Origin of the sequence: Microbacterium sp. BE35 (assembly GCF_031457705.1) — a bacterium.
In the GTDB taxonomy this organism is placed as follows: domain Bacteria; phylum Actinomycetota; class Actinomycetes; order Actinomycetales; family Microbacteriaceae; genus Microbacterium; species Microbacterium trichothecenolyticum.
In genome coordinates this window covers 55100-111925 of the sequence record NZ_JAVDXD010000005.1, presented here as the reverse complement: position 1 = coordinate 111925, position 56826 = coordinate 55100, and the positions used below count along the sequence as shown (strand labels likewise).

Annotated in this window: 51 protein-coding genes and 1 tRNA gene (2 of these 52 only partly in view); 29 read left to right on the top strand and 23 right to left on the bottom strand. The window is 70.2% G+C overall.

The features are described 5' to 3' along the window. Positions 1-355, bottom strand: the 5' end (the start) of a protein-coding gene (locus tag J2Y46_RS16420; protein ID WP_045298024.1) for a metallophosphoesterase. 578 nt of this gene lie to the left of the window's left edge; only the first 355 of its 933 coding nucleotides appear in the window; its start codon is at positions 353-355; its stop codon lies off the left edge, out of view. After that, positions 355-3174, bottom strand: a complete 2820-nt coding sequence (locus J2Y46_RS16415; protein WP_310243707.1) for a transglycosylase domain-containing protein — start codon at positions 3172-3174, stop codon at positions 355-357. The genes J2Y46_RS16420 and J2Y46_RS16415 overlap by 1 nt, the downstream gene beginning before the upstream one ends. 109 nt (positions 3175-3283) lie before the next feature. Here J2Y46_RS16415 and J2Y46_RS16410 point away from each other — a divergent pair, with 109 nt between their 5' ends. Then, a complete protein-coding gene (locus J2Y46_RS16410; protein WP_045298026.1) occupies positions 3284-3499 on the top strand; it encodes a hypothetical protein in 216 nt (71 codons plus the stop codon). A gap of 2 nt (positions 3500-3501) precedes the next feature. Beyond that, positions 3502-3969 (top strand): RidA family protein, encoded by a 468-nt coding sequence (locus tag J2Y46_RS16405; protein WP_045298027.1) that lies wholly within the window; start codon positions 3502-3504, stop codon positions 3967-3969. Between the two features lie 71 nt (positions 3970-4040). Here J2Y46_RS16405 and acs read toward each other — a convergent pair whose 3' ends face one another. After that, positions 4041-6032 carry an acetate--CoA ligase gene (gene acs, locus J2Y46_RS16400; RefSeq protein WP_045298028.1) on the bottom strand — a complete coding sequence of 664 codons (1992 nt, stop codon included), beginning with the start codon at positions 6030-6032 and terminating at the stop codon, positions 4041-4043. Positions 6033-6447: 415 nt separating this feature from the next. On the opposite strand from acs, the gene J2Y46_RS16395 reads away from it, so the two are divergent. The 9 genes from J2Y46_RS16395 (at position 6448) to J2Y46_RS16355 (ending at position 15938) form a co-directional block, all read left to right on the top strand. Continuing rightward, positions 6448-7656, top strand: coding sequence for a TadA family conjugal transfer-associated ATPase (locus J2Y46_RS16395; RefSeq protein WP_084695518.1), 1209 nt, complete (start codon positions 6448-6450; stop codon positions 7654-7656). Next, complete coding sequence (locus tag J2Y46_RS16390) at positions 7641-8696, top strand: type II secretion system F family protein (RefSeq protein ID WP_310243700.1); 1056 nt, start codon at positions 7641-7643, stop codon at positions 8694-8696. Before J2Y46_RS16395 ends, J2Y46_RS16390 begins: the two co-directional genes overlap by 16 nt. 64 nt (positions 8697-8760) lie before the next feature. Next, a complete protein-coding gene (locus J2Y46_RS16385) occupies positions 8761-9003 on the top strand; it encodes a DUF4244 domain-containing protein (RefSeq protein WP_045298029.1) in 243 nt (80 codons plus the stop codon). Next, positions 9003-9335 (top strand): TadE family type IV pilus minor pilin, encoded by a 333-nt coding sequence (locus J2Y46_RS16380; protein WP_045298030.1) that lies wholly within the window; start codon positions 9003-9005, stop codon positions 9333-9335. The genes J2Y46_RS16385 and J2Y46_RS16380 overlap by 1 nt, the downstream gene beginning before the upstream one ends. Positions 9336-9381: 46 nt before the next feature. Then, entirely contained in the window at positions 9382-9699 is a 318-nt protein-coding gene (locus tag J2Y46_RS16375) for an Rv3654c family TadE-like protein (protein WP_045298031.1), read from the top strand. 67 nt (positions 9700-9766) lie between these two features. Beyond that, on the top strand, positions 9767-12484 hold the full coding sequence (topA, locus tag J2Y46_RS16370) for a type I DNA topoisomerase (protein WP_045298032.1): 2718 nt from the start codon (positions 9767-9769) through the stop codon (positions 12482-12484). Continuing rightward, positions 12481-13140, top strand: coding sequence for a dTMP kinase (tmk, locus tag J2Y46_RS16365; RefSeq protein WP_084695520.1), 660 nt, complete (start codon positions 12481-12483; stop codon positions 13138-13140). Before topA ends, tmk begins: the two co-directional genes overlap by 4 nt. A 57-nt stretch (positions 13141-13197) precedes the next feature. Continuing rightward, positions 13198-14382 carry a DNA polymerase III subunit delta' gene (locus J2Y46_RS16360; RefSeq protein ID WP_310243694.1) on the top strand — a complete coding sequence of 395 codons (1185 nt, stop codon included), beginning with the start codon at positions 13198-13200 and terminating at the stop codon, positions 14380-14382. Beyond that, positions 14379-15938: an alpha/beta hydrolase gene (locus J2Y46_RS16355; protein ID WP_310243693.1), complete on the top strand. Its 1560-nt coding sequence runs from the start codon at positions 14379-14381 to the stop codon at positions 15936-15938. The genes J2Y46_RS16360 and J2Y46_RS16355 overlap by 4 nt, the downstream gene beginning before the upstream one ends. Before the next feature lie 65 nt (positions 15939-16003). Here J2Y46_RS16355 and J2Y46_RS16350 read toward each other — a convergent pair whose 3' ends face one another. The 3 genes from J2Y46_RS16350 to J2Y46_RS16340 form a co-directional block, all read right to left on the bottom strand. Continuing rightward, positions 16004-16663 (bottom strand): methionine ABC transporter permease, encoded by a 660-nt coding sequence (locus tag J2Y46_RS16350; protein WP_045298035.1) that lies wholly within the window; start codon positions 16661-16663, stop codon positions 16004-16006. After that, entirely contained in the window at positions 16656-17693 is a 1038-nt protein-coding gene (locus J2Y46_RS16345) for an ATP-binding cassette domain-containing protein (protein WP_310243691.1), read from the bottom strand. The genes J2Y46_RS16350 and J2Y46_RS16345 overlap by 8 nt, the downstream gene beginning before the upstream one ends. Positions 17694-17780: 87 nt before the next feature. Then, positions 17781-18683 (bottom strand): MetQ/NlpA family ABC transporter substrate-binding protein, encoded by a 903-nt coding sequence (locus J2Y46_RS16340; protein WP_045298037.1) that lies wholly within the window; start codon positions 18681-18683, stop codon positions 17781-17783. 258 nt (positions 18684-18941) lie between these two features. Here J2Y46_RS16340 and J2Y46_RS16335 point away from each other — a divergent pair. Beyond that, a tRNA-Thr gene (locus J2Y46_RS16335) sits at positions 18942-19014 on the top strand. A gap of 58 nt (positions 19015-19072) precedes the next feature. After that, positions 19073-19468, top strand: a complete 396-nt coding sequence (locus J2Y46_RS16330) for a hypothetical protein (protein WP_045298304.1) — start codon at positions 19073-19075, stop codon at positions 19466-19468. Positions 19469-19495: 27 nt separating this feature from the next. Here the strand turns inward: J2Y46_RS16330 and J2Y46_RS16325 are convergent, their stop codons facing one another. After that, the gene (locus J2Y46_RS16325) at positions 19496-20452 is read right to left on the bottom strand and encodes an EamA family transporter (protein WP_045298038.1); all 957 of its coding nucleotides are present in this window, start codon (positions 20450-20452) and stop codon (positions 19496-19498) included. Between the two features lie 94 nt (positions 20453-20546). Here J2Y46_RS16325 and J2Y46_RS16320 point away from each other — a divergent pair, with 94 nt between their 5' ends. The 5 genes from J2Y46_RS16320 to J2Y46_RS16300 are packed head-to-tail and all read left to right on the top strand — an operon-like array spanning position 20547 to position 24952. Continuing rightward, positions 20547-22934: an efflux RND transporter permease subunit gene (locus J2Y46_RS16320; RefSeq protein WP_310243686.1), complete on the top strand. Its 2388-nt coding sequence runs from the start codon at positions 20547-20549 to the stop codon at positions 22932-22934. Continuing rightward, positions 22931-23521, top strand: a complete 591-nt coding sequence (locus J2Y46_RS16315) for an isochorismatase family protein (RefSeq protein ID WP_045298040.1) — start codon at positions 22931-22933, stop codon at positions 23519-23521. Before J2Y46_RS16320 ends, J2Y46_RS16315 begins: the two co-directional genes overlap by 4 nt. Then, positions 23514-24179, top strand: coding sequence for a DNA alkylation repair protein (locus tag J2Y46_RS16310; RefSeq protein WP_045298041.1), 666 nt, complete (start codon positions 23514-23516; stop codon positions 24177-24179). Before J2Y46_RS16315 ends, J2Y46_RS16310 begins: the two co-directional genes overlap by 8 nt. Before the next feature lie 27 nt (positions 24180-24206). Further along, complete coding sequence (locus J2Y46_RS16305; protein ID WP_045298042.1) at positions 24207-24653, top strand: GNAT family N-acetyltransferase; 447 nt, start codon at positions 24207-24209, stop codon at positions 24651-24653. Next, positions 24650-24952, top strand: a complete 303-nt coding sequence (locus J2Y46_RS16300) for a hypothetical protein (RefSeq protein WP_045298043.1) — start codon at positions 24650-24652, stop codon at positions 24950-24952. Before J2Y46_RS16305 ends, J2Y46_RS16300 begins: the two co-directional genes overlap by 4 nt. A gap of 22 nt (positions 24953-24974) precedes the next feature. On the opposite strand, the gene J2Y46_RS16295 is transcribed toward J2Y46_RS16300, so the two are convergent. The 5 genes from J2Y46_RS16295 to J2Y46_RS16275 are packed head-to-tail and all read right to left on the bottom strand — an operon-like array spanning position 24975 to position 33004. Continuing rightward, positions 24975-26201, bottom strand: a complete 1227-nt coding sequence (locus J2Y46_RS16295; RefSeq protein WP_045298044.1) for a NarK/NasA family nitrate transporter — start codon at positions 26199-26201, stop codon at positions 24975-24977. Beyond that, positions 26198-26986, bottom strand: coding sequence for a respiratory nitrate reductase subunit gamma (gene narI, locus J2Y46_RS16290; protein WP_056369439.1), 789 nt, complete (start codon positions 26984-26986; stop codon positions 26198-26200). Before narI ends, J2Y46_RS16295 begins: the two co-directional genes overlap by 4 nt. Then, entirely contained in the window at positions 26986-27609 is a 624-nt protein-coding gene (gene narJ, locus J2Y46_RS16285; RefSeq protein WP_045298048.1) for a nitrate reductase molybdenum cofactor assembly chaperone, read from the bottom strand. The genes narI and narJ overlap by 1 nt, the downstream gene beginning before the upstream one ends. Next, positions 27606-29297: a nitrate reductase subunit beta gene (gene narH, locus J2Y46_RS16280; protein ID WP_045298050.1), complete on the bottom strand. Its 1692-nt coding sequence runs from the start codon at positions 29295-29297 to the stop codon at positions 27606-27608. The genes narJ and narH overlap by 4 nt, the downstream gene beginning before the upstream one ends. Further along, positions 29297-33004 (bottom strand): nitrate reductase subunit alpha, encoded by a 3708-nt coding sequence (locus tag J2Y46_RS16275; RefSeq protein ID WP_045298052.1) that lies wholly within the window; start codon positions 33002-33004, stop codon positions 29297-29299. Before J2Y46_RS16275 ends, narH begins: the two co-directional genes overlap by 1 nt. A gap of 516 nt (positions 33005-33520) precedes the next feature. Here J2Y46_RS16275 and J2Y46_RS16270 point away from each other — a divergent pair. Continuing rightward, positions 33521-33985, top strand: a complete 465-nt coding sequence (locus J2Y46_RS16270; RefSeq protein WP_045298054.1) for a hypothetical protein — start codon at positions 33521-33523, stop codon at positions 33983-33985. Positions 33986-33990: 5 nt separating this feature from the next. Here the strand turns inward: J2Y46_RS16270 and J2Y46_RS16265 are convergent, their stop codons facing one another. Continuing rightward, complete coding sequence (locus tag J2Y46_RS16265; protein WP_045298056.1) at positions 33991-35421, bottom strand: serine/threonine-protein kinase; 1431 nt, start codon at positions 35419-35421, stop codon at positions 33991-33993. Positions 35422-35619: 198 nt separating this feature from the next. Further along, the gene (locus J2Y46_RS16260; protein WP_045298058.1) at positions 35620-36282 is read right to left on the bottom strand and encodes a fasciclin domain-containing protein; all 663 of its coding nucleotides are present in this window, start codon (positions 36280-36282) and stop codon (positions 35620-35622) included. Positions 36283-36627: 345 nt separating this feature from the next. On the opposite strand from J2Y46_RS16260, the gene sigK reads away from it, so the two are divergent. From sigK to J2Y46_RS16230, 6 genes are all read left to right on the top strand, one after another. Beyond that, positions 36628-37230 carry an ECF RNA polymerase sigma factor SigK gene (sigK, locus tag J2Y46_RS16255; RefSeq protein WP_211255888.1) on the top strand — a complete coding sequence of 201 codons (603 nt, stop codon included), beginning with the start codon at positions 36628-36630 and terminating at the stop codon, positions 37228-37230. Beyond that, positions 37230-38063 carry an anti-sigma factor gene (locus tag J2Y46_RS16250; RefSeq protein WP_045298060.1) on the top strand — a complete coding sequence of 278 codons (834 nt, stop codon included), beginning with the start codon at positions 37230-37232 and terminating at the stop codon, positions 38061-38063. The genes sigK and J2Y46_RS16250 overlap by 1 nt, the downstream gene beginning before the upstream one ends. 168 nt (positions 38064-38231) lie before the next feature. Beyond that, the gene (locus J2Y46_RS16245) at positions 38232-38579 is read left to right on the top strand and encodes a helix-turn-helix transcriptional regulator (RefSeq protein ID WP_310244108.1); all 348 of its coding nucleotides are present in this window, start codon (positions 38232-38234) and stop codon (positions 38577-38579) included. 59 nt (positions 38580-38638) lie between these two features. Next, positions 38639-39046, top strand: a complete 408-nt coding sequence (locus J2Y46_RS16240; protein WP_045298062.1) for a VOC family protein — start codon at positions 38639-38641, stop codon at positions 39044-39046. Positions 39047-39129: 83 nt separating this feature from the next. Continuing rightward, a complete protein-coding gene (locus J2Y46_RS16235; RefSeq protein ID WP_045298311.1) occupies positions 39130-39768 on the top strand; it encodes a hypothetical protein in 639 nt (212 codons plus the stop codon). Between the two features lie 282 nt (positions 39769-40050). Beyond that, positions 40051-40938 (top strand): aminodeoxychorismate lyase, encoded by an 888-nt coding sequence (locus J2Y46_RS16230; RefSeq protein WP_045298064.1) that lies wholly within the window; start codon positions 40051-40053, stop codon positions 40936-40938. A gap of 9 nt (positions 40939-40947) precedes the next feature. Here the strand turns inward: J2Y46_RS16230 and J2Y46_RS16225 are convergent, their stop codons facing one another. Further along, positions 40948-41400 (bottom strand): hypothetical protein, encoded by a 453-nt coding sequence (locus tag J2Y46_RS16225; protein WP_310243675.1) that lies wholly within the window; start codon positions 41398-41400, stop codon positions 40948-40950. A gap of 69 nt (positions 41401-41469) precedes the next feature. Between J2Y46_RS16225 and J2Y46_RS16220 the strand changes: the two genes are divergently transcribed. Then, positions 41470-42018: a TetR/AcrR family transcriptional regulator gene (locus J2Y46_RS16220; protein ID WP_045298069.1), complete on the top strand. Its 549-nt coding sequence runs from the start codon at positions 41470-41472 to the stop codon at positions 42016-42018. A gap of 50 nt (positions 42019-42068) precedes the next feature. Here the strand turns inward: J2Y46_RS16220 and pstB are convergent, their stop codons facing one another. The 4 genes from pstB to J2Y46_RS16200 form a co-directional block, all read right to left on the bottom strand. After that, positions 42069-42848, bottom strand: a complete 780-nt coding sequence (gene pstB, locus J2Y46_RS16215) for a phosphate ABC transporter ATP-binding protein PstB (protein WP_045298071.1) — start codon at positions 42846-42848, stop codon at positions 42069-42071. A 31-nt stretch (positions 42849-42879) separates the two neighbouring features. Continuing rightward, positions 42880-43989, bottom strand: coding sequence for a phosphate ABC transporter permease PstA (gene pstA / locus J2Y46_RS16210; RefSeq protein ID WP_084695522.1), 1110 nt, complete (start codon positions 43987-43989; stop codon positions 42880-42882). A gap of 1 nt (position 43990) precedes the next feature. After that, a complete protein-coding gene (pstC, locus tag J2Y46_RS16205; protein ID WP_045298075.1) occupies positions 43991-44935 on the bottom strand; it encodes a phosphate ABC transporter permease subunit PstC in 945 nt (314 codons plus the stop codon). A gap of 71 nt (positions 44936-45006) precedes the next feature. Beyond that, positions 45007-46119 (bottom strand): phosphate ABC transporter substrate-binding protein PstS, encoded by a 1113-nt coding sequence (locus J2Y46_RS16200; protein WP_045298077.1) that lies wholly within the window; start codon positions 46117-46119, stop codon positions 45007-45009. 239 nt (positions 46120-46358) lie between these two features. Here J2Y46_RS16200 and J2Y46_RS16195 point away from each other — a divergent pair, with 239 nt between their 5' ends. Genes J2Y46_RS16195 through J2Y46_RS16185 form a run of 3 tightly spaced genes read left to right on the top strand, consistent with a single transcriptional unit; the run spans position 46359 to position 52487 of the window. Next, positions 46359-47210, top strand: a complete 852-nt coding sequence (locus J2Y46_RS16195) for a hypothetical protein (RefSeq protein WP_052676743.1) — start codon at positions 46359-46361, stop codon at positions 47208-47210. A 1-nt stretch (position 47211) separates the two neighbouring features. Beyond that, the gene (locus J2Y46_RS16190) at positions 47212-51156 is read left to right on the top strand and encodes a Pls/PosA family non-ribosomal peptide synthetase (RefSeq protein ID WP_045298079.1); all 3945 of its coding nucleotides are present in this window, start codon (positions 47212-47214) and stop codon (positions 51154-51156) included. Next, positions 51153-52487 carry a M1 family metallopeptidase gene (locus tag J2Y46_RS16185; protein WP_045298318.1) on the top strand — a complete coding sequence of 445 codons (1335 nt, stop codon included), beginning with the start codon at positions 51153-51155 and terminating at the stop codon, positions 52485-52487. Before J2Y46_RS16190 ends, J2Y46_RS16185 begins: the two co-directional genes overlap by 4 nt. Here J2Y46_RS16185 and J2Y46_RS16180 read toward each other — a convergent pair. The 4 genes from J2Y46_RS16180 to J2Y46_RS16165 all read right to left on the bottom strand — a co-directional run. Beyond that, positions 52462-53004: a hypothetical protein gene (locus tag J2Y46_RS16180; protein WP_045298082.1), complete on the bottom strand. Its 543-nt coding sequence runs from the start codon at positions 53002-53004 to the stop codon at positions 52462-52464. The two genes, J2Y46_RS16185 and J2Y46_RS16180, sit on opposite strands and share 26 nt — an antisense overlap. Beyond that, positions 53004-53942 carry an NUDIX domain-containing protein gene (locus J2Y46_RS16175; protein ID WP_045298085.1) on the bottom strand — a complete coding sequence of 313 codons (939 nt, stop codon included), beginning with the start codon at positions 53940-53942 and terminating at the stop codon, positions 53004-53006. Before J2Y46_RS16175 ends, J2Y46_RS16180 begins: the two co-directional genes overlap by 1 nt. Continuing rightward, positions 53939-56101, bottom strand: coding sequence for an RNA degradosome polyphosphate kinase (locus J2Y46_RS16170; RefSeq protein WP_045298086.1), 2163 nt, complete (start codon positions 56099-56101; stop codon positions 53939-53941). Before J2Y46_RS16170 ends, J2Y46_RS16175 begins: the two co-directional genes overlap by 4 nt. 152 nt (positions 56102-56253) lie before the next feature. After that, positions 56254-56826, bottom strand: partial view of a response regulator transcription factor gene (locus J2Y46_RS16165; protein WP_045298087.1) — the 3' portion only. The gene runs 126 nt beyond the window's last position; only the last 573 of its 699 coding nucleotides appear in the window; its start codon lies off the right edge, out of view; the stop codon is at positions 56254-56256.

The window sequence follows — 56826 nt, the reverse complement described above, 5'->3', positions numbered from 1 at the left end:
TCGAGCCGTGCACGAAGACGCCGGGCACCCCGCGCAGCGGGTCGTAGGCGCGGCGGAGTCCGCGGAGACCGTCGAAGTGGCCCATGTTGTCGCCGGTGTTGACGATCAGGTCGGGCTGGAACTCCGCGAGCCTCGCGATCCATTCCTGCTTGCGGTGCTGCCACGGCGCCATGTGCGCATCGGAGAGGTGCAGGACGCGGAGCGGCTTGGCGCCCGCGGGGAGCACAGGAACCTCATGGAAGCGAACAGTGAAGAGGTAGCGCTCGATGCCGATGCCCCAGGCCGCGGCGCCCGCGCCGACCGCCCCCACCGTGCCGAGCACGGTGAGGGCGGTGCGAGTCGTTGTCGAGGGCACTAGCCGTTGCCGCCGCCGCCGTTGCCGGGACCGCGGCCGCCTCCGCAGACCGCGGCGGCGTAGTCCACCGTGATCGACGCGTTGCGGTTCACCACCGAGCCTGCAGCCGGGTTCGTCGCGCCGGCCTTGGTCTGGGCGCCGAGGCTGGCATCGGCGGTACAGGTGCCGTCGCCGACGTTGCCGAAGCCCGCGCTGCGCAGCGCCTTCTTGGCGTCATCGAGCGTGCTCCCCGCGACGTTGGGTACGGCGATTCCCTCGCCGTTGCTCGGGTTGATCGTGACGGTGCTGCCGCCTGCGACCTTGCCCGGCCCCGGGTTCTGCGCGGCGACGACCCCCGCCGGCTGATCGGAGTCGACGGGAGCGCCGACCTCGGCGGTGAATCCGGCGTCGGTCAGGATCTTGGTCGCCTCATCGACCGACTTGCCGACGACGTTCGGGAGATCGGTCAGCTGGACCTTCGTGAGCTCGTTGTCGGGAGCGGCGAACTTGTCACCGCCGTACACGTCGTTGGCCGCGCCCTGAATCGCGCGGGTGATCGGGAAACGGATCTGGTTGAGGCGGTTGCCGTTGTACGACGTCTTCGTGATGTCGCCGCCGCCCTGCACGTTGCCGACCCACGTCGCCGTGGCCACCTTCGTGCTCGATTCGACCATCCACGTCGTGATCTCTTCGTGCGTGCCGGTCTTGCCGATGAGCGGGGTGCCATCGCCGGGGTTTCCGCCCTGACCGGTGCCGCCGCCTGCCATGACCCCCTGCAGTGCGTACGCGGCGGTCGCGGCGACGTTCGGGGCGATGACCTGGGTGCACGCGCGCGCGGGCTTCGCCAGCTCGTTGCCGTCCGAGTCCGTGACGCGGTCGATCGCCTGAGGCTGGCAGTAGATGCCGTTGTTGGCGACCGTCGCGTAGGCCTCGGCCATCGCCATCGGCGAGACGAAGTTCGTGCCGATGATGGAGTTCAAGTTGGTCATCTCGACCTCGTTGCCGTTGCCCTGCGTCACGCCCATGCGGGTGGCGACGTTCTTGATGTCGCAGAGGTCGAGCTTCTCCGCCATGGCGAAGAACCCGGTGTTCAGGGAGTCCTTGGTGAAGCGCATGGGCGTGCCCATATAGCCACCGTTGTTGCCGAAGTTCTTGATGAGCGTGTTGGCCCCGTTGACCCAGTCGCCCTCGCACGAGTTCTTCATCCTCTTGAAGACGTGCAGCGTTCCGTTCAGCGTCTCATTGACCGAATGGCCCTTCTCGAGCCAGTCGATGAGCGTGAACAGCTTGAACGTCGAACCGGCTGGGAACCCGCCGGAGGTGCCGAACTTGGCATCGCCGGCGAAGACCAGCGAGGCGTAGTTGGGGTCGCTCGAGAGCGAGGCGTCCTCGCTGAACTTGGTGTTCTGTGCGATCGCGAGCACGCGACCCGTGGTCGCCTCGATGCTCACCGAGGTAGCGCCGAAGCGCCCCGGAGAAGGGGTGGTGCGGCCGATCGGCATGTCGATCGCCGTCGGCGCGTACTTCGTCATGGCGTCCTGCGCGGCCGTCTGCACGCGCGTGTCGAGCGTGGTGTAGACGTTCAGGCCGCCGCGCTGCAGCAGCGCCCGGCGTTCGTCCTGCGTCTCTCCGAAAGCGGGGTCATTGAGGATGACGTCCTTCACGTACTGGCAGAAGTAGGCGGCGCCCTGTGCCGCCTGGCAGCCCGTGGTCGGTTCGACGACGGACGGCGTGATCGGCCAGACCGCAGCCTCCACATACTGCTCGCGCGTGATCTTGCCATCGTCGAGCATTCGGCTCAGCACGTAGAGCTGGCGCACCTTCGTCGACGTATAGCCGTCGGCGGCGGCGAGCTTCTGTTCCTCCGTGATCTCGCCCGACGCCACCAAGGCGTCGAGGACACCGAGCTTGGCGCCTTCGTCGATGACGCCGTCGGGCGCCTTATTGAAGGCCGTGCCGTCGGAGCTGAAGATGGACCCGCCCGGCTTGTCGATGCGGTAGTTGTTCGGGTTCTGCACCATGCCGGCCAGCGTGGCCGCCTGCGCGACGGTGAGGCCGGCGGCGTTGGTGTTGAAGTAGTGGCGCGCGGCGGCCTCGATGCCGTACGTGATGCCGCCGAAGTTCGCGATGTTCAGGTATCCGAGCAGGATGTCGTTCTTCGAGTACTTCTGCTCGAGCGAGATGGCGTAACGCATCTCCTGCAGCTTGCGGGTGTATCCGTCCGAGCCCTCGGCCGTGGTGGCGTCGACCCAGCACTGGCGCAGTGCGGCGTCGCGGCTCATCTTCTCGATGGGCAGTCCGGTCGCCTCGTCCTTGACGATCTCGCCCTTCTCATTCGTCTCGTAGACCGTCGTGGCGTTCTGCTCGCACTTCTGGATCAGCACGTTCTTGACGTATTGCTGGCTGATCGACGAGCCACCCTGGGTCTCGCCGCCGCCCTGGGCGTTCGACAGGAGCGCGCGGGTCGTTCCGATGAGGTCGATGCCGCCGTGCTGGTAGTAGCGCGGGTCCTCGCTGGAGAGCAGGGCGTCGTACATGACGGGGTTGATCTGGTCGAAGTTGACCGGGGTGCGGTCCTGCTCCAGGAACTTCGTCAACAGCGTCTGCTCGCCGGTCTCAGGGTTCGTGGCGTAGAAGTTGCTCGGAAGCATGAGCTTGTCGATCTCGAGGACGCTCGGGAGATTGTCGAACATCGTGATCGCGCGCTCGGCCGCGGTGCTCGTGAGCGCGACCGCGGGGGTGACGGTCGCTGCAATGAGGACACCGGCTGCGGCACTGAGGCCGACGAGCCCGGCGAGTCCGCCGAGCACACCGGTGGCCGTGCGTTTGGTATCAGGCATAGGGTTGATCGTAAGGGAGATACCTGGGCGATCCATCAAGGACGCACAGCTGACCGGGGTGTTTCCCAGCCTTCACCAGCCGTCCTTCCCGCACACTCGAGGAGTCGCGATGACGACGTGGGAGTACCTCACCACGCCCCTTCTGATCCACAACACCGCCGCGATCCTCAACAACTGGGGCAAGCAGGGCTGGGAGCTCGTGCAGGTCGTGCAGGGCCCCGAGGGCGGTCTGGTCGCCTACTTCAAGCGCCCGTCCGGCGGCGGTCAGCAGAACGCGGGACTGGATGCTGCGGCCCAGGCCGCGAAGCAGTTCGAGGAGGCGTGAGCATGAGCGTGAGCGCCCGCCTCGCTGAACTCGGCATCGACCTCCCCGACGTCGTGCCGCCTGTCGCCGCCTACGTGCCCGCGAAGGCGCACGGCGACCTCGTCTACACCGCCGGCCAGCTGCCGATGATCTCCGGCGCCCTGCCGGCGACCGGCAAGGTCGGTGAGGGCCACGGACTCGTGCCCGCGTCCGACGCGAAGGGCTACGCGCGTCAGAGCGCGCTGAACGCCATCGCGGCCGCAGCGGCCGCCGTCGGCGGGGTGGACCGCCTCACCGGCGTCCTCAAGGTCACCGGGTTCGTGGCATCCGTCCCCGAGTTCACCGGCCAGCCCGGCGTCATTAACGGCGCGAGCGAGCTGCTCGGCGAGGTCTTCGGCGACGCGGGCAAGCACGCCCGTTCCGCCGTCGGGGTGCCGGTGCTGCCGTTGGACGCCCCCGTCGAGGTCGAGGTCGTCTTCTCCTTCGCCTGACGGGCACGAGAGCCCCGAACCACAGAGCGGATGCTGCAGCCCCGGGCTGCAGCATCCGCTCGTCTCGTTCGCTATTTGACCTGCGCGGAGATCACCGACATGACGGCCGTGTCGGCGAGGGTGGTCGTGTCGCCGACCTCGCGGCCCTCGGCGACGTCGCGCAGCAGGCGCCGCATGATCTTCCCGGAGCGGGTCTTGGGCAATTCGCCAACGATGTAGACGTCCCGGGGGCGGGCGATCGGGCCGATCTGCTCGCCGACCCACAGGCGCAGGCCCTGCGCGAGGCCGTCGGGGGAGTGGGCCGACAGGTACGACTGCTTGATGATGACGAACGCGACGACCGCCTGGCCGGTGGTCTCGTCGGAGGCGCCCACGACGGCCGCTTCGGCGACCGCTTCGTTGCCGACCAGCGCCGACTCGATCTCGGTCGTGGACAGGCGGTGGCCCGACACGTTCATGACGTCATCGACGCGGCCGAGGAGCCACACGTCGCCGTCGTCGTCGAGGCGGGCGCCGTCGCCGGCGAAGTAGTAGCCCTGCTGCTGGAACTTCTCCCAGTACGTCTCGACGAAGCGCTCCGGGTCGCCCCAGATGCCGCGAAGCATCGAGGGCCACGGCTCCGTGACGACGAGGAGACCGCCGTTGCCGTTGCCGACGTGCGTGCCGTCCTCGTCGACGACGTCGATCGAGATGCCGGGGAGCGGAACCTGCGCCGAGCCGGGCTTCGTCTCGGTGACGCCCGGCAGCGCCGACACCATGATCGAGCCGGTCTCGGTCTGCCACCACGTGTCGACGATCGGGGCGGTCTTGCCGCCGATGATCTTGCGGTACCACATCCACGCCTCGGGGTTGATGGGCTCACCCACCGACCCGAGCAGGCGCAGCGATGACAGGTCGAACTGCTTCGGGATCGCGCGGCCGAGCTTCATGAACGAGCGGATCGCGGTCGGCGCCGTGTACAGCACCGTGACCCCGTACTTCTGCACGATCTCCCACCAGCGACCTGGGTGGGGGGCATCCGGCGTGCCCTCGTAGAGCACCTGCGTCGCGCCGTTCGCGAGCGGGCCGTAGGTGACGTAGCTGTGCCCGGTGATCCACCCGATGTCGGCGGTGCACCAGTACACGTCGGTCTCGGGGTGAAGGTCGTGTACGACCTTGTTCGTGAACGCGGACTGCGTCAGGTAGCCGCCGGAGGTGTGGAGGATGCCCTTCGGCTTCCCGGTGGTGCCCGACGTGTAGAGGATGAACAGCGGGTTCTCGGCGGGGAAGGCCCGCGCCTCGTGCTCGGCCGCGGCCCGCGGCACCACCTCGTGCCACCAGAGGTCGCGCCCGTCGGTCCAGTCCACCTCGTTGTCGCCGCGCTTCACGACGAGCACGTGCTCGACGGTCTCCTGCACGCCGGTGCCGCGGTCGCCGAGAGCGAGGTCGACGGCGGGCTTCAGCGGCGAGACCTTGCCCTTGCGGTAGCCGCCGTCGGCGGTGATGACGAGCTTGGCGCCGGCGTCGTCGATGCGGGCGCGCAGGCTGTCGGCCGAGAAGCCGCCGAACACGACGGAGTGGATGGCGCCGATGCGCGCGACCGCGAGCATCGAGGCGACGGCCTCGGGGATCATCGGCAGGTAGATCGCGACGCGGTCTCCCTGGCCGATGCCGAGACCTTCGAGCACGTTGGCGAGGCGCTTCACCTCGTCGGTGAGCTCGGCGTACGTGACGCGGCGCTCGTCGCCGGGCTCGCCCTCCCACAGCAGCGCCACCCGGTCGCCGTTGCCGGCCTGGACGTGACGGTCGAGGCAGTTGTACGCGACGTTGAGCTCGCCGTCGGCGAACCACTGCGCGAACGGCGGGTTCGACCAGTCGAGCACCTCGGTGAAGGGCTTGTGCCAATGGAGGTCGCGGGCCTGATCGGCCCAGAAGCCGAGGCGGTCGGCCTTGGCGTGTTCATACAGCTCGGCGGTGGCGACGGCGTTGTCGGCGAACTCGGCCGTGGGCGCGAAGCGCCGGTCCTCGTTCAGCAGGTGGTCGATCTGGCTGCTGGCTTGCGTGACAGGGGTCTGTTCGCTCATGGGAGCGCGCTCCTTTGCGGGCTGGGTCGAGGCCGAGGGGTGTCGGCGAGTCTGCCACGAAATGTACCCACCGCCGCCGGAACCGACTACCCCCGATAGTAGGTGGCGGCGCATACATCGATCCCGACCGATATATCAGTGAGAATCCTCTCCTTTTCGTTTTGTCAGGACCCTTACCTCGCATATGCTGACCGGTGGCCGAACATCGATTCTGGCATTGCGGCTCCCGACGTCACCCCCCGAATTCGGGGCCGCGCTTGGCGGCATCCCATTCCCCCCATGGGATGCCGCCTCTATTTGTTGGGAGCGGTCTCTCGGCTCGCCGGCTCCTCCCCAAGCCGTGGCGCGGCGCGGCTTTCCACGGATGACCTGTCCTGCTCGCCGGGGTGGGGCACGGGCTTCGTAGCGTCGGGGCATGTCCGCACCATTCGTCGTCCGTCCCCGTTCCGGGGCTGCGGGCGCGCCCGCCACATCGGGGCGATGGGATGCTGCGGCCCGGTGCGTGTCTTCGGTCCCGACGGTGAGCGGTCTCAGTTGCGAGACGGCCCCGCCGGCTGCGGCAACTCCGCGTGTACCGGCACAGCCTGGCCCCGGCGGGGCATGGGTGCCGCGCCGCGTCGATACGGCGGAGGGTTCGCGTGCCGAACCGGTGCGCGCGCCCGGGCCCCCGCAGCTGCCGGCGGAGCGGCATCCGGTCCTCGCACCCTTCGCCGCATACCTCGACGACGCGGAGGTCACGGATCTCTTCGTCAACGGAGCGGCGGGCCTGTTCGTCGATCGCGGAGCAGGGGCGGAGCCGGCACGCGAGTGGCGCGCCACAGAAGAGGAGGTGCGCGACCTCGCCGTCGCGCTCATCGGCCTGGGCGGGAGGCACATCGACGACGCGTCGCCGTGCGTCGATGTGCGCTTGCAGGGCGGGATCCGCGTGCACGCCGTGCTGCCGCCCATCGCCCCTGAGGGCACGGTCCTGTCGATCCGCGTGCCGCGCCTGGGCGCGGCGCGGCTCGACGAGCTGCAGCAGGCGGGGATGTTCGACGAGGCTGTCCGCGACCGCCTGCGGGAGGCGATCGCGGGGCGCACGAACCTTCTGGTCTCGGGTGCCGCGGGCGCCGGCAAGACCACGCTGCTCGCCGCGCTCCTCGCGGAGGCCCCGGCCCACGAGCGCATCGTGACGATCGAGGATGTCGCGGAGCTGCGCATCGCACACCCGCACCACGTGCGCCTCGAGGCGCGTCAGCCCAACATCGAGGGCACCGGTGGAGTCGGCCTCGCGCGTCTGGTGCGGGAGGCGCTGAGGATGCGCCCCGATCGTCTGGTCGTCGGGGAGTGCCGCGGCGACGAGGTGCGGGAGCTGCTGTCGGCGCTGAACACCGGTCACGACGGGGGAGCCGGCACAGTGCACGCGAACGGACTCCACGACGTGCCGGCCCGCCTCGAGGCTCTCGGCGCACCGGCAGGACTCGACGACCGCGCGCTCGCCCGCCAGGCAGCCAGCGCGATCGGACTCGTCGTGCACGTGGAGCGAGGCGCGGACGGCTCGCGACGCATCGCCGGGGCCGGCCGCCCCATCGTCGACGGCGACGGGCGTCTCGCCATCGAGGAGGAGCGATGGGGCGCTCGCTGACGCGGATCACGGGTTCGGCGAGCACGCGGACTTCCTCGCCGGCGCCGGTGGCGTCTCGGGCCCCGGTGTCGCCCCGGTTTCGCGCATCCTCCCGGACCCCGGCATCGTCAGCCGACGTCGCCGAGACCGTGCTGCGCCTGGCGGTGCTGCTGCAGGCCGGGGTCGCACCCGCCCGCGCTTGGGAGCATCTCGCCCGCGCCGGCGACCCGGCGGCTCGGCGGGTCGCCTCTGCGATCGACGGAGGGATGCCGTTGCCCGAGGCGGTAGCCAACGCGGGAACCGGCGCGTGGCGGGAGGTCGGCGTCGCATGCCAGGTCGCGCTCGTCGTCGGTGCGCCGCTCGCCGAGTGCCTGCGCGGACTCGCCACCGCATTGCGCGATGCACAGGAGGCGGCCGACGATGTGCGGGTCACACTCGCCGAGCCGGCGGGCACAGCCCGGCTCATGAGCTGGCTTCCGCTCCTCGCAGTGGGGCTGGGTGCGGCGCTCGGCTTCGACACCTTCGGCACGCTGTTCGCGAACCCGCTCGGGCTGGCCTGCCTCGGCGCCGGTGCGATGCTCATCCTCGCCGCGCACCGATGGACGAAGCGGCTCGTACGCGCAGCCGCAAGGTCGGAGGGCGCGCCCGGCCTCGACGCGGAGCTGATCGCGATCGCGCTGAGCGGCGGCGTCTCCATCGACCGCGCGCGGACCGTCGTGCAGGACGCCCGCCGAGTCGGCGCCATGGCGGACAGCGCCGATGCGGAGACGGGGTCCCGGCCCGCCACGGCGATCTCGGAAGAACGGGCGCCGGCCGGATCCGATGACGTCGACGCCGTGCTCGCGCTGTCGCGGACAGCAGGCGTGCCCGCCGTCGAGCTGCTGCGGGCTTCCGCCGCACACGCCCGGCATCGCGCCCGTGTCGAGGCCCGCCTTCGTGCCGCGCGGCTCTCGTCGCGGCTGCTCATCCCGCTGGGGGTGTGCACGCTGCCCGCCTTCCTCCTCCTCGGGGTCGCGCCCATGCTGCTCAGCGTCATGTCGACGATGTCGGTCTCGCTGTGACGTCCCCGCGACCGCGCCGCGCTCAGACCGTGCCCGAACCACGAATCCACCGAACGGAGAACCCATGTCCCTGTCCCGAACCGACCGCGTCGTGCCGCGTCTCACGCGGCGCCGCGCCGAACGATTGTTCGCACCGCGCGACGTCGACCACACCTCGGTCGACGACACCGGCGCCGCGACCGCCGAGTACGCCATCGCGACGATGGCGGCCGTCGCCTTCGCCGGGCTGCTCGTCGTCATCATGCGGTCCGATGAGGTGCGCACCATCCTCACCGACCTCGTGCGACGCGCGCTCACGGTGGCGTGATGCGGCCGCGGCTGGGCGACGATCGCGGTGCGGTCGTCGCCGAGTTCGCGGTCGCCCTCCCCGCCGTCGCGCTCGTCCTGCTCGTCGGGGTCGGGATCCTCGCGGGAGCGTCCCGGCAGGTGCGGCTGCAGGACGCGGTGGCGGATGCTGCGCGCCTGAGCGCCCGCGGCGAGTCCGAGCTGCGCGTGCGCGATGCCGTCGCGGCGACGGTGGCGGAGGCATCCGTCGACATCACCGTTCGAGACGATCTTGTGTGCGTGACGGCCTCCGCTCCGGCTCTGTTCGGCGTGCGCGTCACGGCGGCCGGGTGCGCGTTGGCGGGCGGGCTGTGATGTTCCCCCGCGGCGGCGTCGCGCCGCCGGCGAGCGGGGCGGGCTGATGGCGGGGACGATGGCGGCGGTCGGGATCCTCTGTGCGGCCGCCCTGCTCGCGGCGGGGCTTGCCGGCGCCGGTGCTGCGGCGGTCACCAGCCAGCGACTCGCCTCGGCAGCCGACGCCGGTGCGCTCGCCGCGGCGGACGCGGCCTCGGGCGCGGTGCCCGGCGTCCCCTGCGAACGTGCGGCCGAGGTCGCGGGCACTTTCGGCGGTGTCATCGAGGCCTGCGAGCTCGACGAGCTGATCGCGACGGTGACGGTGTCGATGCGCCTCGGGCCGGTCACCGCGCAGGCCTCCGCACGGGCTGGGCCGCCTCCCTGATCGCGTCTCACAGCCCCCGCACCGAGAAGTGGCGTGTATGGTTTGCGTCGAAGAAAGGACGCCCCCGTTGGCAGAAGGCAAGAAGCTCGTCATCGTCGAGTCACCGACGAAGATGAAGTCGATCCAGGGGTACCTCGGCGATGGCTACGAGGTGCTCAGCTCGGTCGGACACATCCGCGACCTGGCGGACAAGAAGAGCATCCCCGCCGACAAGAAGGAGGCGTACGGGAAGTACTCGATCGACATCGACAACGGCTTCGACCCGTACTACGTCGAGAGCGAGCGCGGCAAGAAGACCGTCGCCGAGCTCAAGCGCGCGCTGAAGGGGGCGGACGAGCTCCTGCTCGCCACCGATGAAGATCGCGAGGGCGAAGCCATCGCGTGGCACCTGCTGCAGACGCTCAAGCCCAAGGTCCCCGTCAAGCGCATGGTGTTCCACGAGATCACCAAGGACGCGATCCAGGCCGCTGTGGGCAACACCCGCGAGCTCGACCTGGCGCTCGTCGACGCGCAGGAGACCCGCCGCATCCTCGACCGCCTCTACGGCTGGGACGTGAGCCCCGTGCTCTGGTACAAGGTGCAGCAGGGCACGTCTGCCGGCCGTGTCCAGTCGGCCGCGACGCGCCTGGTCGTCGACCGCGAGCGCGAGCGCATGGCGTTCGTGTCCGCCTCGTACTGGGACATCGAGGCGCTTGCCGCGCCGAACCGTCCGCAGGGCATCGACGAGTCGTTCTCGACCCGCCTCGCCCGCGTCGACGGTGCGGTGCTCGCCCGCGGCACCGACTTCGACGACCGCGGTGAGCTGAAGAAGGCCGTCCTCGTCCTCGACGAGGCCCAGGTGCGCGAACTCGCCGGCGCGATCGAGGCGGCGGCCGAGGCATCCGTCACCGCCCTGGAGTCCAAGCCCGGAACCCGCAGCCCCAAGCCGCCCTTCACGACCTCGACCCTCCAGCAGGAGGCCGGTCGCAAGCTCTCGATGAGCGCCAAGCACGCCATGGGCGTCGCGCAGCGTCTCTACGAGAAGGGGTACATCACTTATATGCGCACCGACTCGACCGCGCTGTCGACGCAGGCCGTCCAGGCCGCGCGCGAGCAGGCCGTCGCGATGTACGGCGACAAGTCGGTGCCGCCGAACCCCCGCAGCTACCGCAACAACAGCAAGAACGCGCAGGAGGCGCACGAGGCCATCCGCCCGTCGGGAGAGACGTTCCGCACACCGTCGGAGGTGTCCGGGCAGCTCGACCGTGACGAGCTGCGCCTGTACGACCTCATCTGGAAGCGCACGATGGCCAGCCAGATGTCCGACGCGAAGTACGAGACCACCACCGTGACCCTCGAGGTCTCGGCGGCCGGTCGCCGCGCCGAGTTCACGGCCTCCGGGACCGTCTACACCTTCAAGGGCTTCCTCGAGGCCTATGAGGAGGGCCGGGACGAGAAGCGCGGCGACAGCGACAAGAGCGACGACCAGGCCCTGCCGGCGATGGCCGTGGGCGACGTGCTGCGGCTTCGCGACGTCGAGCCGAAGGGCCACGCGACCAGTCCGAAGCCCCGCTATACCGAGGCGAGCCTCGTCAAGGCGCTCGAGGAGAAGGGCATCGGCCGCCCGTCGACGTTCGCGAGCATCATCGACGTGATCCTCAACCGCGGCTACGTCACCAAGCGCGGCCAGGCGCTCATCCCGAGCTGGCTCGCGTTCAGCGTCGTCCGCCTGCTCGAGCAGCACTTCGCCGACCTCGTCGACTACGACTTCACGGCGGCGCTCGAGGATGACCTCGACGCGATCGCCCGCGGCGAGCAGAAGCGCCAGGACTGGCTGCAGGACTTCTATTTCGGGGGAACCGACCACGTCGGACTCCGCAACATCGTCGACAACCTCGGCGAGATCGACGCACGCGCCCTCAACTCGACGCCCATCGGCGACGTCGCGACGCTGCGGTTCGGCAAGTACGGCCCGTACCTCGAGGTGCCGGATGCCGAGAAGCCCGACGCCGAGCCCCGGCGCGTCAACATCCCCGAAGACCTCGCGCCCGACGAGCTGACGCCGGCGCGCGCACAGGAGCTCATCGACGCCCCCGTCGCGGGTGACCGTGTGCTGGGGGAGAACCCCGCCAACGGCAAGCTCGTCGTCGTGAAGGATGGCCGCTTCGGCCCGTACGTGCAGGAGACCGACCCGCCCGCCGAGGAGGCCGTCGACGAGGAGACCGGCGAGGTCGTCGCGGTCGAGCCGGAACCTGCGCCGAAGAAGCGCGGTGCGAAGAAAGAGGTCGCGCCGAAGCCGCGCACGGCGTCGCTCTTCAAGTCGATGTCGGTCGACACGATCGACCTCGACACCGCGTTGAAGCTGCTCGACCTTCCGCGCACCGTCGGCATCGACCCTGAGACGGAAGCCCCGATCACGGCGCAGAACGGCCGCTACGGGCCCTACCTCAAGAAGGGCACGGATTCGCGCACGCTGCAGAGCGAGCAGCAGATCTTCGACATCACGCTCGAGGAGGCGCTCGCCGTCTACGCGCAGCCGAAGTACGGTGCGCGCGGCGCGTCATCGGCCCTGAAGGAGTTCGAGGCCGACCCGACGAGCGGCAAGCCGATCAAACTCAAGGACGGCCGCTTCGGCCCGTACGTCACCGACGGCGAGACGAACGCGACGATCCCGCGCGGCGAGGACGCGATGGAGGTCACGTTCGAGCGCGCGGTGCAGCTGCTCGCCGACAAGCGCGCGAAGGGCCCGGCCAAGCGCCCGGCGCGCCGCACGACGACGACGCGCAAGCCCGCGGCGAAGAAGTGACGGGCGCCGGAGACACCCGTCCGATCGCTGAGCCCGTCGAGGGGCTGTTCGTCACGTTCGAGGGCGGCGACGGCGTCGGCAAGACGACGCAGGCGGCGCTCCTCGACGCGTGGCTGACGGGAGTCGGACGCACGGTCGTGCGCACGCGCGAGCCCGGTGGCACCGAGGTCGGCGTGCTGATCCGCGATATCGTGCTGCATCACCGCGGCGAGGTCGCGCCCCGCGCCGAGGCGCTGCTGTACGCGGCGGACCGGGCGCACCACATCGAGACGCTGGTGCGGCCCGCGCTCGCCCGCGGCGAGGTCGTCATCCAGGACCGCTACCTCGACTCGTCCGTCGCGTACCAGGGTGCGGGGCGCGTCCTCGGGCGTGACGAGGTCCGAGAGCTCTCGCTCTGGGCGACCGGCGGACTTCTTCCAGACGTCACGGTGCTCCTCGACCTCGACCCCGCATCCGCCCGCGAACGCCTCGACGCCGACGACAAGCCCTTCGATCGGCTCGAGTCCGAGAAGGAGCATTTCCACGCCCGCGTGCGCGAGGAATTCCTCTCGCTTGCCGCCGCCGAGCCGGAGCGCTTCCTCGTGCTCGACGCCTCGCTCCCGCCGGACGAACTCGCCGCGGCCGTGCGCGCGCGTGTGGAGCCGCTGCTCGCATGAGGCGAACGCTCGGCGTACGCACAGCCGGTGTCCGACTGGATGGTTAGGCTGGTCGGCATGGAGCCGGTCGCCGCTGTCGCTGGGGAGTCTCCCACGACGGACGACCAGGCGTTCCCCTGGGGTGATGTGTGGGGGCAGCCCGATGCCGTCGCGGTGCTGCGGGAAGCAGCATCCGATCCCGCATCGATGACCCACGCGTGGCTCATCACAGGCCCTCCCGGGTCCGGCCGGTCCACGCTCGCCCACGCCTTCGCGGCGGCGCTCATCGCCGAGCCCGGTGACGAGCGCGCGATGCACCAGGTGCTCGCCGGGACCCATCCCGACCTGACCGCGCTCCGTACCGAGGGTGTCATCATCTCCATCAAGGACGCGCGAGCCCTGGTCGAGCGGTCGTACTTCTCGCCCTCGCTGGGGCGATACCGCGTCATCGTCATGGAAGATGCCGATCGCATGGCCGAGCGCACCTCGAACGTGCTGCTGAAGGCCCTCGAAGAGCCGCCCGAGCGCACCGTCTGGGTGCTGTGCGCGCCGAGCGACGCAGACCTGCTGCCGACGATCCGCTCCCGTGTGCGCACGCTGCGCCTGCGCGAGCCGGACGTCGCGGACGTCGCCGACCTCATCGTGCGGCGCAGCGGCGTCGATCCTGCGATCGCCGAGCAGTCCGCCCGGCACGCGCAGCGCCACATCGGCATGGCGCAGCGGCTCGCAACGGATGCCGCGGCCCGCGCCCGTCGCGACGCGACGCTGCGCGGTGTCCTCGCGGTGCGGGGCGTGGGCGACGCGGTCGAGGTCGCCGGCGCGATCGTCGCCGCCGCCACCGACGACGCCAAGGCGCTCACGGCGGAGCGCGACGAAGCGGAGCGCACGGGGCTCCTGCGCACCCTCGGCATCGCCGAAGGGGCCGCGGTCCCGCCCGCCGTGCGGTCGCAGCTGTCGGCGCTGGAAGACGAGCAGAAGCGTCGTGCCACGCGCAGCCTGCGAGACGGCATCGACCGCGTGCTCACCGACCTCGAGTCGATGTTCCGTGATGTGCTGCTGCTGCAGTTCGGCCGCGACACCGACCTGATCAATCGGGAGCTCGAGCCCGACCTGCGGGCCCTCGCCGCCGCGTGGACGCCTGAGCGCACGCTCACGGTCGTCGACCGCATCGGCGTCACCCGCGAGAACCTCGAGCTGAACGCCGCGCCCGTGCTGGCGCTCGAGAGCATGCTCGTCACCGTCGCGAGCGGAAGGATCCCGTGAACCCGACCCGCCCCCGCCGACTTCGTCGCGCCCTTGCCGTCGTCGCCGGCCTGGTCGCAGCATCCGTCGTCCTCAGCGGCTGCCTGTCGGTGATGATCCCCGACGCGTCGCCGCGGCCCAGCTCGAGCAAGGCGGCCGACACCGAGGGCGTCGCCGAGAACCTGCTGCCGTACTACGAGCAGACGCTCGACTGGTCCAGCTGCAACGAGACGTTCGACTGCACGACGGTCACCGCGCCGCTGGACTGGTCGGACCCCACGAAGGGCGACATCGAACTGTCGGTCATCCGCAGCCGTGCCGAAGGCACCGACGACCCCATCGGGTCGCTGCTGACCAATCCCGGCGGCCCCGGCGCCAGCGGCGTCGACCTGATCCGCGACTCGGTGTCGTTCGCGGTGAGCGAGCCGGTGCGCCGGCAGTTCGACGTCATCGGGTTCGATCCACGAGGCGTCGGCGAGTCGACCGCGGTGACCTGCTACGACGCCGCCGACATGGACGCGTACCTGTTCGACATCCCCGAGGGCGCGCGCGGGACGGATGCCTGGGCCGACGAGCTCCTCGCACGGCACAAGAGCTTCGGCGAGGCCTGCGACGCGAACAGCGACGGCATCCTGCCGTACATCACGACCGAGAACTCCGCCCGCGACATGGACCTGCTGCGCGCGGTGCTCGGCGACTCGGAGCTGAACTACCTGGGCTACTCGTACGGCACGTTCCTCGGCGCGACGTACGCGAAGCTGTTCCCCGAGAAGGTGGGACGACTCGTGCTCGACGGCGCGGTCGACCCGTCGGTGACGAACCTCGACGTCAACGTGACCCAGGGCATCGGGTTCGAGTCGGCACTGCGCGCGTACATGGCGGACTGCCTGACCGACGACGAGTGCCCGTTCCGCGGCACCGTCGACGAGGCGATGGCCGATCTGGGAACGCTGCTCGCAAGCGTCGACCGCGACCCGATCCCGAACGCCGACGGCCGCATGCTCGGCTCCGACTCCCTGATGACGGCGATCGTCGCCGCACTGTACTCGCAGGACAGCTGGGGCTACCTCACGATGGCGCTGACCGACGTGCTGCAGGGCAACGCCGACATCGCCTTCCAGCTGGCGGACTTCTACTACGACCGCCAGGGCGGCACGTACACCGGCAACCAGACCGAGGCGTTCCGCGCCTACAACTGCATGGATTACCCCACCGGTGCCACCGACGAGGACCTGGCGGCGGCTGAGGCGGCCCTGGCCGACAAGGCGCCGACGATCGCGCCCTACTGGTTCGGGCCCGACCCATGCGAAGTGTGGCCGTACCCGCCGGCCGGTGTCCGCGAGCGCATCACCGCCGACGGCGCCGCGCCGATCGTCGTGGTGGGCACGACGAACGATCCGGCCACGCCGTACGAGTGGTCCGTGTCGCTGGCCGATCAGCTCTCGTCCGGCGTGCTGGTGACGCGTGTCGGCGAGGGCCACACCGGCTACAACAAGGGCAACGCGTGCGTCGACTCCGCGATCGAGACGTACCTGCTCGAAGGGACGCCGCCGCAGGACGGCCTGCGCTGCGAGTGACCAGCGAGATGTGAAGAGCCGGATTCCCCGCGTGGGGTGTCCGGCTCTTCACGGTGACGGGTGCGTCAGCGCCGCAGCACGCGGCGGGCGAGCGCGTTGCCGAGGAACTGCACGAGCTGCACGATCACGATGATCACGAGCACCGCCGCCCAGGTCACGGCCGGGTTGAACTGCTTGAAGCCGTACACGATCGCGAACTCGCCGAGTCCGCCCGCAGCGACGGCGCCGGCGATCGCGGTCATGTCGACGAGCGCGACGACGATGAACGTGTAGCCGAGGATGAGCGGACCGAGCGCCTCGCGGGGGAGCAGGCGCAGGAGGATCCGCGAGCGGCTCGCGCCCGTGGCACGGGCCGCCTCGATCACGCCCGGCCGCACCGTCAGCAGGTTCTGCTCGACGATGCGGCTGATCGCGAAGAGCGACGCGATGGTGATCGCGAAGATGCCGAACTCGGGTCCGATTCCCGGGATGCCCAGGCTGCGCGCGATCGGCTGCACCGCCGCCAGCAGGATCACGAAGGGGATCGGCCGGAAGAAGTTCACGATGACGTTGATGGTGCCGAACAGGAACCGGTTCGGGAACAGGCTCCCGGCCCTGGTGGCATAGAGCGCGAGCCCGACGAAGAGCCCGGCGATACCGCCGAACACCAGGCTCAGCGACACCACGTACAGCGTCTCGGCGGTGGCCTCCCACAGCTGCGGGAGCAGGTCGACGAGCCTATCCACGGGCGTCCTCCTCGATCAGCGGCGCGAACGCCGAGGCCGCGTCGATGGCACGCTGCACGGCATCCGTCTCTCCGGTCAATGCCAGCGTGAGATGCCCGAAGACGCGACCGCCGATGTCGTTGATGCCGCCGTGCACGAGCTCGAAGCGCACGTCGTGCGACGAGAGCGCGGCGAAGACATCTGCCTGCGTGACGTCGCCGTCGCGGATGGTGAACGTGACGATCCGCCCGGGGTGGCGCTCGCGCAAGGCGCGCAGCTGGTCGCCGACCGGGACGTCTTCGATGATGCTTGCGACGAACCGGCGCGTGGCTGCATGCTGCGGCGATGAGAGCACGTCGAAGACGGCGCCGCTCTCGATGATGCGGCCGCTCTCCATCACGACGACGCGGTCGGCGAGGGTTCGGATCACGTCCATCTCGTGAGTGATCACGAGGATGGTCACGCCGAGCTCCTGGTTGATGCGCTTGAGGAGCGCGAGCACCTCCTGCGTCGTGTCGGGGTCGAGGGCGCTCGTCGCCTCGTCGGCGAGGAGGATGCGCGGGCTCGTGGCCAGCGCTCGGGCGATCCCGACGCGCTGCTTCTGCCCGCCCGACAGCTGCTCGGGGTAGCTCTTCGCCTTGTCGGCGAGGCCGACGAAGCGCAGCAGCTCCTCGACGCGTGCCGCGATCTCGGCGCGCGGGCGGCGGGCCACCTCGAGCGGATAGGCGATGTTCTTCGCGACTGTGCGGGAGTCGAACAGGTTGAACTGCTGGAAGATCATGCCGATGTCGCCGCGCAGCTCGCGGAGCTCGCTCTCGCGCAGATGGGTGATGTCGCGGCCGTCGATCTCGACGGTGCCGGCGGTCGGCGTCTCGAGCGCGTTCACGAGGCGCAGCACGGTGCTCTTGCCGGCGCCGGAGTAGCCGATGATGCCGCACACCTCGCCGGCGGCGACGTCGAGCGAGACGTCGTCGACCGCGGCGATCGGAGGGGCGTCCTTGGCGGGCGGGGGGAAGGTCTTGGTCACGCCGGTCAGGCGGATCAGGGTCATAGGTGCTCCTCGGCGGAACGCGCGTGTGCGGCCCGTGCGCACGAGGCGCGAACGGGCCGCACAGGCGGTGCCGCAGTCGGCGGTGTCTTACGAGTTGGCGCGGATGTCGTCCTCGACGTCGGTGAGCGACGTCACGAGCTCGTCCACCGGGGTCTTCACCAGCACGGCGGTGCCGCCCGACGCCTCGACGACGCCATCGAGGACGTCCTGCGTGTTCTGGTAGATCTCGACGAGCTTCAGGTACGTCGGGTTGTCGGCGTCCTCGGCCTTCGCCGCGAAGATGTTGATGTAGGGGAACGCGCTCGGGTCGGTCGGGTCGTCCGTGGCGATGGCGTCCTCGGGGGTGAGGTTCGCGTCGGCGAGGAAGTCGTTGTTCACGATCGCCGCGGCCACGTCGGGAAGCGACGTGGCGGTGAATGCGGCGTCGAGTGCCTCGACCTTGACCTTCGACTCGGGCAGCACGTCCGCGACGGTCGAGAAGACCGAGCCGCCGTCCTTCAGCTCGATGAGGCCGGCCGACTGCAGTACGAGAAGACCGCGCGCCTGGTTCGACTCGTCGTTGGGGACGGCGACCGTGGAGCCTTCGGGAATGTCGTCGGTCGACTCGTACTGCGACGAGTACAGCCCGAGCGGGTAGATCGCCGTGGCGCCGATCGGCTGGAGGTCGTCGTCGCTCTGCACGTTGTAGGTCGCGAGGTAGATGATGTGCTGGAACTGGTTCAGGTCCAGCTCGCCCGCCGAGAGGGCGGGGTTGGGCTGCGTGTACTCGCTGAAGTTCACGAGCTCCACCTCGATGCCCTCGTCCGCGGCGGCCTCCTTGTACGTCTCCCAGTACGGGTCGCCGGAGTCGACGACGCCGATGCGGACCACCTCGTTCTCGTCGGAGGCGCCGGTGGCAGCATCCGTTCCGGTGCCGGCGCAGCCGGCGAGGAGGAGTGCGAGGGGAAGCGCGAGTGCTGCTGCTGCGGTGAGCTTCTTGGACGTGGACATGTGAGTGCTCCTGTGGATCGAGGCCCGTCTCGGGCTTGTGACCGCGCGCACGATCCACGGACCGCGCACGCTTCGTCGCGGACCGGGTTCGAACCTACGTGGACGCCATGCGCCATCTCGAACCGGGGCGTAACACGTCGACACCGAGTCCGTCGGAAAGCGGGATCGGGTCCGGAACGGATGCCTCGGCCGCCGCGGTTCGCGAGCACTCTCGAGACCCTGTAAGATCGTTGCTTGTGCGTCGCGCAAGCGAGGCCCGCCACCTTAGCTCAGTCGGCAGAGCGAATCACTCGTAATGATTAGGTCAAGGGTTCGATTCCCTTAGGTGGCTCAGAACCGGAACGGCCGCGGGCAGCGGCCGTTTTCCGTATCCGAAGGACGGTGATGCGGTGTCTCAGGCGATCGACGCCCTCGCCGAGATCTTCTCGTGGATCGGGTTCGGCGTGGGCGCACTCCTCGCAGGCGTCGCTCTCATCATGTATCTCCTGGACGGCACGTGGCTGCCGGTGCGAGCGGTCGTCGAGAGCGGTCCGAACGGCCGACTCGTCCGCTGGTTCGACGAGGATGGCGGCGTCGGCGAGGCGCACCTCACCCACGAGCAGGACCACCACATCGGCGACTCCGACATGGCCGACATCTTCGTGCGCCGCGGATCGCTGAACCGCATGCGGCTGACCCACGGTTCCCCGGCGGTGCGGGCGGTCACGCGACTCGCGATCGGGATGCTGGCGCTCGGGGTGGTGGCGCTCGTGACGTCCCTCGTGATGCTGTTCGTTCGAGGCTGATCCGTCGATCCCGGTCGAGTCCGGGGCCTACGCGAAGGCGAGCATGCCCCCGGCGGCCAGCGCGAGGCAGAGGCCGATCCACTGCACCCCGGCGACCCGCTCCCGCAGCACGATCGCGGCGAGCAGGATCGTGCCGGCGGGGTAGAGCGCGGTGAGCGCCGACACCACCGCCAGCTCGCCCGTGCGCAGCGCGAACAGGGCCAGGGCATTGGCCGCGGCGTCCGCGATCCCGCACGCGATCGCCAGCCACCACGCCTGACGTGTCGAGGCGACGACCCGCCCTTCACCTGTCGTCGCGTGCTCGAGGTCGGCGTGCCCGCTCGGGGTCGCGCCCAGGGGGAGCCCGGCGACGGGGAGGACCGAGCGTGCGCGCTCACCCCGGCGCAGGGCGGCGAGGGCGAGCCCGCCGACGATGGCACCCGTCACGACGGCGTTCGTCGCGCGGCTCGTCACGAGCGGCACGAGTCCGCTGTCGTCCGAGGTCTGATCGAGCGCGATGAGGAACGCGCCGATGGCGAGGCCGGCGCCCACGGCCATCGCCAAGCCTCGGGCGCTCGGCCGGACGATCCTCTCCCCGGGGATGAAGCCCACCAGTACGGCGGCGACCAGTGCCACGCCGAGACCGGCGTACCCTGCGGGCGCGAGCGCGTCGCCGTTCATGAGCAGCCCCCACAGCATCGGGGCGACGGCGGACACGACCGCGGTCAGCGGCGACAGGATGCTCATCGGCCCGATCGCGAGGCACGCGTACAGGAGCGCGATCGCGACCACGCTGAAGATGCCGCCGAGCACGCCCCACGCCACGTCGGGCGCCGACCACGCGCCGTCGAACAGCGGCTGGGCGACCAGCAGGGCCGCGAGCCCCGAGAGTGCGGCGACCGCCGTCACCACGATCGAGCGCAGGCGTCGGGCGGCGAGGCCTCCCAGGAAGTCCGCGGAGCCGTACACGATGGCGCCCACGAGGGCGATGGCGGCGGAGAGCATCGGCGCCCAGCCTAGGAGCGCGGCCGAGGAGTTCGCACGGTCGAACTCAGGCGAGTGGTCGAACTCAACCCAATTCGCTAGATAAGCTAGCGATATGACTTCGCCCCACCACGCGAACCGTCGCCCCTCGGGCTGGCTGCGGATCGGCATCCCCGCCCTGCTCGTCCTCGTCTGGCTGGCCGTGGGATCCATCGGCGGCCCGTATTTCGGCAAGGTCGACGAGGTGTCGAGCAACGACCGCTCGTCGTTCCTGCCCGAGAGCGCGGACGCGACGCAGGTGAATGAGAGGCTCGCCGGGTTCCTCGGCGGCGACAGCATCCCCGCGGTGGTCGTGGTCACGGGGGACGGTGAGCTCTCGGACGACGACATCGCCGACGTGCAGGCGCTCGCCGACGACATCGCCGAGGTCGAGGGCGTGCAGGAGGACGTGTCGCCGCCGATTCCGTCGGAGGACGGCGAGGCGGTGCAGATCTTCGTGCCCATCGACGCTTCGGGCGAGGTCGGACCGACCGTCGAAGAGATCCGCTCACTCGTGTCCGAAGACCTGCCGGCCGGGCTCGAGGGCTGGGTCACGGGGCCTGCGGGCTTCACCGCCGACCTCGTCGAGGGCTTCCTGGGGATCGACGGGCTCCTGCTCGGCGTCGCGCTGATCGCGGTGTTCCTGATTCTCGTGATCGTCTACCGCTCTCCGCTGCTGCCGGTCCTGGTGCTCCTGACGTCGATCTTCGCGCTGTGCGTTGCGCTGCTGACCGGGTGGTGGCTCGCGTACGCCGGCATCGTCGTGCTCAACGGGCAGGTGCAGGGAATCCTGTTCATCCTCGTGATCGGTGCGGCGACCGACTACGCCCTCCTGTACGTCGCGCGGTTCCGCGAATCCATCGCGACGGGGATGTCGAAATGGGATGCCACGCTGTCGGCGTGGCGCGGAGCCTTCGAGCCGATCCTCGCCTCGGGCGGCACGGTCATCGCGGGCCTGTTGTGCCTGCTGCTCTCGGACCTCGCGACCAACCGCGCGCTCGGCCCGATCGCGTCCATCGGGATCGCGTTCTCGATGCTGTCGGCCCTGACCTTCCTGCCGGCGCTCCTGGCACTGTGCGGCCGCGCGGCGTTCTGGCCCTTCATTCCGAAGGAGCCGATCGCCATGATCCCCGACGACCTCACGCAGCCGGTCAAGGGCCTCTGGCCGCGCCAGGCGCGCTTCGTCGCACGTCATGCGCGCATCGTGTGGATCGCATGCACGATCGTGCTGCTCGCGGGCGCGGTGGGCATCACTCAGCTCAAGGCCGACGGCGTGCCGACCAGCGACCTCGTGCTCGGCTCCTCCGAGGCGCGCGACGGTCAGGAGGTTCTCGCCGAGCACTTCCCGGCAGGCTCCGGCTCGCCGGTCTACGTGATCGTGCCCGAAGAGGAACTCGCCGATGCGGTGGGCGTTCTCGCGGCGTCGGACGGCATCGAGTCGGTGTCGGTCGCCTCGGAGGACTCGCCGACGGGGCAGGCGCAGGTCACGGTCGAAGACGGCGAGCCGGTCCTCACCGCGGTCGGCCCGCCCGGCACGCCCGCTCCCGCGCCGACGGTCTCAGCCGGCGATGTGCTCGTGATCGGGACGCTCACGGATGCTGCCGACTCCGTCGCGGCGGAGGACACCGTCCGCGACCTCCGCGCCGACCTCGACGAGACGCTCGGCGCCGGCGTCGCGGTCGTCGGCGGCGAGACGGCGACCGACATCGACACGAACGACACGTCGACGCGCGACCGCACGGTGATCATCCCGGTGATCCTCGCGGTGATCCTCATCATCCTGATGCTGCTGCTGCGCTCGATCCTGGCGCCCGTGCTGCTCATCGGCACCGTGATCCTCTCGTTCGCGACGGCGCTCGGCGTCAGCGCGCTGGTCTTCAACGAGGTGCTCGGCTTCCCGGGGGCGGATCCTGCCGTGCCGCTGTACGGCTTCGTGTTCCTCGTGGCGCTCGGCGTGGACTACAACATCTTCCTGATGTCGCGGGTGCGTGAGGAGTCGCTCGTCCACGGGACGAGGCCCGGCATCCTCCGGGGCCTCGTCGCCACCGGCGGGGTGATCACCTCGGCGGGACTCGTGCTCGCGGCGACCTTCGCGGCGCTCGGTGTCATCCCGATCCTGTTCCTCGCGCAGATCGCGTTCATCGTCGCCTTCGGCGTGCTGCTCGACACGTTCATCGTGCGGTCACTCCTGGTGCCGGCGCTCTCGTACGACATCGGCAAGGCGATCTGGTGGCCTTCGAAGCTCTGGCGGCGGGATGCCGGGGCGCTCGCCGGCACGGGCAGCAACTCCGCCTCACCCACGCCGAGCAGAGCCGGCGCCCTCGCAGCGGCAGCTCCCGCGACAGTGCCTGGCGGAGTTGTCGCACACGATGCGCCGATGCCTGCCGAGACCGACCCCGAGCTCGTGGCCGGCGACGGGCACCCGCTCACTCGCGAGGAGTACAGGCGTACGCTCGAACCATGAGCAAGGCGCTGTTCATCGTCGACGTCCAGAACGACTTCACCGAGGGTGGTGCGCTGGCCGTGGAGGGCGGGGACGCCGTCGCGCAGCGCATCTCGGAGTTCCTCGTGACGCACTCCGAGGAGTACGCCGTGATCGTCGCCTCGCGCGATTGGCACCACGCCGAGGGCGACAACGGCGGGCACTTCCACCCGGAGCCGGACTTCGTCGACACCTGGCCGGTCCACTGCGTGAGCGGAACCGAGGGCGCCGAGTACGACCCCGGCCTCGACACGTCGGCGGTCACCCACCACGTCAAGAAGGGCCAGGGCAAGCCCGCCTACTCGCTGTTCGAGGGCACGACCGACGACGGCGTGACCGTCGCGCACCTCCTCGAGGAGCATGGCGTGGTCGACGTCGACATCACCGGAATCGCGACCGACTACTGCGTGCGGGCCTCGGCGCTGGACGCCATCGAGCACGGCAGGCACGTCCGTGTCCTCACCGACCTCATCGCCGGCGTCGCGGCGGAATCCAGCGATGCGGCGCTCGCCGAGCTCGCGCACGCCGGAGCCGAACTGCGGCCGTCGGGGCTCGAGGGCGGTGACTGAGCCGGGGGCGCCGACCGCCGAGGGCGTCCGCACGGCGCTCGAGGGCGCAGCATCCGTCGACGAACGCGCGAAGATCCAGCGGCGCATGACCGATGCGCGCACCGAGGTGATCGGCGTGCGCATGGGCACCGTGTTCGACATCGCGAAGGCGAATTCACGGATGCCGCTCGCCGAGGTCGACCGGCTGCTCGACTCGGACGCGTATGAGATGCGCATGCTGGCGGTGTCGATCCTCGACTTCCAGGCGCGAACGAAGGACGTCGACCGTGCGGCGCTCTACGAACTGTGGATGCGGCGTCTCGATCGCATCGACACGTGGGACTACATCGACCGGTCCGCGCCGCGCGTGGTGGGGCTCCATCTGCTCGACCGCCGGCGCGACGTGCTGTTCGAGCTCGCGCGCTCCGACGACCGATGGCACCGCCGCACGGCCATCACCGCGGCTTTCTCGATCATCCGCGCGCGCGACCTCGACGACCCGCTCGCGCTCTGCGAGATCCTCGCGGACGATCCCGAGCACCTGGTGCAGACGAACGTCGGCGTCGCTCTCCGCGAGATCGGGCGGGTCGACCGCGATCGGCTGGAGGAGTTCCTGGCGCGTCGCGGCGACGACCTCAGCGCGCACGCGCGACGCACCGCCCGAACCGCCCTCGCCTGAGGCCGGCGACCGGCTACTCTCGGGCTCGTGACTGAGATCCGCCCCCTCGCCCCTGCCGACCGCGACGCCTGGCTCCCGCTCTGGCGCGGCTACATCGAGTTCTACGAGTCCGAGGTGTCGGACGAGCAGACCGCGCTGACATGGAGCCGCCTCCTCGACCCGCAGTTCCCGATCCACGGGGCGGTGGCGACGGACGACGGGCGCGCCGTCGGCTTCGTCCACTGGCTCACGCACGCGGCCACGTGGTCGGCGGCGCCCTACGTCTACCTCGAGGACCTCTTCGTCGCCCCCGACACCCGCGGCAGCGGCGCAGGGCGCGCCCTCATCGCCCACGTGACCGAGTGGGCGCGCGAGCACGACGCCGCGAAGGTGTACTGGCTCACGCAGGAGACCAACATCACCGCGCGGGCCCTCTACGATCGCGTCGCGACCCACACCGGGTTCGTGCACTACGAGATCGGGCTCGGCCGATGAGCGCGTCTGCTCCCGCCGAGCGGAGCGTCGGCGATCTCGTCGCCACTCTGCTCTTGATCGGATTCTCGGTCGGCGCCGCGGTGGTGCTCTTCTTCGTCTCGCTCGTGTGGGCGATCGGCAACCATGACAACACGGTGGCGATCGTGCTGGGCGGCTACCTGCCGCTGGCCCTGGCGGTGATCGGCGCCGTCGCCGGCATCGTCGCGCTGTCCCGAAAGCACCGGGCGTTCTGGTATCCGCTGATCGCGCTCGTGCTCAGCATCGCCGCTTGGGTCGTCGCCGCCTCGATCGCCCGCTGACCAGGCGCCACCACCCCGTCGCTCATCTCGCCGCGCGCCGCTCCCGCCGGGCCAGGAAGATCACGAAGCCCAGCGCGACCAGGGCGGTGAGGCAGAGCAGGCTGAGCCCGATCGTGTAGCTGTGGGCCTCGGCGTTGTAGGTCGCGCCCATCACGAGCGGCGGGAAGTAGCCGCCGAGCCCGCCCGCGGCACCGACGATTCCGGTGACGGTGCCGACCCGTTCGGCCGGTGCGCGCTGCGCCACCCACGTGAACACCGCGCCGGTGCCGAGCCCGAGGAAGAGCGCCATCAGGACGAACGAGGCTCCCGCAGCGAGCTCGGGCGGCGGCTGCAGCGCGATCACCACCGCCATCACGGCCGCGCCGCTGAGCGAGATGCTGAGCACGGTCGCCGGCCCGATGCGGTCCGACAGCCAGCCGCCGACCGGTCGTGCGATGACCGCGGCGATCGCGAAGCCCGCGGTGCGGGCGCCGGCGTCGGCGAGGTCGTACCCGTAGACCTCCTTGAGGTAGGTCGGGAGGTACGTCGAGAAGGCGACGAAGCCGCCGAAGGTCACGGCGTACAGGAACGCCATCTGCCACGTGACGGCGAGCTTCGACGCCGCCTTGAGCTTGGGCATGACGGGGGCGGTGTTCGGCTTCCACAGCGGCGAATCCCGCATGAAGAGCCAGACGATGACCGCGACCACGAGCAGCGCGCCCGCGATGATGAGGTGCGTGGCGACGTAGCCGAACCACGCCACCATGCGGGGCGTGAAGAACGACGACAGCGCGGTGCCCCCCATGCCGGCGCCGAAGAGGCCCGTGGCGAAGCCGCGCTTGGCCGGCTCGTACCAGGCGTTCACGAAGGGGATGCCGATCGCGAAGGTCGTGCCGGCGATGCCGAGCAGGAACCCGAAGGCGATCATGAGCGCGTAGGACCCCCACACGCCGGCGAGGGCCACCAGTACCACGGGCACGGCAGACGCCGCCGTCAGGACCGTGAACATCAGGCGCCCGCCGAAGCGATCGGTGAACGCACCGGTGAGGATGCGGCCGAGCGATCCGACCAGCACCGGCGTCGCGATGAGCAGCGACGCCTCCGTCGAGGTCAGCCCCATCTCAGCCGTGTACTGCACCGCGAGCGGTGCGACCAGGTTCCACGCCCAGAACGTGATGGTGAAGGCCAGCAGTGCCAGCAGGAGGTTCTTCGTGCGGCCGGGCAGTTCCTGGGTCCCGGTCGCGGCCGTGGCCGCAGCATCCGTCGTCATCGTCGTGTGCCTCCCGTCTTGCCTGTGGTGGTCGCCTTGCGGTCGGGGGTGCGGTCGGTGGTGCCCACGGGCGCCCAGCCGCGGCGGATCCCGCGCGCCGTCGTCGGCCGCCCGTCGCGCGAGCGGTAGATGATGTACGGGCGGAACAGGTAGTGCACCGGCGCCGTGAACGCATGCACGAGCCGGGTGAACGGCCAGATCATGAACAGCACCATGCCGATCACGGTGTGGATCTGGTAGTCGAGCGACGCCTCGCTCATCGCGGCGATGTTCGGCTGGAAGACGAACAGCGACCGGAACCACGGCGAGACCGTGTCGCGGTAGGTGAGCTCCTGGTGGGGCCCGATGACCCCCAGCACCGTGGTCGCGAGGCCCGCGACGATGGCGGCCACCAGCACGACGTACATGGTCTTGTCGTTCTTCGTCGTGGCCATGAACACCGGTCCGGTGGTGCGGCGGCGGTAGATCAGGATGCCGACGCCGACGAGCGTCGCGATCCCCGCCACGGTGCCGAGACCCAGCGCGGCGAGGTGGTACATCTCATCCGAGATGCCGAAGAAGTCGGTCCACGCCTTGGGGATCACGAGGCCGATGACGTGGCCGATGATCACGACGAGGATGCCGAAGTGGAACAGCGGCGAGCCGATGCGCAGCAGCCGCGACTCGTAGAGCTGCGACGAGCGCGTGGTCCAGCCGAACTGGTCGTAGCGGTAGCGCCAGATCGTGCCGCCGACGAGCACCGCGACCATGATGTAGGGGAGGATTCCCCACAGGAACAGGTCCATCAGCGCCTCCCGACCGGCTCGAGCGGCAGCAGCCGCGGGTCGTGGGCATCGAGGCCGACGGACTCGCGCGGCGGTCCGGCGGCTGCCATCGCCATCGCCTGCTGGCGGTCGGCGGGGGAGCGGCCGGGAAGCGTGTCGCACACCGCCGCGACGACGCCGGCGTACGGCGAGCCGCGCTCGGCGAGGGCGAGGCGGATGAGCTCGAGACTGGGCCGGTACTCCTGCAGCAGCGCCGCGCCCTCGCCCGGCGCGTGCCGTGCGAACTCGAGCACGAGCGGCAGGAAATCGGGCAGCTCGCCCGTGCCGTCGATCGTGAGCCCGGACTCGCGGTACCGCCGCTTCAGATCGGCGAGCACCGCGCCGCGCCGGCGCGTGTCGCCATCGGTCCAGTAGCTCAGGTACAGCGCGTGGCGCCGTGACATGTCGAACGTGTCGACGTACACGGTCTGCACCTCGGAGGCCGGCGTCTTCTCCCACCACTCGAGGAGAGGGGCGAAGGATGCTGCCGCCCGAGGCGCCGCCTCCGACACGGCGCGGCCGATCAGGGCGGCAGAGCCGAGCACGCCGTCATCCGGATAGCTCAGGCACAGCGACGCTGCCTGGTAGACCACCCGGACGTTCACGACGAGCCCCCTGCCGAGGCATCCGGAGCCGCATCCTTCGGCGGGAAGAGACCGGGCGGTGCGCCGTTGCCGTCCCAGTTGAGGAGGTTGACGCGGCCGCGCAGCGACTCTCCGCTCGCGGCGGCGTCGGAGGTCTGGCGTTCCTTGAGGGCGTGGAAGGTCTCCACCGCGACCGGCGTCGGCCTGCCGCTGGCCTCGCCGAACATGCCCGACTCGTTGCCGTACGGGCCGCCGTCGAAGTCGAGCGAGCAGCCGAGCTCCTCGAGCTCGTGCGCGCGCTCGTAGTGGGCGGTCGGGATGACGTAGCGGTCCTCGTACTTGGCGATCGCGAGCAGCCGGTACATCGCGTAGATGGACTCGCCGGTCATGCCGACGGCCTCGGGGATCGACTCGTCGCGCTCACGCTCGAGCGTGATGTCGCGCAGGTACGAGCGCATCGCGGCGAGGCGCCACAGCACGCCGGTGATGATGTCGGTGTCGCCCGCGGTGAAGAGCTCGGCGAGGTACTCGACGGGGATCCGCAGCGCCTCGATCGCGCCGAAGAGGGTGCCGGCGGCCTCCGAGTCGTGTCCCTGGTCGCGCAGCAGGTCGACGATCGGCGACAGCGGCGGGATGTACCAGACCATCGGCATGGTGCGGTACTCGGGGTGCAGCGGCAGCGCCACCCGGTAGGTCTTCGCCAGGGCGTAGACGGGCGAGCGGCGCGCGGCATCCATCCAGTCGTCGGGGATGTCGCCCTGTGCGCGGACCGCCGCGATCACCTCGGGGTCGTTCGGGTCGAGCATGAGGTCGAGCTGCGCCTCGTACAGGTCCTTCGGGTCGGGTGTCGACGCCGCCTCGGTGACGCGGTCGGCGTCGTAGAGGAAGAGGCCGAGGTAGCGCAGGCGCCCGACGCACGTCTCGGAGCAGACGGTGGGGATGCCGACCTCGAGGCGCGGATAGCACAGCGTGCACTTCTCGGCCTTGCCGGTCTTGTGGTTGAAGTAGATCTTCTTGTAGGGGCAGCCGGTGATGCACTGGCGCCAGCCGCGGCAGCGGTCCTGGTCGACGAGCACGATGCCGTCCTCGGCCCGCTTGTAGATCGCGCCCGACGGGCACGACGCCATGCACGACGGGTTGAGGCAGTGCTCGCAGATCCGCGGCAGGTAGAACATGAACGTCTTCTCGAACTGCAGCTTGATCTTGTCTTCCGACTCGCGCCGCACGCGCTCGACGATCGGGTCGAGATGGCCCATCTCGCTCGCGCCGCCGAGGTCGTCGTCCCAGTTCGCCGACCACGTGATCTTCGTGTCCTCGCCGGTGATGAGCGACTTCGGCCGGGCGACCGGGAAGTCGTCGCCGAGGGGCGCGTCGATGAGCGTCTCGTAGTCGTAGGTCCAGGGCTCGTAGTAGTCCTCGAGCTTCGGCTGCACCGGCGACGAGAAGATCGAGAACAGGCGCTTCGCGCGGCTGCCCGTGCGCAGCGACAGTCGCCCGCGCTTGTTGAGCGTCCACCCGCCGCGCCACTGCTCCTGGTCCTCGTAGCGGCGCGGGTAGCCCTGGCCGGGCCGGGTCTCGACGTTGTTGAACCAGACGTATTCGGTGCCGGCCCGGTTCGTCCACGCCTGCTTGCACGTGACCGAGCAGGTGTGGCACCCGATGCACTTGTCGAGGTTCATGACCATGCCCATCTGGGCCATCACGCGCATCAGAACACCACCTCCTGCGAGCGACGGCGCACCGTCGCCACCATGTCGCGTTGATTGCCGGTCGGCCCCAGATAGTTGAACGTGTACGACAGCTGCGCGTACCCGCCGATGAGGTGCGTCGGTTTGACGAGCAGCCTCGTGACGGAGTTGTGGATGCCTCCGCGCCGGCCGGTCGCCTCGGACTTCGGCACGTCGATCGTGCGCTCCTGCGCGTGGTGCACGTAGACGACGCCGGTGGGCATGCGATGCGACACGATCGCCCGCGCCACGAGCACGCCGTTCGAGTTCACGCACTCGACCCAGTCGTTGTCGGCGGCGCCGATGGCCGCGGCGTCCGCCGGACTCATCCAGACCGTGGGGCCGCCGCGCGACAGCGACAGCATGAAGAGGTTGTCCTGGTACTCGGAGTGGATCGACCACTTCGAGTGGGGCGTGAGGTAGCGCACCACGACCTGCTGCTCGCCGTTCGGGCCGAGCTTCGGCTCGCCGAACAGGCGGTGCATGTCGAGCGGCGGGCGGTAGATCGGCAGGGCCTCGCCGAGGTCGCGCATCCACGCGTGGTCGAGGTAGAAGTGCATGCGCCCGGTGAGGGTGTGGAAGGGCTTGAGCCGCTCGATGTTGACGGTGAACGGCGCGTACCGGCGCCCGCCCGTCTCGGAGCCGGACCACTCCGGCGACGTGATCACCGGCACCGGCGCCGCCTGCGTCATCGCGAACGTGATGCGCTTCTCCTCGGAACCCTCGGCGAGATCGGCGAGCGGCTTGCCCACGCGCTTCTCGAGGGTGCGGAAGCCCTGCGACGCGAGTTCGCCGTTCGTCGTGCCCGAGAACGCCAGGATCGCCTCGGCCATCTTGACGTCGGTGTCCATCGCGGGCCTGCCATCGGCTGCGCCCCCGAGCATGACGCCGTTCTTCTGGGCGAGCCGCTCGACCTCGTGCGCCACGTCGTAGGTCACGTTCTTGATCGTGAACCCGAGCTGGTCGGCGAGAGGCCCGACGGCGGCGAGCTTGTCGGCGATCGCGGTGTAGTCGCGCTCCACGACCGTGAACTGCGGCATGGTCTTGCCCGGGATGCCGGCGGTGTCGCCGCGCGCCCAGTCCCGCACCTCGCCGCCGGGCTGCGACGTCTCGCCCGGGGTGTCGTGCTGCATGGGCACCGAGACGAGGTCTTTCCGCGTACCCAGGTGGGTGCGCGCCTGCGCCGAGAATTCGACGGCGATCGCATGGAACAGGTCGAAGTCGCTCTTCGCCTCCCACGGCGGGTCGATCGCCGGGGTGAAGGCGTGCACGAACGGGTGCATGTCGGTCGACGACAGGTCGTGCTTCTCGTACCAGGTCGCGGCCGGGAAGACGACGTCCGACAGCAGCGTCGTCGAGGTCATGCGGAAGTCGGCCGACACGAGCAGGTCGAGCTTGCCCTCGGGGATCTCGTCGTGCCACTTCACGTCGTTCGGGCGCACGCTCGCCTCGTCCGTCGCCATCACGTTGTTGTGCGTGCCGAGCAGGTACTTGAGGAAGTACTCGTTGCCCTTCGCGCTCGATCCCATGAGGTTCGACCGCCACAGCGTGAGCAGGCGCGGCCAGTTCTCCGGCGCGTCGACGTCGGCGATCGCGGGCTGCAGCTCGCCGGAGGAGAGCTGCGAGGCGACGAAGGATGCGGCATCCGCCGCCTCTCCGTTCGCCACCGCCGCGTCGGCCCGGTCGGCGAGGTCGAGCGGGTTGACGTCGAACTGGGGGTAGAACGGCATCCAGCCGAGGCGCGCGGACTGGGCGATCGTGTCAGCGGTGTGCATGCCGGCGAGGTTTCCCTCGGCCAGCGGCGACGCCAGCGCGTCGGCGGAGTAACCGTCGAAGCGCCACTGGTCGGTGTGCATGTACCAGTACGCGGTGCCGATCATCGTCCGCGGCGGGCGGCTCCAGTCGAGGGCGTTCGCCAGCGACAGCCAGCCGGTGATCGGGCGGCACTTCTCCTGCCCGACGTAGTGCGCCCAGCCGCCGCCGTTGCGCCCCATCGACCCGGTGAGGATCAGGAGCGCCAGGATCGCCCGGTACGTCGCATCGCCGTGGAACCACTGACAGATGCCGGCGCCCATGATGATCATCGAGCGGCCGTTCGACTCGATGGCGTTGGCCGCGAACTCGCGTGCGATGCGCGTGCACGCCTGCGCCGGCACGCCGGTGATCTCCTCCTGCCACGCGGGCGTGTACGGAGACTCGGCGTCGTCGAGCCCGGTCGGCCAGTCGCCGGGCAGCCCGTCACGGGGGACGCCGTACTGGGCGAGCATCAGGTCGAGGACGGTCGTCACCAGGATGCCGCCCACCCGCGTCGCCGGGACGCCTCGGTGCAGCACGGCTCCCTCGCCGTCGGCGGAGTCGAAGCGGGGGAGCAGAACTTCCACGGCCTCAGAAGTTCCCGCTGCGGCGGGGAGGTCGGCGATGGACAGCGCCGGTTCCACGCCCTCGAGGTCGAGGTTCCAGCGACCCTCGCCGGACGCGGCGTACCGGAAGCCCATCGAGCCGTTGGGCACGCGCGCAGTGCCGGTCGCGGCATCCAGCACCACCGTCTTCCACTCGTCTTCGGGGGTGCCGCCGCCGAGGTCTTTCGAAGTGACGAACGTGCCGGGAACATACGCGCCGTCGCGCTCGGTGAGCCGCACGAGGTGGGGGAGATCGGTGTACTGGCGCGCGAAGTCGGCGAAGAACGGCACGCGGCGGTCGACGTAGTTCTCCTTGAGTACCACGTGGCCCATCGCCATCGCGAGTGCCGCGTCGGTGCCGGCCTGGCAAGGCAGCCATTCGTCGGCGAACTTCGTGTTGTCGGCGTAGTCAGGGCTGACCGTGACCACCTTCGTGCCGCGGTAGCGCACCTCGGCCATCCAATGCGCGTCGGGCGTGCGGGTGACCGGCACGTTCGAGCCCCACATCATCAGGTACGTGGCGTCCCACCAGTCACCGGACTCGGGAACATCGGTCTGATCGCCGAACACCTGCGGGCTCGCGACCGGGAGGTCGGCGTACCAGTCGTAGAACGACGTCATCACGCCGCCGACGAGCTGCGTGAAGCGCGTGCCGATGCAGTGCGACACCATCGACATCGCCGGGATCGGCGAGAAGCCCGCCACCCGGTCGGGGCCGTACTCCTTGATCGTGTGCACGTACCCGGCGGCGACGAGCTCGACCGCCTCGCGCCATGACGCGCGCACGAGACCCCCCTTGCCGCGCGCCTGCTGGTAGCGGCGGCGCGTCTCGGGGTTCTTCGTGATCTCGCCGAAAGCGAGCACCGGGTCACCGGTGCGGGCCTTCGCCGCGCGGTATTCCTCGAGCAGCACGCCCCGGATGTACGGGTAGCGCACGCGGGTGGGGGAGTAGGTGTACCACGAAAAAGCAGCCCCGCGGGGACACCCGCGGGGCTCGTACTCGGGACGGTCGGGGCCGACGCTCGGATAGTCGGTCTCCTGGGCCTCCCACGTGATGATGCCGTCCTTGACGTACACCTTCCACGAACAGGAGCCCGTACAGTTCACGCCGTGCGTCGACCGGACGACCTTGTCGTGGCTCCACCGATCGCGGTAGAACGCGTCGCCCTCGCGCCCGCCTTCGAGGAAGGCGGCACGATGATCGGCGGTTTCGTCCCACCTCGTGAAGAACCGCCCTGCGCGCAGTAAGGCGTCGGAAGCCGGACCGTCCACACCGATCTGGGGCGTCATGACTCGGACCCTAGCGAAACGTCCGGATGTTGCACCAGGGGGGGCGCGCCGGAAACAGACGGCTGGACGGCCGCTCGATCGAGTGGAAGTGGTGCCCCCACAGGGACTCGAACCCTGGACCCACGGATTAACCTGCTGCACTGGGCTTTCCCCAGCCACCGTCTCCGGCTTGCAGTCTGGACTATATCTTCACCTTCGGCCGGACCGGTCAGGTGCGCCGCGTGTAGTCTCTGAGGTTCCCTTGCGGTTACCTGCTGATTACCCAATCCCTCGGATTGTCACTGCCGTCTCCGGCGAGTACCTCGGGCTCTCAGGGCGTCCCAGCATATAGCGGCGGTCATCCGACGCATTTCTGCGCCGGCGCTCCATTTTGTTCTGTTGAAGTCCGTTGCTCTAACCAACTGAGCTATAGGGGCCTGTCCACCCTAGCAATCCGAGAGCGATGCTCGGAGCGTCGGTGCCCGGCTCTACGATCGGCGATGCTGATGTTCGATCCAGGCGAGGAGGCCGACCAACGTGCTGAGACGCTGCGGGACGTGCCGTGAGTTCAAGCCCCTCACGGAGTTCAACCGGAAGTCCGCGCGTGCCGATGGTCTGCAGGAGGTCTGCCGACACTGCAATCGCGAGTCTTCCCGCGCCTACTACGCCCGCAATCGCGAGCGGCATGTGCAGGTCATCGTGGAACGCACGGCAATGCGTCGCGCGGCGGCGAAAGCCTTCCTCGCCGTATATCTCCGCGAGCACCCGTGCGTCGACTGCGGGATCGGTGACTTGCGCGTGCTCGATTTCGATCATCGACCCGGCGACGGGAAACGCAAGGACGTCATGGCAATGGTGCGGGAAGGCTTCAGCATCGCCAAGCTCGAAGAGGAGATCGCCAAGTGCGATGTCCGGTGTCGCAACTGCCACGCGATCGTGACGCTCGAGCGGGGCGGCGTGAACTGGCGGTCTGAGGCGATGCGCCGAGCGATGGACCGATAGCTCGGTCAGCGGTTCCCGTTGCCGTTTCCGTTCCCGCTGTTGCTGCCGGGGCCGCTGCCATTCCCGTTCCCATTGCCGTTGCCGTTGTTGTTGCCGGGTCCGCTGTTGTCGCTCCCGCCTCCACCGGTGTCCGCCGGCGGCGCCACGTCGGGAGTGACCTCCTCGGCGGGCGCGTTCGCCGGTGCTTCCTCGACCGGAGCGTTCTCCGTCGGTGCCGGGGAAACCTGCTCGACGGGGGAAGTCGGCGCGGGCTCGGGTTCCGCAGCCCAGCTGTTCGCCAGCCAGAGCGTGCCGAGGGCGATCCCGATCGCAAGGAGCGCCGCGAGCACTGCGCCGATCAGCAGCGTCCGACGCGAGGGACGACGCTCGTCGTCCCGGACAGTGGGGAGGACCGGTGCCGGTGCGGCAGCATCCGTCCCCTCGGCAATCCTCAGACGGGCCACCGACATGCGGGCATCGCGGCGCAGCGCTCCGGGCGCGACGGGAGGCGATGCGGGTGCCGGCTGGGGAAAGACCTGAGTGGGGCCCGTGGCGATCGTGGCGATCGGCGCGGTCGACGGGTCGGCGTTCTCGCGGGCGATGGTGTTCTCCATCGCTGCCAGGCGTGACGCCGTGGCGACGATCTCGAGCGCCGTCGGCCGATCGTCGGGGCGGATCGCGGTCATCCCGCGCAGCAGACCCTGCCATGCCGGATGGAGGGACTCCGGGATCCTCGGCGCCGCCGACAGTCGCGCCATGACCGTGCCGATGCCCTCGGCCTCCCCGAACGGGCGCTCGCCCGTCAGCGCCTCGATGAGCAGCAGACCGAAGGCATAGATGTCGGCGGGTGGCGCCGGCGCGACACCTCGAGCCTGCTCCGGCGCGACATACGCCATCGTGCCCACGATGACGCCCGGGGTGGTCACCCGGGCCGAGTCCATCAGGTAGGCGATGCCGAAATCGGCGAGCTTCGCGCGCCACTCCCACCCGGGCCGCGGCGAGGACCACAGGAGCACGTTGGAAGGCTTGATGTCGCGGTGCACGACCCCGTGGTCGTGTGCCACGTGGAGCCCTTCCGCGATGTCGATCGCGATCGAGGCGACCACGCGGGGATCGACGGGTCCTCGTGCGATCAGGTCGCGCAGCGTGATGCCGTCGACGAGTTCCATGACCAGATAGCTGCTCTCATCCGTGCCGACCCGGGCATCGAACACGGTGACGAGCGAATGATGGCTGAGGGAGGCGAGGAGCGTCGTCTCGGACAGGGCGCGCTCGACGGAGCCGATGGCGTCGGTCGGCTCACGGAACACCTTCACGGCGACGGCACGCTGCAGATGGGTGTCGTCGGCGCGATACACCCGCGCCATGCCGCCTTCTCCGATGCGTTCCCGCAGCAGGTAGCGCCCGTCCAAGAGCTCGCCGGTGGCGATCTCTCCGGACGCGAGCAGGTCAGTCACATGTCCTCCCACCCGTTGCGCGCACCCCTCCGGCGCCGCATCGGGCCTTGTTCCACGGTACGGACTGCCCTCCTCGCCGACTGAGGGGTTGACGAGCCTCCCCCGACGTGCAAGCGCGTGCAGCGCGGCCGCCGGCGCACCTCGCAGCGCCGGCGGCCGCGCCGCCCCCCACATGGCCGGCGTGACGCCGGCGTTCGGTCACTGAGCCGGAGGCATCAGGACCGCGTCGATGAGGTACACGGTGGCGTTGGCGGTCTGCACGCCGCCGCAGATCACGTTGGCGTCATTGACCTTCCACATGTCGCCCTCGCCCGTGACCTCGAGGTCGGACCCCTGCACCGTGGTGTGCGTGCCCGCGATGTCCGCCGGCTCGATCCGTCCCGGGACCACGTGGTACGTGAGGATCGACGTCAGCGTCGCGCTGTCGGTCTTCAGCGACTCGATGGTGGCGGGGTCGATCTTCGCGAACGCGTCGTCCACCGGCGCGAACACGGTGAACTCGTCGCCGTTCAGGGTGTCGACGAGGTTCACGTCGGGATTGAGCTGCCCGCTCACGGCGGCGGTGAGCGTCGTCAGCATCGGATTGTTGGATGCCGCGACCGCGACCGGATCCGCCGACATGCCCTCGATCGATCCGTCGCCATCCGGCACGGCCTCGGCGTACGCCGCGCAGCCGGGTCCGACGAGGTCGGCGGCGGGATCGGCCGTCATGGGCTCCTCGCTGGCCTCCATGGACGGGGTCGAAGGTTCGGTCGTGGGTGCTGCGGTCGATCCGCCCATCGAACAGGCGGAAAGCGCGAAGGTCGCGGCGACGGCGAGCATGAGCCCTGCCGACACACGCTTCCGGGTGATGCGAGACATGTCTTCCTCCTCAGTGCGGTCCTCGGACCGCGGTCTGTGCGTGTCCCCGGTGCGGGGAGCGTGCCGCAGAAGCGGCTACACGGACTGTTCGGAGGGCTCGCCGCATCGGATTGCAGATCCGACGAGAACGGATGCTGCCGCCCGGGGCCGAGGCATCCGGTTCTCGTCGTGGCAATCCGAATGCGAACCCGGTGCGAACAACTCACGACGCTTGACGGCTCGCTGGCACCGGGTGCAGGGGCGGCCGCCGTTCATGTTCTCGACGTCGGGACGCCGCCGGGCGTGGAAGTGTACTCGTTCACCCGCGGGCGAGGCCACGGCGGGGCGGAGGGGGGTGCGTAAGGCATGCTGGTGGACATGGTGATCGACGGGATCGACGTGCCGGACGACGGCACGAAGCCCGTCGACCGCGTCGCACAGCTTCTCGAGCGCACCGCGGGCGGGGACCAGGTCGCCTTCGCCCGCCTCTACGATCTGCTGTCCCCCCGGGTGTTCGGTCTGATCCTGCGCGTTCTCGTCGATCGCGCGCAGAGCGAGGAGGTGCTGCAGGAGGTCTTCCTCGAGGTGTGGCAATCCGCTGCGCGGTTCGCTCCGAACAGAGGGCAGGGAAGATCGTGGGTGCTGACGATCGCGCACCGCCGGGCCGTCGACCGCGTGAGGTCGTCGCAGGCGAGCACGGATCGCGACGTGCGCGCGGGCTTCCGAGACCTCGACGTCGCCCACGACGGGGTCGCGGAGCAGGTCGAGCTCCGCATCGAGGGGGAGAAGGTGGCGGCGGCGCTGTCGGGGCTTCCCGACGCCCAGCGGGAGGCGCTCACCCTCGCGTATTACGGGGGTTACAGTCAGAGCGAGATCGCCGCCCTGGTGGGGGCGCCGCTGGGGACGATCAAGACGAGGATGCGGGACGGCCTGTCGCGCCTCCGGGCCGAGATGGGGGTGGCCGCGTGATGGACGAGCAGGAGTTCGCCGAGCTCGCCGCAGGCGCCGCGCTGAACGCGCTGTCGCCTGACGACCGCGCGGCCTTCGAGGCGGCGCGCCGCGAGCACCCCGAATGGGAGCACTGGATCGACACGGATGCCGCCACCGCCGCGGCGCTCGCCGACACCGTCTCCGACGCCGTGCCTCCGCTCACTCTGCGCTCCACGCTGCTCTCGCGGATCGCGACGACTCCGCAGCTGCCCGCGATGGACGCGGCTGTGGCCGCGACGGCGGAGCCCGTGGACCGGTGGACGCCGGCCCCGCCGCCGGCACCGGAACGGCACGGAGACGAATCGCCCGTCGAGCCGCCCCCGCCGACGGCGGTGATCCAGGCGGTCTCGCGGCGTCGCTGGACGCGGGGCATCCTGGCGCTCGCCGCCTCCCTGGTGCTGCTCGTCGCACTAGGCCTCGGGGCCGTGCAGATCAACGAGTACATGACCCGGCCGCCGGAGGTCGTGGCGCTGCAGCAGATCGAGGACGCCCCCGATGCCCGGTCGGCGACGGTCGAGGTCGCGGACGGCGGGACGTCCACTGCGCACTGGGCGGAATCCGTCGGCAAGGTCGTGCTGGTGTCGCAGGGACTGCCGCAGATCGCGGACGACGAGAGCTTCGAGCTCTGGTTCGTGCGCGATGGCGCCGCGGTGCCCGCGGGGGTGTTCGAGCCGACGGACGGGACGACGACTGCGCTGCTCGAAGGAGCGATGGAAGCAGGCGACGTGATCGCCGTGACGATCGAGCCCCAGGGCGGCTCGCCCACGGGGGAGCCGTCGTCCGATCCCATCGTGACGATCCCCACGGCCTGACGCCGAAGACACGCGCCCGGTCGCCGAAACCCGGGTCGCCGAGGTCGTCGAAGCGCGGCGGGAGGCCGTCGATCCGGGTAGCGTGAGGCCGTGGCATCCGTCCCCCAGAGAACACAGACGGCACAGTCGACCCAGACTCTCGCGCACCTTCGCCGCGCGCGCGACCTCATGGACCGCGACTACGCGCAGCCCCTCGACGTGCCGACGATGGCGACGAAGGCCCTCATGTCGCCCGCCCACTTCTCGCGCGAGTTCAAGGCCGCGTACGGTGAGACGCCCTATGCGTACCTGATGACCCGGCGCATCGAGCGCGCCATGGCACTTCTGCGCGAGGGCATGTCGGTGACGGATGCCTGCACCGCCGTCGGCGCGACCTCCCTGGGCTCGTTCAGTACGACGTTCACCGAGATCGTGGGTGAGACCCCGAGCTCGTACCGTTCGCGCCCGCACGACGCCGCCGAGGCGATGCCGCTCTGCGTCGCGAAGATCCTCACTCGCCCGACCCGCTACGCCTGAATCGGAACCGAGCAGGATCGGAGAAGCGTGCGGGGCGGCGTCGCCGTAGCGTGGCAGCCATGACGAACATCGCCCTGGCCTACAGCCCCATCACCGTCGACGACGTCGACGCCGCCATCCCCTTCTACCGCGACGGACTCGGCCTCGAGGTCGTGAATGACGTCGCCTACGACGGCCACCGCTGGGTGAGCTTCGGGTTCCCCGGGCAGCCCGGCCTCTCGCTCGTGGTCTCCGACCCGACCGCAGGCCGCTCGCCCGAGGACGGCGACGCGCTGCAGCGCCTCGTCGTGAAAGGCTCCGGCCCCGGACCCTACGTGTTCACCACGTCCGACCTCGACGCCACGTTCGAGAAACTGCGCGCCTTCGGCGCAGAGGTGTTGCAGGAGCCCAAGGAGCAGGGCTGGGGTCCGCGCGACGCGGCATTCCGCGACCCGGCGGGCAACCACATCCGCATCAACCAGGTCTGAGACAGGCGCGAGACGTGTGCCTGCCCTGGGCCGCCGCCATGCAGCGCGAGCCCGTGCTCGTGGCGGCGAGTAGCCTGGACGGAATGAGCGACTCGTCCAGGGAGTTCCACAAGCCCGTCCGCCGACCGGCCGAACTCTTCGACCGGGTGTTCCCCGCCGAGGACCCGGCCGAGGTCTCCCGCGTCGCGCACACGACCGCGCACGCCCTGCTCGCCCGCGTTCGGGCCGACCCCGACGGCACCGTCGTGGATCGGCTCGTCGCCTTCACCGACGAGCACGGCATCGACGACCTCGCGGAGCTGTGGTCGCGGTCGCCCGCGAAGACGCTTCCGGGCGCCTTGTGGCGGCTGTACCTGGTGCAGCTCATGATCCACGACGACCCGCGCACGGCCGCGCTCCTGTACGAGCGCGGCCGTGCCGAGCTCCGCTCCGCCGACGACGTGGTGGCGGGCGCGCCGTCCCCCGCGGGGCCGGAGGAACTCGTCTCGCTGGTCGACACCATCCTGCGCGGGCTCTTCGAGGGGGACTTCGCCGTGGCCCTCGAAAGGGCGGCCGCGTTCTGCCGGGTGCAGGCCGCCGGCGCGACGCACGTCGCCGACGACTACGAAGCGACCGAGCCCGACCGCGCATCGGCCTTCACCACGCGCGCCCTGCGGCTGTCGGACTACGCTGCCGACCTCACGGCCTGCGCCGCCCTCTGGCGCCGCGACGCCCTCAGCTGAGCGGCTCCGGCGTCGCCTGCCCCGTCAGCTCTCAGCTCGTCGACCCCGAGAATCCATCTGGAGGACCAGACCGCGGGGATCACCCAAGGTCTCGTCCTCCAGATGGATTCTCGCGGAGAAGACGGACCGGGTCCGGGCATGAAAGAGCCGGGCCGCAGAACGCCTCTCGGCGCGGTGCCGCTCGAAGCGGCAAATTTTGGAGCCCGGGGTTACTGCGGCCCGGCCGATCCAGTGTAACCGAGTCCGACGGCGCGGCATTCCCGAACGCCTAAGCTCAGGGGCATGGCCCTGCGTTTCGCGCTCGTGATCGAGCCCGCGGCATCCGATGATCCGCGTCCGGTCTTCTCCGACTCGTTCCGCGTGATCGACCCGTCCGCCCCGGCCCTCAGCGTCGGCGAGCTGAGCACCCAGCGCGGCGACGGCATCTTCGAGTCGATCGGCGTCGTCGACGGCCACGCGCAGGAGACCGAGGCACACCTCGAACGGCTCGCGCACTCCGCGCAGATCTGCGACCTCCCCGCCCCGAACCTCGAGCAGTGGCGTCAGGCCGTCGCCGTCGCCGCGCAGCACTCGCCGAGCGAGGGGGAGGGCGTCATCAAGCTCATCCTGAGCCGCGGCGTCGAGCACGGTCCGGCCCCCACCGCGTGGGTGACCGCGACGGCCGCCGCTGACAACTCGATCGCCCGCGAGAAGGGGATCCGGGTCGTCACGCTGGACCGCGGCTACGGCATCGACACCCCCGCCCGTGCGCCGTGGCTGCTCCTGGGAGCGAAGACCCTGTCGTACGCCGTCAACATGGCCGCGATCCGCGAGGCGAAGCGGCGAGGCGCCGACGACGCCGTATTCGTCACGTCCGACGGCTTCGTGCTCGAGGCGCCCACGGCGTCGCTCATCCTCCGAATCGGCGGCCGCTTCGTCACCCCGGCGCCCAACGGCGGCATCCTCCACGGCACGACGCAGCTGAGCCTGTTCGCCCACCTCGAAGCGCAGGGGCACGAGACGGGCTACGAGGTGCTCCCGACGAGCGCGCTCGGCGAGGCGGATGCCGCGTGGCTGGTGTCCAGCGTGCGGCTCGCCGCTCCGATCACGGCGATCGACGACATCGAGGTGCCGTCGGACGCGGAGCTCACTGCATCCTTCAACCGGTATCTGCTGAGTCCGCGCGACTGAGCCCTGAGCTCACCTCGTCACGCCCGACATGTCGCGGCGCGCGCGAGCGATCATGCCGCGCGCGAGCAGCGCGAGACCCGCGCGCAAGGGCAGCGACGCCAGGCGGCCGCCAGCGCCTTTGAAACGCATCGCCGCGACCACGCGCACGAGCGAACTCTTCTCGTCGACGCCGACCCCGACGCGCACGTCGAGGCGACGCGCGTTCACCGCGACCAGCGCCTCGTCGCCCTCGACACGGGTCACGGCCAGGCGGTCGCAGCGCGCGGGGCGGCGTCGCAGGGCCGCGAGACCGGCCAGCGAGAGCGCGATCCAGCGGGGGAGGGCCGACGTCGACAGGAGGTTGCGCGCCCACGCCGACGGATCGGCCGAGGCGTGCGCCGGGAGCACGTCGACCCACACCTGGGTGTAGTCGGGATCCGCGATGTCGACCAGGGCGAGCGACCAGAAGGCGGGTTCTCTCATGCGAAGCTCCTCCGCGACCATACGCCGACGTATGGTCCTGCGAAGAAAACTATACGGTACCGTACGGACATGGCAAGGTTCACTCGAGCGGACTGGGTCGACGCGGCGTACCGGCGGTTCAGCGACGACGGGATCCGCGCGGTCGCCGTCGAGCCGACCGCGCGGGAGCTCGGCACGACGAAGGGGTCGTTCTATTGGCACTTCGCCGACCGGCAGGCGCTCGTCGATGCGGTGCTCGAGACGTGGCGCGACCGCGAAACCGAGGCGCTCATCGCCGAGGTCGAGATGATCTCCGATCCGCAGTCCCGCCTCGCCGCGCTGCTCGAGATCATCGCTCACCGCACGGGGGAGCGCTCGGGCGAGCGGACGCTCTACGCCGATGCCGCCGCGGCCGACGTGCGCGACATCGTCGAAGCCGTCACCGAGCGGCGGGTGTCGTACCTCACCGGTCTGCTCGAGGCATCCGGTGTCCCCGGTCGCGAGGCACGACGGCGCGCGGTCATCGTCGTCTCGGCCGTCATCGGGTACCAGCAGCTCGTGTCGAGCGGATGGGATGCCGCCGCAGACCCGCGCCCGCTGGTGGAGACGCTCTTCGCCCTGGCGACGGCCCCCGTCTGACGACGAAGCCCCTCGCCGTGCGGGGAGGGGCTTCGTGGAGTCGGACGGGCTTATCCGAAGCGGCCCGAGACGTAGTCCTCGGTGGCCTGGACGGAAGGCGTCGTGAAGATCGTCTTGGTCTCGTCGTACTCGATGAGCTTGCCCGGCTTGCCGGTGCCGGCGATGTTGAAGAACGCCGTCTTGTCGGAGACGCGCGAGGCCTGCTGCATGTTGTGCGTGACGATGACGACCGTGTAGTCGTTCTTCAGCTCGCCGATCAGCTCCTCGATGGCGTAGGTCGAGATCGGGTCGAGCGCAGAGCACGGCTCGTCCATGAGGATGACCTCCGGCGAGACGGCGATCGCGCGCGCGATGCACAGACGCTGCTGCTGGCCGCCCGACAGACCCGAGCCGGGCTTGTCGAGACGGTCCTTGACCTCGTTCCAGAGGTTGGCGCCCTGGAGCGACTTCTCGACGAGCGCCTCGGAGTCGGACTTCGACATCTTCTTGTTGTTGAGCTTCACGCCCGCGAGCACGTTCTCCTTGATGGACATCGTGGGGAACGGGTTGGGGCGCTGGAAGACCATGCCGACCTGTCGGCGCACGAGCACCGGGTCGACGTTGGCGCCGTACAGGTTGTCGCCGTCGAGCAGCACCTCACCCTCGACGCGGGCGCCGGGGATAACTTCATGCATGCGGTTCAAGGTGCGCAGGAACGTCGACTTGCCGCAGCCCGAGGGACCGATGAAGGCCGTGACGCTACGCGGCTCGATGTCGAGCGAGACGCCTTCGACGGCCAGGAAGTCGCTGTAGTAGACGTTGAGGTCGTTGACTTCGATGCTCTTGGACATGGTTCCTGTCGATTCTTTCGGGTGAGGATGCTCAGCGGCCGAGCTTCGGCGAGAAGACCTTCGCGACGACGCGCGCGATGAGGTTGAGGAGCATCACAAGGACGATGAGGATGAACGCGGCGGCCCAGGCGCGGTCGATGTAGGCCTGCGCCGGGATGCCCTGGTTCATGTACTGCGAGTACGCGAACACGGGAAGCGTCATCATGCGGCCCTCGAAGAGGTTGTAGTTCATCGAGGTGGCGACGCCCGCCGTCAGCAGCAGCGGCGCCGTCTCGCCGATGACGCGCGAGATGGAGAGCATGACGCCTGTCGTGATGCCGGCGATCGAGGTGGGCAGCACGACCTTCGAGATCGTGCGCCACTTCGGCACGCCGAGCGCGTACGACGCCTCGCGCAGCTCGTTCGGGACGAGTCGCAGCATCTCCTCGGTGGAGCGGACGACCACCGGGATCATCAGCACCGACAGGGCGATGGAGCCCATGATGCCCATGCGGATGCCGGGACCGAAGATCAGGGCGAAGACCGCGTATGCGAACAGACCGGCGACGATCGACGGGATGCCCGTCATGACGTCGACGAGGAACGTGATGCCGCGGCTCAGACGCCCGCCGCGCCCGTACTCGACGAGGTAGATGGCGGTGAAGATGCCGATCGGGATCGAGATGACGGCCGCCGCGAGCGTGATGAGCACGGTGCCGACGATGGCGTGCAGCGCACCGCCGCCTTCGCCGACCACGTTGCGCATGGATGACGTGAAGAACTCGGCCGACAGGCCCGCGACGCCGTTGACGACGACGGTGATGGCCACCGACACGAGCGGGACCATCGCGATGAGGAACGCGATCGTCACCACACCGGTCACGAGGCGGTCGACGCCCTTGCGGCGACCCTCGACGAGTGACGAGATCACCGTGATCAGCACCAGGTACAGGAGCCCCGCCACCACGGCCCACCCGGCCAGGTTGAAGCCCTCGCCGGATCCCATCGCGATGATCGCGAACAGCATGCCGGCGGCCACGAGGCTGCCGACGAGGATGGCCCACGGCGCCCAGACGGGAAGGTGGCCGCTGGTCAGGCGGGGCGTCTCGCGCACCGGTGCAGCCGTCTGCGGAGGCTGAGGAGGAGCGGTCGTCACGGTCATGTCAGTTCGCTCCCGAGAATTCCTTGCGCCGGCTGACGATCCATCGGGCGATGGCGTTGACGGCGAAGGTGACGATGAAGAGGATGAGGCCCGTCGCGATGAGGACGTTGATGTTGAGGCCGTAGGCCTCGGGGAACGTCAGCGCGATGTTGGCGGGGATCGTGCCGGGGTTCTCGGAGGTGAAGAGCTGGAAGGTGACGACGTTGGCCACCGAGAGCACCATGGCGACCGCCATCGTCTCTCCGAGCGCGCGGCCGAGGCCGAGCATGGAGGCCGACACGATGCCGCTGCGGCCGAAGGGGAACACGGCCATGCGGACCATCTCCCAGCGCGTCGCACCGAGGGCGAGGGCGGCCTCCTCGTGAAGGACCGGCGTCTGCAGGAAGATCTCGCGGCAGATGGCCGTGATGATGGGCACAACCATGACCGCGAGGACGATCGCGGCGGTGAAGATCGTGCGGCCCGTGCTCGAGACGGTGCCGCTGAAGAGGGGGAACCACCCCATGTTGGCGTTGAGCCAGGCGTATACCGGCTGCACGGCCGGGGCGAGCACCAGGATGCCCCAGAGGCCGAAGACGACAGAGGGCACCGCCGCGAGCAGGTCGACGATGTAGCCGAGACCCTGCGCGAGGCGGCGAGGTGCGTAGTGCGAGATGAAGAGGGCGACCGCCACCGCGAGGGGTACGGCCATCAGCAGCGCCAGGAACGATGCCCACACGGTGCCGAACGCGAGCGGCCAGACGTACTCCCAGAAGCTCCCGGTGAGGATGCTGGCGGTCTCGTTCGTGGCGGTGAGGCCCGGGATCGACTGGATGATGAGGAAGATCGCGACGGCGGCGAGCGTGACGAGGATCATCACCCCGGCGCCGAGCGCGGTTCCCGAGAACCAGCGGTCGCCTGGCCGCTGCTTGACCTTGCCCGTCGCGGGGGCGGTCGTCGTGGTCATGGTGTCCTTCTGGAATCGGGTCTCAGGGTGATACCCGGCCCGGTCGTGCGGCCGGGCCGGGTATCGGGGTATTACTCGACGACGATCAGGTCGATCGCGGCGTTGACCTGCTCGCGCAGCGTGTCGGAGATCGGCGCGTTGCCGGCGGCGGCGGCGGCCGCGTCCTGGCCCTCGGCGCTGGCCACGTACTGCAGGTAGCCCTTGACGATCGGCGCGACAGCCGCGTCAGCGTACTCCTGGCACGCGATCATGTAGCTGACGAGGACGATCGGGTACACGCCGGCGGCGTCCGAGGTGCGCTCGAGTGCGATCGCGAGGTCTCCCTCGCCACGGCCCTCTTCGAACGGCGACTCGTCGACGATCGCGGCAGCGGCCTCGGGCGAGTACTCGACGAACTCGTCGCCGACCTGGATGGCGGCGGTCGACAGGCCCTCTTCGGCGGCGCGCGACGCGTCGGCGTAGCCGATGGTGCCGTTGCCGCCAGCGACGGCCGAGACGACACCCGAGGTGCCCTGCGCGGCCTCGCCGCTGGAGAGCGGCCACACGCCGTCGGGCTCGTACGTCCACACGTCGCCGGCGGTCTGGAAGAGGTAGTCGGTGAAGTTCTCGGTGGTGCCCGAGTCGTCCGCGCGGTGCACCGGCGTCACGGCCAGGTCGGGGAGCGTCGCGTCGGGGTTGAGCGCGGCGATCGCCGGGTCGTTCCAGTTGGTGATCGTGCCGGCGAACAGGCCCGCAGCGGTCGCGGCGTCGAGGTTGAGCGAGTCCACGCCCTCGACGTTGAAGATGATCGCGATCGGCGAGATGTAGGTCGGGAGCTCGATGATGCCCGAGCCGTCGACGCACGAGTCGAACGGGCCCGCCTCGATCTCCTCGACCTTGAACGCGCGGTCGGAGCCCGCGAACGGGAAGGCGCCGGCCTGGAAGGACTCGCGGCCCGCGCCCGAGCCGGACGGGTCGTAGTTGATGGTGACGTCGGGGTTCGCCGTCTGGAAGCCGGCGGTCCAGGCCTGGACCGCGACCTCCTGCGACGACGCGCCGCCGCCCGAGATCTCGCCGGAGAGGTCCGACGCGGCCGTGGTCTCGTCGGTGGTGCCGCCGGGGGTCTCGTTCGAGGCGCAGCCGGCGAGAGCGAGAGCCGCGACTGCGGCGACAGCGCCCACCTGGGCGATGCGAGAGATCTTCACTGTGTGAATCCTTCACGTGTCAGGGAAACAGGCCGAAACGGCCTTCGGGTTCGAACCCGGTGCGGGGTTCGCTCTGAAACGTAGGCTCGGACTCTTAAGAGACTGCGCTGTGCGGGTGAACGGAAGGTGAACGGGATGCCGACATCCATGCATCGGCATTGACACACCGGCGGGCATTCCCGCGGAATTCCGCGACACGACGCTCCGGCCGTTCACCGGCGCCCGCTAAGGTTCCTCGCATGAGCAAGACCACCAAAGCACAGCGCAAGGCGTTCGACGCGATCGACGATGCGGAGTCCGCGGCGAAGAAGGCCCGCCGGGTCGCCAAGACCCTCCCGGCCAAGAGCGCGAAGAAGCTGCGCGAGGTCGCGGCCGAGACCGTCGACCGCGTCGACGTGTCGAAGAAGGTCATCCGCAAGAACCCGCGCAAGGTGGCGAAGAAGGCGCACCGCGCCGAGGATCGCGTGCGCAAGGCCACCCGAGCCGCGGTCGCGAAGGCCGAGAAGAAGGCGCGCCTGCGCGCGGAGGCCGACCGGGCCGCCGCCGAAGCGGCGAGAGCTGCCGAAGAGGCCAAGTCGCGCGCGGCAGAGGCGAAGGCGCTCAAGAAGGCGGCCGCCAAGGCCGAGCGCGCCGCCGCCGAAGCCGAGCAGGAGGCGCTCGAGGCCGACCGCGCCCTCGAGGCCGAGCTCACCTCCGATGCGGCGGACCCGGATGCTGCCGCCACCGCGGGGCCGGAGTCCGCGGCCGCGGAAGCCGTCGCAGCGGAAGCTCCCCCCGTGGGAGAGGCATCGGCGGCAGGAGAGGCGCCCGCTGCCGCGGCGCCGAAGGCGCCCGCGAAGCGCACCACGACCCGCACTCGCACCCCGCGTGCGAAGGAGCCTGCGACCAAGCCGACCCCTGCCGCTGCAGCTGAGCCCACGCGGCCGGAGGCTCGGCGCGACGCGCCGGCGACGCGTGGAGGGGCCGTGGGGACCGGCTCGTCCGATCTCGAGACGCTCACCGTCGCGCAGCTGCGAGAGCGCGCCCGCGTCGCGGGCCGGACCGGCTACTCGCGGCTCACCAAGGCCGAGCTGATCACCCTGCTGTCCTGACGTGAGCTCGATCGATTCGCCCCCGGCCGTGACGGCTCCGCTGGATCGCATCGACGCGGCACCGGAGCCGCGCACGCTGCTCGACATCCTCCGCGCCACCGTGCAGCGCACGCCGGAGGCCTCCGCACTCGACGACGGCTCGGGGGCGCTCAGCTATCGCGAGCTCATGGCGCGCGTGGGTCGTACTGCCGCGCTGCTGCACGAGGCGGGCGTCCGCCGCGGCGACCGGGTCGGCGTGCGGATGCCCTCCGGCTCGAAGGAGTTGTACATCTCGATTCTCGGCGTGATCGCCGCCGGCGCGGCGTATGTGCCGGTCGACGCTGACGACTCCGACGAGCGGGCACGGCTCGTGTTCGGGGAGGCGCACGTCCACGGCGTGATCGGCGAGGGCGGCGCGTACGTGCCTGCCGGCGCGGCCGACGATGAGCCCGCCGCACTGTTCGGCGGCGCCGCGCCGCATCCGAGCACGCACGCGATCGTCACCGTGCCGCCCCCGACGATCGACGACGACGCCTGGATCATCTTCACCTCGGGGTCGACGGGGGTGCCGAAAGGTGTGGCTGTGTCCCACCGCTCCGCCGCCGCGTTCGTCGACGCCGAGGCGCGTCTCTTCCTCCAGGATGCGCCGCTCGGCCCGGGCGACCGCGTCCTGGCGGGCCTCTCGGTGGCCTTCGACGCCTCGTGCGAGGAGATGTGGCTCGCGTGGCGCCACGGCGCATGCCTCGTACCCGCGCCGCGCTCGCTGGTGCGGTCGGGCGAGGACCTGGCGCCGTGGCTCATCCGGCAGGCGATCACGGCGGTCTCGACCGTGCCGACGCTCGCCGCGATGTGGCCGGCCGACGCGATCGAGAACGTGCGCCTGCTCATCTTCGGCGGCGAGGCCTGCCCGCCCGAGCTCGTCGCGCGGCTCGTCGCCGACGGCCGCGAGGTCTGGAACACGTACGGCCCGACCGAGGCCACCGTCGTCGCGTGCGCGGCGCTCCTCGACGGCGAGGGACCGGTGCGCATCGGCCTCCCGCTCGACGGCTGGGCGCTGGCCGTCGTCGACGGCGACGACCGTCAGGTCGAGCCGGGCGGGGTGGGCGAGCTGATCATCGGCGGCGTGGGGCTCGCCCGCTACCTCGACCCGATCAAGGACCTCGAGAAGTACGCGCCGATGCCGACTCTGGGGTGGGACCGGGCGTACCGCTCCGGCGACCTCGTGCGCTACGAGCCGCAGGGTCTGCTCTTCCAGGGCCGTGCCGACGACCAGGTCAAGGTCGGCGGGCGCCGCATCGAGCTCGGCGAGGTCGAGAACGCCTTGCAGGAGCTGCCGGGCGTGACCGCCGCGAGCGCTGCCGTGCGCACGAGCGACGCAGGGGTCCCGGTGCTCGTGGGATACCTCGTCGTCGACGGCGAGCTCGACCGCGCCGCCGCGCGCGGCCACCTCGCCGCGCGCCTGGCCGCGGGCGTCATGCCGCTGCTCGCCGTGGTGCCCGACCTTCCCGTGCGGACCTCCGGCAAGGTCGACCGCGCCGCGCTGCCGTGGCCGCTGCCCGACCTCGACATCCCCCGCGCCGACCTGACCCCCGACGAGGCGTGGCTCGCGGATCAATGGCAGGCGGTGCTCGGCCTCCCTGTCCCGGATCGCAAGGCCGACTTCTTCGACCTCGGTGGCGGTTCGCTCGCCGCGGCGCAGCTGGTCTCCCGCATCCGTGCGCGCGTCCCCGATTTCTCGGTCGCGGACATCTATGACGTGCCGCGCCTCGGGGCGATGGCCAAGGCGCTGCAGCCGTTCCTCTCGCGAGAAGAGGCGGGGGATTTCCGGATGCCGGAGCCCACTCCGCGCGCCACGCAGTGGGTGCAGTCGATCCTCGGCGCCCCGCTGTTCATCCTCTCGGGCGTCCGCTGGCTTCTCTATCTGCTGACCGCCGGGGCCATCCTCCGGCTGTTTCCCGGATTCGAGGCGCTGCCCTCTGCGCCGTGGTGGCTGCTCATCATCGGCCTCGTGCTCTTCGCCACGCCGTTCGGCCGCATGGCGATCGCCGCAGCATCCGCTCGGCTTCTCCTGGCGGGACTGCGTCCCGGGGACTACCCGCGCGGCGGCTCGGTGCACCTGAGGCTCTGGCTCGCGGAGCAGATCTCGGATCAGGTCGACGCCGTGGGGCTGGCCGGCGCACCCTGGGTCTCGTACTACGCGCGCGCCCTCGGCGCCCGCATCGGCACGGACGTCGACATGCACACGCTTCCGCCGATCACCGGCATGCTGAAGGTCGGAGATCGCGCCTCGATCGAGCCGGAGGTCGACCTCAGCGGCTACTGGATCGACGGCGACCTCGTGCGCATCGGCGAGGTGCGCATCGGCGCCGACGCCACCGTCGGCACGCGCAGCACCCTCGCGCCCGGCACGCGGATCGGCCAGCGCGCTGAGATCGCGCCCGGCTCCGCCGTCTTCGGCCGGGTGCGCGCGAACCAGTCGTGGGCCGGCTCGCCCGCCGTGCGCGTCGGCGGCACGACCGAGGGCTGGCCGGCCGAGCGCCCGCCCGCGGCGCGACGCTGGCTGTGGGCGTACGCGGTCTCGGCTGTTGCGCTGGGGCTCCTGCCCATCGTCAGCTTCGCGGCGGGGGCTGTGGTGCTCGCGCTGGGGATGCGCGGCGCCGCCGACCTGGGCGTCGCGCTCGGCGCGGCCTTCGTGTGGCTCGTGCCGGCGGTCCTGGTGACCGGATTCGTCTACGCCGGCGCCGTCGTGCTGGGCGTCCGGCTCGCCGCGATCGGGCTCCGCGAGGGCACGCACGCCGTGCGCAGCCGGATCGGGTGGCAGGCCTGGACGACGGAGCGCCTGCTCGACTCGGCCCGTACGGTTCTGTTCCCGCTGTACTCGAGCCTGTTCACGCCGGTATGGCTGCGGCTGCTGGGCGCGCGGGTCGGACACGACGTCGAAGCATCCACCGTCCTGCTCATCCCGGCGATGGCGCGTATCGAGGACGGTGCGTTCCTCGCCGACGACACGATGGTCGCGTCGTACGAGATGCACGGCGGCTGGCTGCGACTGGGCGAGGTGCGTATCGGCAAGCGCGCCTTCCTCGGCAACTCCGGCATGGCTTCGCCCGGTCACACGGTGCCCAAGGACGGCTTGGTCGCGGTGCTGTCGGCCGCACCGGTCAAGGCCAAGGCCGGCTCCTCCTGGCTCGGCTCGCCCGCGACGCGTCTGCGCCGCCAGCCGAACGAGAGCGACGCGAGCCGCACCTACAACCCTCCGACCTCGCTGCGGGTCGCGCGGTCGCTGTGGGAGATCTGCCGGTTCATCCCCGTCGTCGTCACGTGCGGCCTCGGCCTGCTCGTGCTCTTCGCGCTGGCCGCGCTCGTCGACACCGTCGGTCCTTGGATCACGCTCCTGCTGTCGGGCTTCGTGCTCCTGGCCGCGGGCGCGGTCGCCGCGGCCATCTCGACCGCCGCGAAGTGGCTTTTCGTCGGGCCGATCCGCGCGGGGGAGCAGCCGCTGTGGTCGAGCTTCGTCTGGCGCACCGAGGTGTCGGACACCTTCACCGAGATGCTCGCGGCCCCGTGGTTCGCGCGCGCCGCCGCCGGCACACCCGCGCTCGCCGTGTGGCTGCGCAGCCTCGGCGCCCGCATCGGGCGCGGCGTGTGGTGCGAGAGCTACTGGCTGCCCGAGCCCGACCTCGTGACGCTCGGCGAGGCATCCACGGTCAACCGCGGGTGCGTCGTGCAGACGCACCTGTTCCATGATCGAATCATGAGCATGGACACCGTCGAACTCGAACCCGGTGCGACGCTCGGACCGCACAGCGTGATCCTTCCTGCCGCGTCGATCGGCGCCCACGCGACCGTCGGCCCGGCGTCGCTCGTGATGCGCGGCGAGAGCGTGCCCGTCGGCTCCCGTTGGAGCGGCAACCCGATCGGACCGTGGCGCGCGGTCACGGTGCGCGCGTACCAGTCGACGTCGTGATCGGCCCCGATGCGTACACGCCGCGCAGCGGCGACGCCTCGTTCGACGTCGTGTCGTACGACCTCGACCTGCGCTACCGCGTGCACACGAACCGGCTCGAGGGCACCGCGCTCGTCAACGCGGTCGCGACCCAGCGGACGCGCTCGGTGCGACTCGACCTGATCGGCCTGCGCGCGTCGCGGGTCCGGGTGGACGGCGACGCGCGGACGAAGTTCGCACAGGATGCCTCGGCCCTGCGCATCACGCCCCCCCAGGCGCTGGAGGCGGGAGAGGAGTTCTCCATCGAGGTGCGCTATGCCGGTGCGCCGAGGCCGCGGCGCTCGCGGTGGGGCACGATCGGGTGGGAGGAGCTGGAGGACGGCGTGCTCGTCGCGTCCCAGCCGGTCGGCGCGCCGACCTGGTTCCCCTGCAACGACCGCCCCGACGACCGGGCGAAGTTCCGCATCGCGATCACCACGGATCCGGACTACACCGTCGCGGCGACCGGCGTCCCGCAGCCGCCGGTGCGCACCGGCGGGCTCACCCGCTGGGAGTTCGTGTCGGAGGTGCCGACGGCGACCTACCTCGCTGCCGTCCACATCGGCCCGTACCGCGAGAGCGCGATCGGCCCCGTGCGGCTGATGGCTCCGGCGCCGCTCGTGACCGCTGCCCGGCGGTGGTTCTCCGACGTGCCCCGCATCCTCGACTGCTTCGAGGAGGCGTTCGGGCCGTACCCGCAGGAGGGCTGCACGGTCGTCGTCACCGCGGACCCCCTCGAGATCCCGCTCGAGGCGCAGGGACTCGTCGTGTTCGGTGCCAACCACTTCGAGCCCGAAGCCGCGCGCCTGGTGCCGCATGAGATCGCCCACCAGTGGTTCGGCAACAGCGTGGGCGTCGAGCGGTGGCACGACATCTGGCTCAACGAAGGCTTCGCGTGCTTCGCCGAGTGGCTGTGGTCCGAGGCGTCGGGCAGCGCCGACATCGCGACCCTCGCCGACCAGCACCATGCGCGCCTCCAGGTGCTGCCGCAGGACCTCGTCATCTCGGACCCGGGCCCCGCGCTCATGTTCGACGACCGCGTCTACAAGCGCGGCGCGCTCACGCTGGAGGCGCTGCGTCGCACGGTCGGGGCGGAGGTGTTCGCCGACCTCCTCCACACGTGGGTGCGCGAACACCGGCACGCACTCGCCACCACCGAGGCGTTCCGCGACTGCGTCGCCCGCACCGCCGGCCCGGCGGCGGTCGAGCTCCTCGCGGTGTGGCTCGACGCCGCGCCTCTCCCGCCGCTGCCGCCCCGCCCGCAGGCACCCGCGGTGCGACGGTGGCTCAGACTCCCGGGCTCGCGGGACTGAGGAGCGCGACGCTCACGAGGATGCCCGGCGGCCCGGCCGCATCCCATCCCGCGTAGACCTCACCGCCGGGGACGGTCGCCGTCCAGGCGCTCGCGGCCCACGCCACCCCCACCGTCGAGGGCTCCACGCGGAGTCCCCGGCCGTCGGCCTTCAGTGCGGCCTCGATGCGGATCCACTCCCGCACGCTCGCCTCGCCGTCGCCGAGCACGCCTGACATACCGGCCGCGTCGCGGCGCGCATCGTGCTCGGGCTCGGCGTCGACGCCGAGCGCCGCAGCCTCCCGCGTCGCCGCCACAGCCGCGATCGCATACCCGCCCGCGTAGGTGACGCTGGCCAGGAACGGCGCGTGCGAGACGGTCACCGGGCCATGCGGCCCGCCGCAGCGGGGGCACGGATTGCTCAGTTCGGCGCCGGCGGGCAGCATCCCCCGCAGCAGACGCCACGCGTGCTCGCGCCGTGGCGCGCCGGGCGGCACCTCGGCCCACGCGATGTCGACGATCGACCGCGCGGAGGCCATCACACCTTCGGCTCGTGCGTCTCGATCGTGACGATGCCCGAGCCGGGGTTCTCCACCGACAGGTGCACCACCGAGAACGCGGCGGGCTCCAGGGCCGAGGCACTGCCGAGGTAGGAGCCGCGCAACGTGCCCGTCGCGAGGGCGAGCTCGCTGAGGATATCGGGGAGCACGGGCCCGTGGCTGCACAGCACCGCCGGCTTGCGCGAGCGCACCCGCTCGCCGATCACCGTTCGCGCATCGGACCTGCCGTCCTCCCACGCGTCCTGGCTGATGAGCTTGGTGGTGTCGATCTCCCGGCCGATCGCGGCCGACAGCGGGGCGACGGTCTTGACGCAGCGGGCGGCAGGGCTCGACACGATCCGCCGCACGCCGAAGGCGAGCAGCGGGCCGACGATCGACGTCGCCTGCTTGCGGCCGCGGGCGGCGAGCGGGCGCGCAGCATCCTTCCCCTGCCATTCCTCGCGGGTGACGGCTTTGGCGTGCCGCAGGGCGACGATGGGGAAGGTGCGCAGCACTCCCTCGTCGACGAGCCGCAGGAAGTGCTCCATGATCTCGGTGTCGACGGGGTAGCTGAGCCGCTTCAGCGCCTTCTTGGGAGAGACCCACTCGATGGCGGCGATCTCTTTGTTCGGCACGAACGCCGACGCGCGGATCGCGGCATCGGTCGCCTCGGCCGCCCAGTAGTGCACGATCTTGGTGCGCTTGCTCGGCAGCCGGTAGCGCGAGACTCCGACGGGCACGCCGAGGGCGACACGGATGCCGGTCTCTTCGTGGATCTCGCGGACCGCCGTCTCGGCGAGCATCTCGCCGGGGTCGACCTTGCCCTTGGGGAGCGTGACGTCGCGGTACTTGGTGCGGTGGATCAGGAGCACGCGCAGCTTGTCGTCGACGACACGCCAGACGACGCCCCCGGCCGCGTAGACGGCCGTCTCGGTCATCGCACCGCGCGTGCACGCCGGCGGCGCTGCACGTTGGTCATGGTCCGGTCCTGGAGATCGAGGAGCGGCTTTCCCTCCTCGCTCTGATTGTGCCGCACCCATTCGCCGTCGGGGCGGAGATGCCACGAGCTCGTCGTGTCGCTCATCGACAACGTGAAGAGGTCGTTCAGCTCCTTCACGTGGGCCGGCGATGTGACGCGCACCAGAGCTTCGACGCGGCGGTCGAGGTTGCGATGCATCATGTCGGCGCTGCCGATGTACACGACGGGGTCGCCGTCATTGTGGAAGGCGAAGATGCGCGAATGCTCCAGGTAGCGCCCGAGGATCGAACGCACCGTGATGTTCTCGCTCATGCCCTCGACGCCCGGCTTCAACGCGCAGATGCCGCGCACGCACACCTCGACCTTCACACCGGCCTGGCTGGCACGGTAGAGGGAGTCGATGATCTGCTCGTCGACCATCGAGTTGACCTTGATGCGCACGCTCGCGGGCTTGCCCGCCAGCGCATTGCGCCGCTCCTTGTCGATCAGGCGCAGCAGGCCCTTCCGCAGGTGCAGAGGGGCGACGAGGATCCGCTTGAACTTCTTCTCGATCGCGTAGCCGCTCAGCTCGTTGAACAGACGGGTGAGGTCGCGACCGACCTGGTCGTCGGCGGTGAAGAGCCCGAAGTCCTCGTAGATGCGGCTCGTCTTCGGGTTGTAGTTGCCCGTGCCGACGTGGCTGTAGCTGCGCAGCACGCCGCTCTCCTCGCGGATCACGAGCGCCAGCTTGCAGTGCGTCTTGAGGCCCACGAGGCCGTAGACGACGTGCACACCGGCCTTCTCCAGCTTGCGCGCCCACACGATGTTGTTGGCCTCGTCGAAGCGCGCCTTGATCTCGACGAGTGCGAGCACCTGCTTGCCGGCCTCTGCGGCATCGATGAGCGCCTCGACGATCGGGCTGTCACCCGACGTGCGATACAGGGTCTGCTTGATGGCGAGCACGTGCGGGTCTTTCGCCGCCTGCTCGAGGAAGGCCTGCACACTCGTCGCGAATGACTCGTACGGGTGGTGCACGAGCACGTCGCCCTTGCGGATCGAGGCGAAGATGTCGGGCCGCTCGTTGTTGTCGCCCGGCTGGAACGCCAGTGCCGTCGTCGGCAGATGCGGCTTGAAGCGAAGGTCGGGGCGATCGATGCGCAGGTCGAACAGTCCGCGCAGATCCAGCGGCCCGGGGAGGCGGTAGACCTCCTGCTCGGTGATGTCGAGTTCCTTGATGAGCAGGTCGAGCGTGACGTCGTCCATGTCGTCCGTGATCTCGAGGCGGATCGGCGGGCCGAACCGGCGGCGCAGCAGCTCGGCCTCGAGAGCCTGGATGAGGTTCTCGGTCTCGTCCTCCTCGATCACGACGTCCTCGTTGCGCGTGAGGCGGAAGGCATGGTGGTCGAGCACCTCCATACCGGGGAAGAGGTCGTCGAGGTGGTTGGAGATGAGGTCCTCGAGCGGCAGAAAGCGCAGGGTGCCGTCGACGGGCGGCAGCTCGACGAAGCGAGGGAGCATGGGCGGCACCTTGAGGCGCGCGAACTCCTGACGACCCGTCCGTGCGTTGCGGATGCGGATCGCGAGGTTCAGCGACAGCCCCGAGATATACGGGAACGGGTGCGCGGGATCCACCGCGAGCGGCATCAGGACCGGGAAGACCTGCGCCTGGAAGTAGTCGTACAGGCCCTCGCGCTCGGCGGCGTCGAGCGTGTCGTACGAGACCATCTGGATGCCGACATCCGCCATCGCCGGCTTCACGAGCGACGTCCAGACCTCGGCGTGACGCAGCTGCAGCCGGTGCGCCTCCGCCGAGATGTCGGAGAGGACCTCGGCCGGCGAGCGGCCGACGTTGGTCGGCAGGGCGAGGCCCGTCACGATGCGGCGCTTGAGGCCCGCGACGCGCACCATGAAGAACTCGTCGAGGTTGCTCGCGAAGATCGCGAGGAAGTTGGCGCGTTCGAGAAGCGGGAGGTTCGGGTCTTCGGCGAGCTCCAGCACGCGCTGGTTGAACGCGAGCCAGCTCAGCTCGCGATCCAGGTAGCGGTGGTCGGGAAGCTGCGAGTCGAAGACCTCGGAAAGGTCGAAGTCGTCGTCGTCCGCATCGCCCAGGCCGGCGTCGAGCACCTCGGGTTCGATCATCCCTTCATCATTGCAGGGTGACGTGACGAGAGTGTGAACGATCCCCACGCCTCCTCCACGCATCGCTTCGCGCTGCGCGGAGCCTCGGGCGCGCGGGCCCACCTCGACAGCCGTCCCTCGCACACTCGGTGAGGGGCGGTGTGCCGCCCCGGTCAGGCGTCGGTGCGCTCGCGGGGGGCGGGTTCGGGCTCGTCCTCGTAGACGTTGAACCGGTAGCCCACGTTCCGCACGGTGCCGATCAGCTGCTCCATGTCGCCGAGCTTGGCGCGCAGGCGCCGCACGTGCACGTCGACCGTGCGTGTTCCGCCGAAGTAGTCGTAGCCCCACACCTCGCTCAGCAGCTGCTCGCGGGTGAAGACGCGCGAGGGGTGCGTCGCGAAGAAGTGGAGGAGCTGGAACTCCTTGTACGTGAGGTCGAGCGGGCGACCGTGCACCTTGGCCGAGTACGACGACTCGTCGATAGTGATGCCCGAGGTCTGGATGCGCGTCGAGACCTGCTCGGCAGACTGACGGCCGACGGCGAGGCGGATGCGGGCGTCCACCTCGGCGGGGCCCGCCGTGAAGAGGATGACGTCGTCGACGCCCCAGTCGGGGGAGACGGCGGTCAGGCCGCCCTCGGTCACGATCAGCAGGAGCGGAGCGTCCAGGCCCGTCGTGTTGAGGATCTTGCACAGCGATTTGGCGCCGACGAGGTCGACACGGGCGTCGACGAAGATGATGTCGGC

What these genes read in the sequence shown, in the direction of transcription:
- J2Y46_RS16415 (WP_310243707.1), bottom strand. Translation starts at nt 3,174, where the DNA reads ATGCCTGATACCAAACGCACGGCCACCGGTGTGCTCGGCGGACTCGCC.
- J2Y46_RS16410 (WP_045298026.1), top strand. Translation starts at nt 3,284, where the DNA reads ATGACGACGTGGGAGTACCTCACCACGCCCCTTCTGATCCACAACACC.
- J2Y46_RS16405 (WP_045298027.1), top strand. Translation starts at nt 3,502, where the DNA reads ATGAGCGTGAGCGCCCGCCTCGCTGAACTCGGCATCGACCTCCCCGAC.
- acs (WP_045298028.1), bottom strand. Translation starts at nt 6,032, where the DNA reads ATGAGCGAACAGACCCCTGTCACGCAAGCCAGCAGCCAGATCGACCAC.
- J2Y46_RS16395 (WP_084695518.1), top strand. Translation starts at nt 6,448, where the DNA reads ATGTCCGCACCATTCGTCGTCCGTCCCCGTTCCGGGGCTGCGGGCGCG.
- J2Y46_RS16390 (WP_310243700.1), top strand. Translation starts at nt 7,641, where the DNA reads ATGGGGCGCTCGCTGACGCGGATCACGGGTTCGGCGAGCACGCGGACT.
- J2Y46_RS16385 (WP_045298029.1), top strand. Translation starts at nt 8,761, where the DNA reads ATGTCCCTGTCCCGAACCGACCGCGTCGTGCCGCGTCTCACGCGGCGC.
- J2Y46_RS16380 (WP_045298030.1), top strand. Translation starts at nt 9,003, where the DNA reads ATGCGGCCGCGGCTGGGCGACGATCGCGGTGCGGTCGTCGCCGAGTTC.
- J2Y46_RS16375 (WP_045298031.1), top strand. Translation starts at nt 9,382, where the DNA reads ATGGCGGGGACGATGGCGGCGGTCGGGATCCTCTGTGCGGCCGCCCTG.
- J2Y46_RS16360 (WP_310243694.1), top strand. Translation starts at nt 13,198, where the DNA reads ATGGAGCCGGTCGCCGCTGTCGCTGGGGAGTCTCCCACGACGGACGAC.
- J2Y46_RS16345 (WP_310243691.1), bottom strand. Translation starts at nt 17,693, where the DNA reads ATGACCCTGATCCGCCTGACCGGCGTGACCAAGACCTTCCCCCCGCCC.
- J2Y46_RS16340 (WP_045298037.1), bottom strand. Translation starts at nt 18,683, where the DNA reads ATGTCCACGTCCAAGAAGCTCACCGCAGCAGCAGCACTCGCGCTTCCC.
- J2Y46_RS16325 (WP_045298038.1), bottom strand. Translation starts at nt 20,452, where the DNA reads ATGCTCTCCGCCGCCATCGCCCTCGTGGGCGCCATCGTGTACGGCTCC.
- J2Y46_RS16320 (WP_310243686.1), top strand. Translation starts at nt 20,547, where the DNA reads ATGACTTCGCCCCACCACGCGAACCGTCGCCCCTCGGGCTGGCTGCGG.
- J2Y46_RS16315 (WP_045298040.1), top strand. Translation starts at nt 22,931, where the DNA reads ATGAGCAAGGCGCTGTTCATCGTCGACGTCCAGAACGACTTCACCGAG.
- J2Y46_RS16300 (WP_045298043.1), top strand. Translation starts at nt 24,650, where the DNA reads ATGAGCGCGTCTGCTCCCGCCGAGCGGAGCGTCGGCGATCTCGTCGCC.
- J2Y46_RS16295 (WP_045298044.1), bottom strand. Translation starts at nt 26,201, where the DNA reads ATGACGACGGATGCTGCGGCCACGGCCGCGACCGGGACCCAGGAACTG.
- narI (WP_056369439.1), bottom strand. Translation starts at nt 26,986, where the DNA reads ATGGACCTGTTCCTGTGGGGAATCCTCCCCTACATCATGGTCGCGGTG.
- narH (WP_045298050.1), bottom strand. Translation starts at nt 29,297, where the DNA reads ATGCGCGTGATGGCCCAGATGGGCATGGTCATGAACCTCGACAAGTGC.
- J2Y46_RS16275 (WP_045298052.1), bottom strand. Translation starts at nt 33,004, where the DNA reads ATGACGCCCCAGATCGGTGTGGACGGTCCGGCTTCCGACGCCTTACTG.
- J2Y46_RS16260 (WP_045298058.1), bottom strand. Translation starts at nt 36,282, where the DNA reads ATGTCTCGCATCACCCGGAAGCGTGTGTCGGCAGGGCTCATGCTCGCC.
- sigK (WP_211255888.1), top strand. Translation starts at nt 36,628, where the DNA reads ATGCTGGTGGACATGGTGATCGACGGGATCGACGTGCCGGACGACGGC.
- J2Y46_RS16250 (WP_045298060.1), top strand. Translation starts at nt 37,230, where the DNA reads ATGGACGAGCAGGAGTTCGCCGAGCTCGCCGCAGGCGCCGCGCTGAAC.
- J2Y46_RS16245 (WP_310244108.1), top strand. Translation starts at nt 38,232, where the DNA reads ATGGACCGCGACTACGCGCAGCCCCTCGACGTGCCGACGATGGCGACG.
- J2Y46_RS16240 (WP_045298062.1), top strand. Translation starts at nt 38,639, where the DNA reads ATGACGAACATCGCCCTGGCCTACAGCCCCATCACCGTCGACGACGTC.
- J2Y46_RS16235 (WP_045298311.1), top strand. Translation starts at nt 39,130, where the DNA reads ATGAGCGACTCGTCCAGGGAGTTCCACAAGCCCGTCCGCCGACCGGCC.
- J2Y46_RS16230 (WP_045298064.1), top strand. Translation starts at nt 40,051, where the DNA reads ATGGCCCTGCGTTTCGCGCTCGTGATCGAGCCCGCGGCATCCGATGAT.
- J2Y46_RS16225 (WP_310243675.1), bottom strand. Translation starts at nt 41,400, where the DNA reads ATGAGAGAACCCGCCTTCTGGTCGCTCGCCCTGGTCGACATCGCGGAT.
- J2Y46_RS16220 (WP_045298069.1), top strand. Translation starts at nt 41,470, where the DNA reads ATGGCAAGGTTCACTCGAGCGGACTGGGTCGACGCGGCGTACCGGCGG.
- pstB (WP_045298071.1), bottom strand. Translation starts at nt 42,848, where the DNA reads ATGTCCAAGAGCATCGAAGTCAACGACCTCAACGTCTACTACAGCGAC.
- pstA (WP_084695522.1), bottom strand. Translation starts at nt 43,989, where the DNA reads ATGACCGTGACGACCGCTCCTCCTCAGCCTCCGCAGACGGCTGCACCG.
- pstC (WP_045298075.1), bottom strand. Translation starts at nt 44,935, where the DNA reads ATGACCACGACGACCGCCCCCGCGACGGGCAAGGTCAAGCAGCGGCCA.
- J2Y46_RS16195 (WP_052676743.1), top strand. Translation starts at nt 46,359, where the DNA reads ATGAGCAAGACCACCAAAGCACAGCGCAAGGCGTTCGACGCGATCGAC.
- J2Y46_RS16180 (WP_045298082.1), bottom strand. Translation starts at nt 53,004, where the DNA reads ATGGCCTCCGCGCGGTCGATCGTCGACATCGCGTGGGCCGAGGTGCCG.
- J2Y46_RS16175 (WP_045298085.1), bottom strand. Translation starts at nt 53,942, where the DNA reads ATGACCGAGACGGCCGTCTACGCGGCCGGGGGCGTCGTCTGGCGTGTC.
- J2Y46_RS16170 (WP_045298086.1), bottom strand. Translation starts at nt 56,101, where the DNA reads ATGATCGAACCCGAGGTGCTCGACGCCGGCCTGGGCGATGCGGACGAC.